This window comes from Frondihabitans sp. PhB161, assembly GCF_003814635.1.
Taxonomy (GTDB): Bacteria; Actinomycetota; Actinomycetes; order Actinomycetales; family Microbacteriaceae; genus Frondihabitans.
The window spans coordinates 458,849-516,519 of record NZ_RKQW01000003.1; the positions used below are offsets into that span (position 1 = coordinate 458,849).

Here is a 57,671-nt window from a genome sequence, read left to right on the forward strand (position 1 = left end):
GTCGACCACGGCTTGCGCGGTCTTCATGTAGCGCTCGGCGGGGGTCATGCTTCGGGTTCCGTTCGATCAAGTGAGGCTCGGACAATGCCGTAGTCCACGGAGTGGACGCCGTGTCGCTTCTGAGCGATGTGGTAGATCAGGACGCCGGAATCGAAGGTGGCTCGTATGGCCTGATCGCGCACCCTGGCGCTTTCTGCGCAACGGGCCTTGAGGTCAAGGTCGAGTCGGACGCGGCCCTCTTCGGCGAGTCGCGCGGTCTCGATGCGTTTGCGGGAGACTTCGGCGTCATAGGCGGTGCGGGCCAGCTTGGCGTCGGCAAGCAGGGCTCTGTGGTCGGCATCTGCTTCCGTGAGGTGGTCGAGGTGGGCTTGCTGTGCAGCGTCGAGGATCTGCGTGGCCTTCATCGGTCGACCTTCGTCCAGGCGTCGATGGCTTCCCAGTCGGTGAACGTGAGCGCTCTCCGCTCGTCATCGTTGCGGGCCGTGAAGTAGGCGCGCGCTGCGGCGGTGCGCTCGGGAGTCGCGACGCCGAGCTCGGGCATGTCTGAGGTCTCGCAGTTGTGGCAGGTGGAGGGGGCATAGCCGACGTGCCACCCGTCGCGGTGCTCTTCGAAGAGCGCGGCGTGGTCGACGGGCGCCGGGGTGAGCTCGACGGCGCTCATGCCGCGACCTCGGCGATCGCCTTCGCGAAGAAAGCGTCGATGCTCTCTTGCGTCACGAACCGCCGGCCGCCGATCTTCAGTGTCTTGAGGGGGCAGTCCTTGGTCTGAAGCCAGAACCTCATGGCGGGCTCGGTCTTGCGGAACTGAGGCGCGGCCTCGGGGATGGTGAGCAGGTGGACTGTCATGGCGACTCCTTGTCAATGCGAACACGTTGTGTTCATCTGAACATGAACTTACTACTACCGTCATGTGTCCGCAACCGCATAGGATGTTCCCCATGCAACGAGAAGAAGATGTTTCCAAGAAGGTCGGCTCCCTCATCGCGGCCCGCCGATCCGCCCTGGGCCTTAGCCAGCGGGCATTCGCCGAGTCCCTTGCGGGGCAGGGCATGACCGTTGACGCGTCGGCCGTGTCGCGCATCGAGAGCGGTGCCCGCGTGCTGAGGGTTACCGAGCTGCTCGCCATCGCGACTCTTCTAGACGTTCGACTGGGTGACTTGGTTCCCCAGTCGCCTTCCGAAGATCCGCTGCGGCACCAGAAGATTGGCCTCCTTAGCGCGAGAGCGAATCTTCTCGAGGGCCTTAGGTCATTCCTCGATGCCCGAGTCGAGCTCGCCATATCAGCCTCCATGCTGGGGCTGACTGACGATGCTGACGTGGCACCGCTCCTCGCTGATGACCTCGAGGCCATGGTCGAGCACGCGCGCGCAGAGCAAACGAACCTGGGTGACTCCGATGGCGAGTCTTAAACAGCGGCCAGACGGCCGCTGGCGGGCACGGTATGTCGGTGAGGACGGCAAGGAGCATGCCGCGCACCGTCCGACCAAGAAGGCCGCACAGGAGTGGCTAGACGAGCAGACCGTCGCGCTGCGGAGTGGCGCCTGGGTTGACCCCAAGACGGCCAAGGTCACGCTGGCCTCGTTCTACTCGGACTGGGCCACGCGCCAGGTCTGGGCGAACGGGACGATGCGGGCGATGGACACGGCCATGAAGGGCTGCACCTTCCGAGACAAGCCCCTCCGCGACCTTCGCCGCTCGCATGTCGAGTCATGGGTCAAAACGCTGACGACCACGCTCGCACCTGGCACCGTGCGCACGCGCTTCAACAACGTCCGATCGGTGCTCCGTGCTGCCGTGAAGGATCGACTGCTCGGTGCCGATCCGTCTGAGGGTGTCGCGCTCCCTCGCCTGCGACGCGCCGCGCACGCAATGTCGATCCCGACGCCGGAGCAGGTTGGCCGAATGCTTGAGGCGTGCGACCTCCGGCTTCGGCCGCTCGTGCTCCTAGGCGCGTTCGCCGGCCTGCGCATCGGAGAGGTTGCCGCCGTGCGTCTCAGTGACGTGGACTTCCTGCGGAGGCATCTGCATGTGCAGAGGCAGGTCCAATGGCACGAGGGCGCGATAGAGCTGGTGCCTCCGAAGTACGGATCCGAGCGGCACGTCGCCCTCTCGGACGGCCTGCTCATAATGCTCAGCGAGCACAAGAACAACGTCGGCGTCTACGGCGCGGACGAGTACCTCTTCGCAGGTAAAGACGGCCTACCGCCGTCGGGCGACCAACTCCGCCACAACTGGCGGGCGGCGGTCAAGTCGGTGGGCCTCGGCGAGTTCACCCCGCACGACCTCCGACACTTCTACGCATCGGGCCTGATTGCGGCCGGCGCGGACGTGGTGACCGTTCAGCGCGCACTCGGTCATGCGAAGGCGACGACCACGCTCGACACCTACAGCCACCTCTGGCCGACCGCAGAGGACCGGACGCGCGTGGCTTCCGGGGCGATGCTCGCCGAGGCGCTCCAGAATTCCGCGGACTTTTCACGGACTAGGGACACCCAGAAGGCCTAACTCCCCAGTGTTTATGCGGGTAGTGGCTCAAGTCTTCGTGTTGAACCAGAATTCGTGATCGCTGTCAGCCATGGATTGACCCTACCCCTGGCCGCCGACCCGTTTCGGTTGGCGGCCAGGGCGCTACTGCAGGCGCGCCCACGCCAGCTCGCTCAACCGAGCCCCCTCACGGCAGCACGGTCACGAGCGACGCCGATGGCGAGACGCGCCGACCAGGCCCACGCCCGCGGCCGCTAGAGCGAGGGCGAGTGCGACGACTCGGGCGATCCCCTGCGATCCGGTGAAGGCGAGCTGCAGCGGGGCGCGCGGCCCGGATGCCGGCCCGGAACCCGCGGCCGCCACAGGGCTCGGCGATGATGGGGGCCCGGACGGCTTCTCGCCCTGAGAGACGGGGATAAACACCTGAGGAGAAGGATCCGCCCCATCGGCATCGCTCGGAGAGGTTGCGATCGCGATGTTGGCGAGGTCGGCTCCGTCTCCGGCGTAGGCCGGGTCGAGCGTGGCCGTGATGCGGAAGCTCGTCGACTCCCCCGGGCGGAGTGTGCGGTCGGACGCGCAGGTGACCCGCTGCCCCGTAGCGGCGCAGTCGTCGCCCGCGGCGAAGGTGAGGCCGCGCGGAAGGTCGTCGACCATGCCGACGTCGGTCGCCGGGGCCGTGCCGTGGTTCGTGGCCGTCAGCACATAGTCGAGCGAATCGCCCGGCGCGACGGTGTCTTTTCCCCCACCGATTTCGGCGCGCTTGTCGGTCGTGAGTTCGGCCTTTGGCGGATCTGTCACCGGGATGGTGACCGGCTCGGAGGGGGTGCCTCCGTCGGCATCATCGGGTGAGGTGCCCACTCCGATGTTCGCGAGGTCGGAGCCGTCGCCGACGTAGTCGGCGTCGAGCCGGGCGGTGAAGGTGAATGCCTTCGAGCCCGAGACGGCAAGGGTCTCGGTCGACGAGCAGGTCACGTTCTGGCCCGTGGCCGTGCAGCCATCGTCGGATGCCACGAAGTGGATACCGGCGGGAAGTGCGTCGGTGGCACCGATCGCGCGAGCGGTGGAGGGCCCCGCGTTCTGAGCGGTGATCGTGTAGGTGAAGTCTTCGCCGGGCGCGACGAGCTCGTCGGTCTGGTCGAGGAGTGCGTACGTCTTCGTCGTGCTGATCTCGGCCTGCGGTGTGAGGGCTGTGGACGCGGTGGCGGTGTTGTTCGACAGATCGCCGTCGTTCCGGTCGGCAGGCACCTCGACGGTGGCGGTGTTGTCGAGGACGCCCGTGGCTGCGGGATCGACCGTGCCGGTCAGGCGGTAGGTGGCGCTGCCTCCGGGATTGAGATCGGTGTGGGTGGCAAGCGTGTTGCCGGATCCTGACGCCTCATGACAGGCGGAGCCAGCCGAGGCGGCGCACGACCAGGTCACCCCCGACACGGACGACGGGACGGAATCGCGTACGAGGGCATTCGCCACGGGATTCTCGCCCGGGTTTGTCGCCGTGACCTCCCAGGAGATCGCCCGGCCGGGAACCACCTCGGCGGGCCCGGTCTTGGAGATGGCCAGGTCGGCGGGGACGGTCACCCGCAGGTTGTCGATCTCGTGAAGGTTTTTCGCCGTGCCGGTGGAGGCCGCGAAACCGAGACGGAGCGTGGGCGGCAGGCTCGCCTGGCCCGACCAGGTGTTGACGTCGACGTCGTCGAAGACGGTTTCGAGGGGAGTGTCGCCGCCACGGTTGGTCTGGACGGTGAACCTGACCGCCTTGCCCGCGGGCTGGATGCGGATGCGTGCCGAGCGTGCGCCGGCCCGGTCTCCCGTCATCAGCGAACCGCCGGGTGCCGGGGCGCCGAGTTGAAAGGGGTAGCCGACGAGACCGTCGCCCGATCCGCGGACTGCGATCGAGCTCGGTGCCCTGCCCGGGCCCGAGTTGTTGAGGGGCAGACTGAAGTTGCCGAACTCGTCGAAGCCGATGCCGAGATAGCCGCCCGGCACGCCGGGGATGGTGCAGTCGCCGACGCTCGCGGTCGTCGACATGCAGGAATAGCCGAGCCCTGCGCCGTGAGCACCGGTGGCGGGCTGGGCGTCACCGTCGGCGAGAAAGAACGAAATACCGTCGCCGCCCAGTGCGTCGGCGTACATGCCGTAGTCGAAGGTGATGTCGAGGCCGAGGGTGGTGTCGAACGGCTCGTCGGTGATCCATGACCCCTTGTGATGCGCAGTGTCGGTCGTGAGCCGGAGCCAGCCGGTGTCGACGGCCGCGTCGTCGAGCAGCGTGCCGCCCGCGGCACCGGCGGTGAAGTTCTGCTCAAAGGGCAGGGGGAAGTCTCGGGGCGCTGCGCTCGCCTCTGCCGTCGCGGCGGGGAGAGCGAGCGCTGTGACAACGGCGGCGACGGCAACGGCCGCGACGGTGCGACGGGGTCTTGTGGGGTGCATGGGGGCCTTTCACGCGGGGATAATTCGGCCATATTGGCATCTGATATTGGTATGCGCAACCAGACCGGTCTGCCCCTGGGGATAACTACCGGGGCCGCTTCCAGCCGCTCGGGTACCGCGGTCGCCCGTACGCCGGCAAGGCCGGCTGACCCCTAAGCTGGAACGCATGCCCCGGGACTCACACGGTCATCTGACCCCCGGCCGGATCTCGCCGCTGCGACCGGTCCCCTCGTCGATCGTTCGTCCCGAGTACGTCGGCAAGGCGGCTCCCGCGGATTACACGGGCGGTGACGTCTACGACGCGGCCACCATCGAGTTGATCCGCGAGTCGAGCCGGATCGCCGCCGATGCCATCACCGCCGTAGGCGAGGCGATACGACCGGGCGTGACGACCGAGCAGCTCGACGTGATCGCGCACGACTACGTCACCAGCCACGGCGCCTACCCGTCCACCCTCGGCTACCGGGGGTTTCCGAAATCGGTGTGCACGTCGGTGAACGAGGTCATTTGCCACGGAATCCCCGACGACACCGTGCTGCTCGACGGCGACATCGTCAACATCGACATCACCGCGTACAAGAACGACGTTCACGGCGATACCAACCGCACGTTCGTCGTCGGCGACGCGCCCCAGACGACCGTCGACCTCGTCGAGCGCACCCGCGAAGCTCTGAACCGCGGCATCAAAGCCGTCGCCCCGGGGCGCCAGGTCAACGTGATCGGCCGAGCGATCGAGATGTACGCCAAGCGTTTCGGCTACGGGGTCGTCCGCGACTACACCGGCCACGGCGTCGGCCGCGCGTTCCACTCCGGCCTCATCATTCCCCACTACGACGCGCCGCAGTTCGACGACGTCATGGAGGTCGGGATGGTGTTCACGATCGAACCCATGCTCACGCTCGGCGGTGTCGACGCCGATATCTGGGCCGACGACTGGACGGTCACCACCCGCGACTTCTCTCTCACCGCCCAGTTCGAGCACACCATGGTCGTCACCGAGCGCGGCGCCGAAGTCCTCACCACCTACTAGACACTCCACCCCTCCCCTTTAGAAAGGCAGTTCCCCATGACCACCAAGGCAGTGGGCATCGACATCGGCGGTACCGGCATCAAAGGCGCCATCGTCGACGTCGAGTCGGGCGAGCTCGTCACCGATCGCATCAAGAAGCCGACCCCGGCGGGCGGCGAACCGGATGCCATCGTCGCCGTCGTCAAAGAGATCATCGAAGAGCTCGGCGACGACGCAACTGAACTGCACGTCGGCGTGTGCTTTCCCGCCGCCATCATGGATGGCAAGACCCTCTCGGCCGCCAACGTCTCGAAGAAGTGGATCGACTTCGAGGCCGAGAAGCTCTTCGAGTCGACCCTCGGAAAGCCGATCCACTTCGTCAACGACGCCGACGCCGCCGGGTACGCCGAGTCGCAGTTCGGTGCCGCGAAGGGTGTCGCAGGTCTCGTCATCATGACCACCCTCGGCACCGGTATCGGCACCGCACTCATCCACGACGGTGTCCTCATCGTCAACGCCGAGCTTGGCCACCTCGAGATCGAGGGCAAAGACTACGAGACGAAGGCCTCGTTCGCCGCCAAGGAGCGCGATGACCTCAGCTGGAAGCACTGGGCCAAGCGCCTGCAGAAGTACTACTCCCGCCTCGAGGCGCTGCTCTACCCTCGGTTGATCATCGTCGGCGGCGGCGTGTCGAAGCACTACGACGAATTCTTGCCGCTCCTCGACCTGCGCGCCGAGATCGTGCCGGCGAAGCTGCGCAACAACGCGGGCATCCTCGGGGCCGCGGCCCTGGCAGCCGAGTCGAAGCCGTCCTTCTAGGGCAGTCGTTTCGGGCCGTCGCTCGCAGGAGCGGCAGAGCGATAACAGGCGAAGGATCCGGCACCCCGGCAACGGGCTGCTGGATCCTTCGCCTGTTTCGGTCGTGGGCGAATGGGCCGGCTAGTACGCCGGGTTCTGTCTTGCCTCGCGGCCGCTTGCGCAACCGGTGAGGCATGGACGGCCATCTATCTTGGCTCTACGTTGCCGCAGCGCTCTAGCGGTCTACCCGAGGGCTGGACGAGCAGTCTCATGCGCCCTCTGTCTGACCTTGCTCCGGGCGAGGTTTACCTAGCCGGTCGGTCACCCGAACCGCTGGTGGTCTCTTACACCACCGTTTCACCCTTACCCCGTCGCGCCTCCGAAGAGGGCGCCGTGGCGGTCTACTTTCTGTTGCACTGTCTCGCGGGTTGCCCCGGGTGGGTGTTACCCACCGCCCTGCTCTGTGGAGCCCGGACGTTCCTCGGCGCGATGCCCTTGCGAGCTCCGCGACGCGACCGTCTTGCCGACCCATTCGCGAGACAAGCCTAGCGGGGTGGGCTCGGGTCAGATGCCCGACTCGTACGTCCGCACCAGGACGGCCTGGCTGTCGGGGCAGAGCAGCACGTCGTCGGGGGCGGCGGAACGGACCGCCGCCAGGTCGCTGCCGGTGAGTTCGACGCCGCTGGCGCTCGAGACCCGAGCACGCAGGTGAGAGGCTCCGACTCCGTAGCGCTCGCGCTGGCGCTCGTACAGGGCGAGGAGGTCGGCGGGGATGCGGCCGGCGATCGTCTCACGGTCGGCGATGGCGTGGCCTCGCTCGGATTCGATCTGGGCGAGCGACGCTTCGCGCGAGGTGGCGAGCTCGGTCTTCGAAGCGGCGATCGCGTCGAGTTCGGACTGCGTGCCGGCGACGACGGCGCTGGTCTGTTCGACCCGATCCATCACCTCCAGCTCGATGTCTTCGAGGTTGCTCTGCCGTGAGGCGAGTGCCGTGAGCTCCTGTTCGAGAGCCTGGATGTCTTTGGGCGATGACGACGACTGGAGTCGTTCCCGATCTCTCGCGATTCGCGCCTCGACGACGGTCACGTCGGATTCGACGCGCGTCAGTTCGCGGCGAGCCGCCTCGAAGACAGCTTCTTCTGAAGTCAGGCGCACGCGGAGGGCGGCCGTCTGCTTCTCGTATTCGGCGAGCTGGGCGTTCTCGGGCAGCTGGCGAGCGCGGTGGGCAAGCTGCTGCGCTGTCGTGTCGAGGCGCTGCAGGTCGAGCAGGAGCGCCTGGTCGGCGGGGCTGGCTTTCTGGGGCATTGAGTCTCACTTGCGTTCGGTGCGGAAAGCGGAAGGAGCCGGTCTCACTGGAGGACGGCGAAATCCCAGGGGTCGGTGCGGAGCTCCGACACGGAGACCTCGACACCCGGAAGGGCGGCGCGCAGCTCTGCGGCCGCCGTGTCGAGCCAGAGCCATTCGCTGGCCCAGTGCGACACGTCGACGAGCGCCGGGCCCTGCCCGAGAAGCATGCGGTCGCGCGCGTCGGAGGCCGGGTGGTGGCGGAGGTCGCTGGTGATGTAGACGTCGGCGCCCACGACGGACGGGTTGTCGAGCAGCGAGTCGCCCGCACCGCCGCACAGGGCGACGGTCTGGATGACCCGGTCGGATGCCCCGGCCACGCGGACTCCCCCGGCGACCGACGGCAGGATGTCGGCGAGGGCTCGGGCGAGGGCGACGAGTGTGACGGGCTGCGGCAGGCGCCCGACGATGCCGAGCCCGGTCGTGCCGGTGGACTCGCCAGACGACGTCTCAAGCGGAGCTTGATCGACGAGGCCCAATCGGGCTGCGATCGCTCGCGATGTGCCGGTCTCGACGACGTCGGCATTGGTGTGGGCAGAGAGCAGGGCGCAGGATCCGCGAATGAGTCGAGCGAGCACAGCGCCCTTGGTCGTGGACTCGGCGACGCTCGTCACACCGTGGAACAGCAGCGGGTGGTGGACGAGCAGCAGATCGGCGCCGACCTCGAGTGCCTCGTCGGCGGTATCGAGCACCGCGTCGACTGCAAGGTGAATGCGGCCCACAGTCGCGGTCGGATCACCAGAGACGAGCCCCGGGGAATCCCAGCCAGAGGCTCCCGAGAGGGGCCAGAGTGCTTCGACGGCTGCGCCGACGGCTTCGAGTGTGACCACTGGTCAAGCTTAGTCGACCGGCGATTCAGGCTCGGGCGGCGGACGAGCCTTGGGAATCGCCGGCCGAGCCGTCATGGGTGCTGGCCGAGCGGTCGCTGGCCTGGCCCTTGCGACCGTCGACAGCAACGACGATCACGAATGCCAGCACAAGCGCCGCTGCGAGACCCCCGACGACGGAGAGGTCGCGGGGCACGCCGTGCACCTGCACCAGCGACAGGAGGTACCCCTGCCAGGCGAAGGCGGACGACGTGGTTCGAATAAGTCCTTCGCCGATGACGACGCCGACGATGACCGCGAGAGCGAGGGCCAGACCGGACGAGCGGTTCGACACGCTGCCCGCGGCCGCCCGGGAGCGGAGCGCGATGCGCCCCAGGACGATGCCGATCCAGGCCGCGGCCGGAACGGCGATCGCTCCGAGCGCGGCGGAGGGGGTGACCGGTGCACCGATGGCGTTGGCGAGGACGGCTGCGATCACGACGACGACCGCGAGGGCGGAAAGCGAGGCGACCAGGATCCTGGTGCTCGCCCGGGCGGGAACGCCCGCCTCGGCACTGGGCTGGCCGGGTGATGTGGGGGTTCCGTGCTCGAGCAGTTCTTCGTCGGCGAGGCGGGCACGCTCGGCGTGGACATTCCTCGACGCGTCGTCAACCGCGGGGATGTCACCGGCGGTCACGACGGGGAGCTCTGCGGCCGTCTTGCGGAGTCGGAGCGGAACGAGTCCTTCGCCCGTGGGGGTCTGGTCGACCGTGACGAGCTCAGCGGCGGCGGCGTCTTTGTCAGCGCGCGGGTCTGCGTTCTTGCTTGAGCTCGCGTGTGCATCGAGCTCGGCCGACGTCGGTTCTGTGGCGGGCGGCGGCGTGCGGTCGACGGAGATGAGGGGCGGGCCGCTCTGAATCGGAATCACGCCGGTGAAGTGCAGGCGGGTCTTCTCGAGCTCTTCGAGAGCCTCGTCGGTGCCGATCCGGCGGATCTCGGCCTCCCAGGCGGCGAAGCGCGCGGCTTCTGTGGCGCGGAGCTGCATCTGCGCCTGCAGGATGCCGATCAGGTCGATCGTCGCGGTGTCGTCGGTGTGGCGTCCGACGAGAGGGACGAGGTGTTCGTCTTCCAGCGAGCCGCGCTCGGGAGGCTGGGGAAAGCTGCGCTCGACCGGCTCGGGAACGAGGGTGTCTTCGGGAAAGTCGTCGAGGTCGTTCGGAGCTGCGAGCGAGTCGTCGGTAGCTGGGCTCTCGGCGACCGGGCTGGTGATGACTGAGCCCCCGACGACTGCGGTCTCGGAGGTTGCGCTCACGGTGGGGATATCGTCGGTCTGAGGAGTCTCGGCGGGGCGTTCGTCGGCCTCCATGATGGCTGTCACCGCCCCTAAACTGCTCGACTCGCGCTGGTGTTCCATGGCGGAATGATATGCGCTCACATGTCGGTATTTGTCATGACGCGCCGCGCACTCTCGTCTCACTCCCCCGTGAGTGTTCGTCACTGTCCCCGACCGCTGGTGTCCAGTCCAATTCATCAGCAGATAGCGGACACTCACCGGGCGACCGACGGGCTGAGAGGCTGTAAGTGACTAGTGCGGGTGACGGGGGTGAGCGCTTAGGGTGAGAGCGCCGATTGCACGTGCGCCTGTCAGCGTGCGTCGGCAAAGGCTTGTTCAGATCGTCTTCCGAGGGGGAAGCGCATGCACCGTTCCATCCGCCGCCGGGTCGCCGTCGGCCTCGCCACCGTGACCGTGTCGGCTCTCGTGGCCGTCGCCGGGGCCTCGGCGGCGGTGGCTGCGCCGTCGTCCAGCTTTCCGAAGGGCATCGATGTCTCGGAGTGGCAGAGCCACTTCCAGGGCAACCCCGACGTCGACTGGGCCGCACAGAAGGCCGCCGGTGTGCAATTCGCGCTCATTAAGGCGAGCGGCGGCTACAAGGTAACGAACGAGGCTTTCGCCGATCAGTGGAACGGCGCGTACAACGCGGGCCTTATTCGAGGTGCGTACCACCTCGCCGCTCCCAACCTGCCCTCGACGAACCTGACGAAGAACGCGATCACGCAGGCCGACTATTTCGCATCAAAGGCGTCTGACACCGCCCAGGGCAAGCTCTGGTCCGCTGGGGGCCAGACGTTGCCTCCGGTCCTCGACATCGAGAAGAACAATCAGCAGACGAGTATCAATGCCTGCTTCGGTATGACGCCTACGCAGCTCCAATCGTGGATCAAGTCGTATTTGGCCGAGGTCACGGCGAAGGTCGGTCGCACCCCGATCATCTACACCTCGCGCGATTTCTGGACAGAGTGCGTCGGCAACTCGACGAAAACGTTCGCCGGAACCGCCCTCTGGCAGGCCAGCTACGACTCCACGGTCGGGGCCATCCCATCGAGCTGGGCGACCTGGACCATGTGGCAGTGGCGCGAGGGGAAGAACACCGCGGGCAACGGCGGCACCGACTACGACCAGGACGTCTACAACGGCACCCTCACGTCGCTCCACCTCCTCGCCGACCCCACCTACGGCCATGGCACGAGCACCGCGCCGCGTTTGCACGACTTCAACGGCGATAAGAAGAACGACCTGCTCGTGGTGTCGTCGGCCGGCGGGGCCTACTTCTACAAGGGCAACGCGAAGGGATACCTCCTCTCGTCGTCGAGTGTCGCGATGGGCTCCGGCCTGAAGTCGTACAACGCCTTCGCTGCGGTAGGAAAGATCAAGTCGTCGGGGTATGCCGGCCTCTACGCGCGGTCGTCGTCGGGCACGCTGTACTACTTCCCGATCGGCGCCACGGGCAAACTGGGCACTCGCGTGACCGCCGCCAAAGGCTGGAGCGCCCTGTCGAACATCACCTCCGCCGGTGACTTCAACGGCGACGGTATCGCCGATCTCGTCGCGGTCGACAAGGTCGGAGTGCTCTGGGCCTACCTCGGCGCGGGCAACGGCACCTTCAAGGGCCGCGTGCAGTTCGGCTCGGGCTGGAACTCCAAGACCGCACTCGTAGGCGCCGGCGACTTCACCGGAGACGGAAACGCCGATCTGCTCGCGCGCGACTCCGCCGGCCGACTCGCTCTGTACACGCACTCCCCCTCGAGCAGCAGCCTTCGTGGCTCGACCCTGGCGAGCTCCGGCTGGAACAGCTACAAGCGTCTCTTCACCCCGGGTGACATCACCGGAGACGGCAAAGCCGATCTGATCGGTGTCGGCACCTCGGGCAAGACCTACCTGTTCCCCGGAACCGGGAAGGCCGCCACCCCGTTCGCCGCCCGTAAGGCCTTCGGAAGCTCGACGAGCTGGGGCACCAGGCTGTTCGTCGGCTGACCTGCCCATTACGGCCCAATAAACGACAGAGAGCAGGATCCGAGACCTCGTGTGGTCTCGGATCCTGCTCTTTCGAGTGGAGCCTGATCCTCGCTCCATTCGATCCGCCGAATCGGATCGAAGCATTGCGACAGCTCGAGCCCTCAGCTCAACTGCTGCCACGCCGCGTGGCGACGCCTTCTTTCCGCTCAGAGAAAGAGGGGCGTCGTCCCCAAACCCGAACTTAGAGGTTCGGGCGCCCGGAATCCATAGGTTTGCAACGAGTTCATCGAACTGTTACAAACCGGGCCGGTCGGATTGTTTTGGCCACCCGCACCCTGAATATCAGCGAGAGGAGACGATCGATAACAGGTGTCGCGCAGATTCCATCCGCTCCGGCCGGACGAGGGCGGGGAAAAGCAACTCCCACATATCGCGAATACGGTCGAGCAGATCGCGTCGCTGGCGCAGAGTGTCGGAGACGAGCTGCACTCCGGTGTAGCTCGGGATGATGTACTCGGCCACTCGACGCGGGTCGAGATGCTCGAAGAGGTCGCCCTGCTCCTGGCCGAGGGTGACGAGGGTCTCGAACGAGTCGATCCACTCGAGGTAGGGGTTCTCTGCGGAGAGCTCCGACGCCGTGCCATCGGTGGTCAGGCGGATGCCGGCGCTCACGATGGTCTCGCTGGTCAGCTGGTGAGCGAGGCTCGCGCACATGCGCAGCATCCCCTCCACAGCGCTCTCGGCCTCGGCTAGCGCTTTGCCGGCCGCCACGCGAGCGACCCTGTGCTGCTCGTCGATGACGGCGTTCGCGATCTCGTCTTTGGAGTGGAAGTGGAAGTACATCGCTCCCCGTGTGACACCGGCCTCGTCGGCGATGAGGTCGAGCGACGCGTTTGCGTAACCGCGGGCGTTGAAGACGGTGGCGGCGCCCTGGATCACTGCTGCCCGTGTCGCGAGGGCTCTCTCCTGGGTCGGCACGAGTAGAGCGTACCGGGGTGGCAGAGGGAAACAGGTTGATCGGACTGTTTCGGTGAGGCGCCGAGGGAACGCCGGTGTCGCTCACCGTTTTACGCATTGCTGACCGATTATTCGGTGAGCGATGCCTAAAACGATTAGCGACGCGGCGCGAGACTGCCCGTGACCTGCTCGACGAGTGTGCGGCGTGCAGCTCGACCCTCTGGGGTCGGGAGGAGCGGATACACGTGCACCTGCTGGGGAGCTTCGAAGTAGGTGAGATCGGCGCCGAGAGCCTCGGCTCGCTCGGCGAGCAGGCGAGCATCGGGATTGAGGATGTCGTGGGTACCGCTGAACACCGTGATCGGGCCGACCGTGGCCAGGTCGCCCGAGAGCGGGCTCACCCGGAGGTCGTCGACCGGGAGCTCGCCGCGCCAGAGGTCGGCATAGACGATACCGCCCGGTCGAGCGAGCCACGGGTCGTGCGGCTGCACGACGGGGATGCCGGGGTTCGTGAAGGAGAGGTCGAGGGCCGGCGAGATGAGGATCGTCCGCGCCGGGGCGACACCGTGTTCGGCCTGCAGGAGGAGCGCGGCAGAGAGAGCGATCTGCCCTCCGGCCGAGTCTCCGGCGAGAACCACTCCCCCAAGGCGTCCGTGGACATCGAGGGCGATGCGAGTGACCTGCTCGACGACCTCGCCGGCGGTGCCGAACGGTGCCAACGGGTAGATCGGCACGGTGACCTCGACGTCGGCCTCGCGGGCGATCTGCGCGATCAGACTCCAATGCTGGGTGACGATCTCGTTGACCCAGGCCCCACCGTGCAGGTAGACGACGCCGACGCGAGGGGCTGCGCCGGGCGTGGAGCCGGGCGAACTCGACCCGCTCGGCGTGACCGTGTAGATCGGCCACCCGCTGCTGCGGTCGAGAGCGACGTGCACTCCCCGAAGCCGCGCCGGTGGGGCAAAAGGTTGCGGGCGGATCCTTCGGTCTTCGATGTGGGCGCGTGCCTTGCCGGCGTCGACGAACGTGGCATTGGCCCGGACGACGCGAAGGAGGACGGCGACCCCTCGGGCTGCGATGCTCGGCATGGGGTCGAGCCTAGGCCGCGAGTCTCATGACAGGAGCTCTTCCGGGGCGCGCTGCGCTCACGGGCCCCACGGTGCGTTGTCGATGCGCGGCTCGCCGGCGTTCCAGGGCCACGTGAAGGGGGCGCTGGCCGGTTGGTGGTCGTAGATCGGATCTCCGTACGACGACAGGCCCCAGAAAATGGTCTCGTCAGAGGCCGTGCAGCGGAGGAAGGCCACGGAGGTGTAGACGCCCCGCTCGATCACTGCCGCGACGATGTCGTCGATGGCGTAGGCGGCGCGGATGACTTCGAACCGGCCATCGGCGACGCGTGCGCGGATGGCCTGGTCTGCGGTTTCCATGTCGAGATAGGACGTACCGGGTCGAAGGTCGTTTGGCCGCCGTGGTGCGACTACTTCGGTATCGCAGACCGGGCAGGAGTCGCGAGTCGCCTCCGTCGAGTTGACGTCACGTCGCTCCGGAATCGGGTAGGCGCGGTCGGGACCGTACCTGACCTCGTGACCGGAATGCTCGCGGAGGCGCTGGATTACTTCAGCAGCGCGTCCCCGCAGGGCGACGGGGACGACGCCGTCCCACAGCTCAGGACGAGGAACCAGGACTTCCGGTTTTCGACCCGTGTCTTGGGTGATGAATCTCATCCGTCCACGCCATTCGGAATACACGATGGCGCGCGTGTCGTCGGGAGTCTCGCGCTCTGCCGCCCACGACAGCGCGTACCTGCCGCCCCGGTAAAAGACTTTGTCAGCCTTGGAGGGCGACGCCTGCCGACCCGGCTCCAAAGGGACTCCAGGAACGACGAGACCGTCAGCTGCTCGCTTCCACCACATGACTTGACTATGCCAGGTGTGGGAGCGGTGCTGTGCGGCCCGCTTGACTGTGTTGAGGTGGGCCCTACCGGGCTCGAACCGATGACATCCACGGTGTAAACGTGGCGCTCTACCAACTGAGCTAAAGGCCCGCTGCGTCGTGACGACGAGCGTGCGTCAATGCTAGCGGAATGAATTCGACGAACTCGCGCGGATCGGACGATGTCGCGCGCCGCGGCGATGTGACGGTGGCCGATTTACGCGAGGTCGCGATCTTAGGAGACAGGCCCCTCTGGGAGAGGACAGGCTCAGACGACGACGGGCACCAAGGCGTCGAGCGAGGCGCGGTAGTCGGCCATGTCGCGCGCCTGCCCGGGAGCGGTCACGAACTGCTCCTGGATCACGCCGTCGATGTCGATCAAGAAGGTCGCACGGTTGGCAAAGCCCTTGTGCTCCAAGAAGACGCCGTATTCCTTAGCGACTTCGCCGTGGGGCCAGAAGTCGGCAAGGAGGTTGAATTCGTAGCCCTCGGCCTCGGCGAACGAGCGCAGGGTTGCCTTGGAGTCGACGGAGATGCCGATCAGCTCGACGCGGTGGTCTTGGAAGAGACCGATGTTGTCGCGGAGTTGGCACAGCTCGGTGGTGCAGGTGCTCGAGAAGGCGAGGGGAAAGAACACGAGGGCAACGGGCTTGACCCCGCGGAACTCCGACAGCCGGATGTGCTCGCCGAACTGGTTCGGCAGATCGAAGTCCGGTGCCTGGATGTCGTTCTCCAGAGCCATGTCGCGCTTCCTTTCGCGCCGCGGGTTTCGCGGTGTGTTCACGAGGCCGGACCCGGTGGGGCCGCGGCACGAGCGACAACACTACGCCCGGAGCCCCGCAAAGCAAGTGGCCGAGGATCCGACGTGGCTGAGAAGCACTGACGGCGCGGGTCACTAGAGTGGTCGGGTCGGGATCCTCCCGTCCTCACCCCTGGACGACGAAGTACCGGCAGCTCTGTGGCTTTTCATGTGGCCCGGGGTAAAAAAGCATCATGTTCCCCACAAAAGAACGAGGTCAAGGGTGTCGGTAAACGGTCAGGATCCCTATTCGGTCGACGATTTCGATCGGGATCCCGAAGAGACCGCGGAGTGGAAGGAGTCGCTCGACGGTCTCGTCGCGACTCACGGCCACGAGCGGGCTCGCGAGATCATGCTCAGTCTCCTGTCGAGGTCGCGCGACCTGCACGTCAACGTGCCGATGGTGCCCACCACCGACTACATCAACACGATCGCCGTCGAGAACGAGCCCGCGTTCCCCGGTGACGAAGACCTCGAGCGTCGCTACCGCAAGTGGATCCGCTGGAACGCGGCCATCACCGTGCACCGCGCGCAGCGGCCCGGTATCTCCGTCGGCGGCCACATCTCGACCTACGCCTCTTCGGCCGCGCTGTACGAGGTCGGCTACAACCACTTCTTCCGTGCCCAGGGTGCTCCGGGTGGTGGCGACCAGATCTTCTTCCAGGGCCACGCCTCCCCCGGCATGTACGCCCGCTCATTCCTCGAGGGTCGCCTCGACGAGCACGCTCTCGACGGCTTCCGCCAAGAGAAGTCGCACGGCGACGGCGGCTTGTCGTCGTACCCGCACCCGCGCCTCATGCCCGACTACTGGCAGTTCCCGACCGTGTCTATGGGTCTCGGCCCGATCAACGCGATCTACCAGGCGCAGCAGGCGAAATACCTCACCAACCGCGGCATCAAAGACGCCTCCGACCAGCAGGTCTGGGCGTTCCTCGGCGACGGCGAGCTCGACGAGGTCGAGAGCCGCGGGCAGCTGCAGGTCGCTGCCAACGACGGGCTCGACAACCTCAACTTCGTGATCAACTGCAACCTGCAGCGTCTCGACGGCCCCGTGCGCGGTAACGGCAAGATCATCCAGGAGCTCGAGAGCTTCTTCCGCGGGGCCGGATGGAACGTCATCAAGGTCGTCTGGGGTCGCGAATGGGACGAGCTGCTGTCGCGCGACGACGACGGCGCGTTGCTCAACCTCATGAACCGCACGCCCGACGGCGACTACCAGACCTACAAGGCCGAGTCGGGTGCCTACGTCCGCGAGAACTTCTTCGGACGCGACCCGAAGGCCCTCGAGCTGGTCAAGAACTACTCCGACGACGACGTCTGGCACCTCAAGCGCGGTGGCCACGACTACCGCAAGGTCTACGCGGCCTACAAGGCAGCGGTCGAGCACAAGGGCCAGCCGACGGTCATCCTCGCCAAGACGGTCAAGGGCTACGGCCTCGGCCCGTCGTTCGAGGGCCGCAACGCGACCCACCAGATGAAGAAGCTGACCCTCGACGGGCTGAAGGCGTTCCGCGACGAGATGAGCATCCCCATCTCCGACGCGACGCTCGAAGAGAACCCCTACCTCCCGCCGTACTACCACCCCGGTCAGAACGACGAGGCGATCGAATACCTGCAGGCGCGTCGCCGCGAACTCGGCGGGTACATCCCCGAGCGTCGCAGCAAATACACGCAGATCCCGGTGCCCGAAGAGAAGTCGTACGCGATCGTCAAGAAGGGCTCGGGCAAGCAAGAGATCGCCACGACGATGGCCTTCGCCCGCCTGCTGAAAGACCTGCTCCGTGCGCCCGACTTCGGTCACCGCATCGTGCCGATCATTCCCGACGAGGCGCGCACGTTCGGCATGGATGCCTACTTCCCGACGTCCAAGATCTACAACCCCAACGGGCAGACCTACACGTCGGTCGACCGTGAGCAGCTCCTCGCTTACAAAGAGAGCCCGCAGGGGCAGATCATCCACGTCGGCATCAACGAGGCGGGCGCGTTCGCAGCGTTCACCGCGGCCGGCACGAGCTACTCGACTCAGGGCGAGCCGCTCATCCCGGTCTACGTCTTCTACTCGATGTTCGGCTTCCAGCGCACGGGTGACGCCATGTGGGCGGCCGGCGACCAGATGGCGCGCGGCTTCATCATCGGCGCGACGGCGGGTCGCACGACCCTGACCGGTGAAGGCCTCCAGCACGCCGACGGCCACTCGCAGCTACTCGCTTCGACCAACCCCGCGGTGGTCAGCTACGACCCGGCCTACGGTTACGAGATCGGCCACATCGTCAAGGCCGGCATCGAGCGCATGTATGGCACCGACGACGAGGGAAACGCGACGCACAGCGACCCCAACGTCATGTACTACATCACCGTCTACAACGAGCCGATGCAGCAGCCGGCCGAGCCCGAGGGCGTTGACGTCGAGGGGATCACCCGCGGAATCCACCGGATCAAGTCGGCCGAGAACCTCGGCCCCCGTGCCCAGCTTCTCGCGTCGGGTGTCGGTGTGCCGTGGGCTCTCGAGGCGCAGCAGCTCCTCGCCGAAGACTGGAACGTCGCGGCCGACGTCTGGAGCGTCACGAGCTGGACCGAGCTGCGCCGCGACGGCCTCGCCGCCGACGAGCACAACTTCCTCTACCCGAACGACGAGCCGAAGAAGGCCTACGTCACCGAGAAGCTCGAGGGCACCGAGGGCCCGGTCATCGCGGTCTCCGACTTCATGCACGCGGTGCAAGACCAGATCCGTCAGTTCGTTCCGAGCGACTACTACACGCTCGGTGCCGACGGCTTCGGTTTCTCCGACACTCGCCCTGCCGCCCGTCGCTTCTTCAAGATCGACGGCCCGTCAATGGTGGTCCGCACCCTGCAGGCTCTCGCCAAGCGCGGCGAAGTCGACCCGAGCGTCGTGCAGCAGGCGATCGACCGCTACCAGCTCCACGAGGTGACGGCCGGAACCTCCGGCTCCGCCGGCGGGGAGAGCTGATCCGGTCGTGAGCGCCTCGCGCACTCAAGACCCAGCGGCGAAGCAGAAGACGCTGGCGTGGTTGCGCACCGTGTCGGGTGAGTTCGCCACGGCGACCATCAAGAAGCTCGACGAGACGCTGCCCTGGTACGGCTCCATGCCACCGGGGCGGCGTTCCGCCGTCGGCCTCGTGGCACAGGCGGGCATCACGTCGTTCATCAGCTGGTTCGACGACCCCAAGGCGACGCCCTGGATCGCCGCCGATGTCTTCGGCGCGGCACCGCGCGAGCTGCTCCGAAGCGTCAGCCTGCAGCAGACGCTCCAGCTGATCCGTGTGACCTGCGAAGTGGTCGAAGACCGCGTGCAAGATCGCGACAGCTTCCTGCGCGAGGCGATCCTGCTCTACTCGCGAGAGATCGCCTTCGCCGCGGCCGACGTGTACGCCCGAGCCGCCGAGGCTCGTGGCCTGTGGGACGCCCGTCTCGAAGCTCTCGTCGTCGACTCGATCCTGTCGGGCGAATACGACGACGAGCTTCCGTCTCGCATCGCGGCCCTCGGCTGGCACGGCCATGGAGCCGTCTCCGTGCTCGTCGGCACGGCGCCCCGCATGCTCGACGTCGATGTGCTGCGCCGGACGGCGCGCCACCTCGACGCCGACGTGCTCATCGGGGTGCAGGGCTCGCGGCTCGTTCTCGTGATCGGGCGCGCCGACTCCGACGACGCAACCGAAGGATCCGCCGGCTCGGCCTCCCCCGCCACGACTCCCCCGGCAGTGGCGTCGGGTTCTGCGGGCTCGACGAAGCACCACCCCACCTTCACCGAGATCGCATTAGCGCTTGAGCCGGGGTTCGGCGACGGGCCCCTGGTGCTCGGGCACGAAGTCCCCGGCCTCGTCGACGCCTCCGGCAGTGCCAAGGCCGCTCTCGCCGGCTTCGCGGTCGCGCGCTCGTGGCGCAACGCACCCCGGCCGGCGCAGGCCGACGACCTCCTTCCCGAGCGCGCCCTCGCCGGAGACCCCGTGGCGCGGTCGACACTCGTCAACCGCATCTATCGGCCTCTCAAGGCGCACTCCTCCGAACTGCTGGCGACCCTCTGGTGCTATCTCGACAACGGTCGATCGCTCGAGGCGACCGCCCGAGAGCTCTTCGTGCACCCGAACACCGTGCGCTATCGACTCAAGCGCGTCACCGACGTGATCGGCTGGGACGCCACCGGCGCGCGAGAAGCCCTCATTCTGCAGTCGGCTCTCATCCTCGGCTCGATCGCCGACCCGGATGCACCGACGAAGTCGACTCGCAAGGCACCGGGCGCCAAGTGATTCGACTCTCCCGTGTGACGACTTCGCACAACGGTTCCGCCGATTCTTGGTCGAGTCGCCACACCGCCCCGGTGCGAATGATTGGCAGGATAGACCGGTGATCGTTCTCGTAGCCCCCGGGCAAGGTTCGCAGACCCCCGGCTTTCTCTCCTCTTGGATTACCGACCCGACGCTCAAGGAGCAGCTCGAGCGGCTCTCTGAGGCCTCAGGCGTCGATCTCGTCGCCCACGGCACCACTTCCGACGCCGACACCATTCGCGACACCGCGGTGGCTCAGCCCCTCATCGTCGCTGCGGGGCTGCTCACGGCTCGTGCTCTCTTCGAGCGCGTCTCCCCCGGCGCCATCGCTGGCGTGGCCGGGCACTCCGTCGGCGAGCTGACCGCCGCCGCCCTGGCCGGTGTCGTCGCCGAGGCCGACGCCGTGTCTCTCGTCACCGTTCGGGCTCGGGCGATGGCCGAAGCGGCGGCCGCGGCCCCCACCGGCATGAGCGCCGTGCTGGGAGGCGACGAGGCGGAACTCCTCGCCCTGCTCGACGACCTGGGCCTCCAGCCCGCCAACTTCAACGGTGGCGGCCAGATCGTCGTCGCCGGCGACCTCGACGCCCTCGCCGCCCTGGCCGACGCGCCGCCGGCCAAGGCGCGGGTCATCCCGCTCAAGGTCGCCGGCGCCTTCCACACGCGCTTCATGTCGACGGCTGTCGAGCCGCTCCGCGTGGCGGCTGCGGGCGTCTCGGTGAGCGACCCCACTACCCGGCTCTGGTCGAACGCCTCCGGCGACGAGATCAGCGGGGGCCGTGAATTCCTCGACCTCCTCGTGGGCCAGGTAGCAAGCCCGGTTCGCTGGGACAAGACCATGGAGTCGTTCCAGGCGGCCGGTATCACCGGCCTCATCGAACTCGCTCCGGCCGGAGCCCTGACGGGCCTGGCAAAGCGCGGACTGCGCGCCCCCGACGGCGGCAAGCTTCCGACCGTCGCCATTACTTCACCCGACGACCTCCAGGCCGCCGTCGATCTGCTCGAGGGAGCTTCTGCATGACCAACCCGACACCCGCTCTGCTGCAGAATCCTCAGAGGCAGTTCACCCGGATCCTGAGCTTCGGCGCAGCCCGCGGCGACGTCGTCGTGCCCAACGCCGACATCATCGAGCCGATCAACTCGTCTGACGAGTGGATCCGGCAGCGCACCGGCGTGATCACGCGCATGCGAGCGAGCCGAGAGATCGACGCGATCGATCTCGCCGAGACCGCCTCCCGGGAGGCCATCGAGAAGGCGGGCATCGACCCCGCGAAGATCGGCGCCGTGCTCGTCGCGACGATCAGCAACACGGTGCCGACGCCGTCGATGGCGGCTTTGCTCGCCGAGCGAGTCGGTGCCAACCCGGCCGCCGCGTACGACATCAGCGCCGCCTGCGCCGGCTACACCTACGGAATCGCCCAGGCCGACGCGCTCATCAAGTCCGGAATCGCCGAGTATGTGCTCGTCGTGGGGGCCGAGAAGCTCTCCGACGTCATCGATCCGACCGACCGTTCGATCTCGTTCCTGCTCGCCGACGGCGCCGGTGCGGCGATCGTGGGGCCGAGCGAGACCCCCGGAATTTCGCCCACCGTCTGGGGCTCCGACGGGTCGAAATGGGAGACCATCGGCATGACCGCAACGACGCGCGAATACCGCGAGGGCGCGGGAGAGGTCGCCTGGCCGACTATTCGCCAGGAGGGCCAGACCGTGTTCCGCTGGGCCGTCTGGGAGATGGCCAAGGTCGCCAAACAGGCTCTCGAGAAGGCCGGAATCGAGGCGTCCGACCTCGCCGCCTTCGTGCCGCACCAGGCCAACATGCGCATCATCGACGAGTTCGCCAAGCAGCTCAAGCTGCCCGAGACCGTCGCGATCGGTCGTGACATCGAGACGACCGGCAACACGTCGGCGGCGAGCATTCCCCTGGCCACGCACCGCCTTCTCGCCGAACACCCCGAGCTGTCGGGCGGTCTGGCACTCCAGATCGGCTTCGGCGCGGGTCTTGTTTTCGGCGCCCAGGTGGTCGTTCTGCCCTGACCCCCGAGCACCTCGCACCCGCGGGGCACTCGAACCGGTTCCGCGCGCCGTGCACCCGCGTGGTAACCGTGCAATAAGATCTACCCGGTCACACCGTCACCCCCAAGGAGAGAAACAATGGCACAGTCCACCGAAGAAGTCCTGGCCGGCCTGGCCGAGCTCGTCAACGACGAGACGGGTATCGCCACCGACACCGTCGAGATGGACAAGTCGTTCACCGACGACCTCGACATCGACTCCATCTCGATGATGACCATCGTCGTCAACGCTGAAGAGAAGTTCGACGTCAAGATCCCCGACGACGAGGTCAAGAACCTCAAGACCGTCGGCGATGCAGTCAACTTCATCACCAAGGCGCAGGGCTAAGAGTCCTTCTGCTCGGCCCGCGTCCTCTCGACGCGGGCCGAGCGCTGTTTCCGGGGTGCTCCGCATCCCGACCACTTAGGAGACCACTGTGACCACAAGCACCCCCAAAAAGATCGTCGTCACCGGCATCGGCGCGACGACGCCCCTCGGCGGCACTTTCACTGCCAGCTGGGAAGCCCTGCTCGCCAAAGAGAGTGGCATCTCGACCATCGAGGCCGACTGGGTCGAGGCGTACGACCTCCCCGTTCGCTTCGCAGGTCAGATCAAAGTCAACCCGTCCGAGGTGCTCACCCGTCAAGAGACGAAGCGACTCGACCCGTCGAGCCAGTACGCACTCATCGCCGCCCGTGAGGCATGGGCTGACGCCGGCTCCCCCGATGTCGTGCCCGAGCGTCTGCTCGTCGACTGGGCGACCGGCATCGGCGGCATCTGGACTCTGACCGACGGCATGGACACCCTGCGCGAAAAGGGCCCCCGCCGCGTGCTGCCCATGACCGTTCCGATGCTGATGGCCAATGGCCCGGCAGCGGCCGTGTCGATGGACCTCGGTGCCCGCGCCGGAGCCCGCACGGTGCTCTCCGCGTGCGCGTCGAGCACCGAGTCGCTCGTGAACGCCTACGAGCACCTGCAGCTCGGCCACGCCGACATCGTCGTCACGGGCGGGTCGGAAGCAGCGATCCACCCGCTTCCCCTGGCCGCGTTCGCCTCCATGCACGCTCTGTCGACGCGTGCCGACGACCCGGCGACCGCCTCGCGTCCCTACGACGTCACGCGCGACGGCTTCGTGCTCGGCGAAGGAGCGGGAGCGCTCGTCCTCGAAACCGAAGAGCACGCCCTCGCCCGCGGCGCCCGCATCTACGCTGAGGTGTTGGGTGGCGGAGTCACGAGCGACGCCTTCCACATCACCGCGCCCGACCCCGAGGGCACCGGGGCCGCGCGCGCCGTCATCGAAGCGCTGAGCTCGTCCGACGTCGAGCGTGAGCAGGTCGTGCACATCAACGCGCACGCGACCTCGACCCCCGTGGGCGACGTCGCCGAATACCACGCTCTCCTCCGCGTCTTCGGCGACCACCTGCCCAACATCGCGATCTCGGCCACCAAGGCGTCGACCGGTCACCTCCTCGGTGGCGCGGGTGCTATCGAGGCGGCCTTCACCGTGAAGGCGCTGAGCAGCCGCACCGCTCCCCCGACGATCAACACGACGCAGACCGACGACGAGATCGACATCGACCTCGTCACGGAGCCTCGGGCTCTCCCCGCCGAGGGCGAGATCGTGGCAATCTCGACGTCGTTCGGGTTCGGCGGCCACAACGCCGTCATCGCGCTACGGAGCTGGCCTCAGGCGTAGCCGCACGCGCACGAAGGCCCGACCACCTCGCGGGGTGGCCGGGCCTTCGTCTTGCGTCCTCCCCGATGTCGAACGGGAGGGCACGTGAAGCAGCTTGCGGAGGGTCGACGCCTGTGTGCGCTAGCCGACCTTGTGCAACCACACGACGGGGTTGCCCTCGCTCGCGTGACGGAACGGCTCGAGCTCGTCATCCCACGCCTGGCCGAGAGCGAGACGCAACTCGCGGTGCAACTCGAGCGTGTTGGATCCTGCGATCTCCATCGCGTAGCGAATGCGATCTTCGGGGATGACCGTGTTGCCGGCCGAGTCGGTCTGCGCGAAGAAGACGCCGAGGTCGGGCGTGTGCATCCAGCGACCGCCGTCGGCATGGCTCGAGGGGTCTTCGGTCACCTCGTAGCGGAGGTGCTCCCAGCCGCGCAGGGCAGAGGCGATCTGGGCTCCGGTGCCTACCGGACCCTCCCAGAAGAACTCGGCGCGCAGGGCGCCCTTGAGCACGGGCTGCTCGCCCCACGAGAAGTTGACAGCCGTGCCGAGGGCGCGACCAGCAGCCCACTCGACATGCGGGCTCAAAGCTCTGGGCGACGAGTGGACGAAGAGCACGCCACGCGTCACCGCGGTGTTGGTTATTTCAGCCACAGTTTTCTCCACTCGATTAGGTGCGACTTCCCCATCGACCTGTGAGTGGAACAAACGTGGTACTTCGTGAAGTATGGCTGATGCGGCTGGGTAATGACAAGTGTGTGATTCCTGTGTGCCCGATCGGGGGTCAGATGCCTGCTCTCGAGGGCCGCGCGTGTATTGAGGAGCCCCGGCCGGCAGGAATTCAGGATCCGGCGCCGGCCCCGCTCACTACAGGAGCATCGCGCGCGGACTCAGGTGCATCCTCGCGTCTGCGTCCCGCGTTCAGGAGGAGCGGCTCTTCGCGCGCCTGAACTCAGGAGCACGGCGTCGGCGCACCTGAAGTCAGGAGCAGTCGAACGAGCAGACGACAACTCCGCGCGGCGGCACCCGAACCGGGGAGCCGCGAGTGGCTATTTCGCGTCGGCGTACGACTCGACGGTCGCCACCGTCACCGGAAAGCGCACGGGAGCCTGCCCGAAGAGCAGCCGCCCCGCCTCGGCGGCAGCGCCCTCGACCAGGGCGACCACCTCAGCGGCGACATCGGCGGGCGTGTGGACGACGACCTCGTCGTGCAGGAAGAACACGAGGTGCGGTGCGTCCGGGCCATGCCCGAACCGCGTGTCGAGCGAACGGCGGAGAGCACCCATCCAGCAGAGCGCCCATTCGGCTGCGGTGCCCTGCACGACGAAGTTGCGGGTGAAACGACCCCAGGCGCGGCGCCCCGCCCCGACGTCGCCGACGCCCACCTCGGGGGGCGGTGGCGCGAGGTCGTCGCCCGCTGCAGACGAGGGATCGGGCGAGGTTCGCCCCAGGAGTGTGTGCACCACGCCGCCGCCCTCACCGACCCGGGCCGCGTCTTCGACGAGCTTGATCGCCTTCGGAAAGGCGCGGGTGAGACGCGGCATGAGCCGCCCACCATCGCCCGAGGTGGCACCGTACATGGCGCCGAGCATCGCGACTTTCGCCTCGGCGCGGGTCGCCACGGCGCCGGACGCGACGATCCCCTCGTAGAGGTCTCCGGCGCCGGCACGCGCCATGGCGTCGTCGTGGGAGAGGGCGGTCAGGATCCTGGGCTCCAACTGCGAGGCGTCGGCGACCACGAGGGCCCACCCCGGGTCGGCCACCACGGCGCCGCGCACCGCCTTCGGCAGTTGCAGGGCTCCCCCGCCCGAGGTACCCCAGCGGCCGGTCGCTGCGGCGGCCGGGACGTAGTCGGGCCGGAAACGCCCACCCGCGACCCAGGCGTCGAGCCAGGCCCAGCCATTGGCGACGAGGAGGCGCTGCTTCTTCTTGTAGGCGAGCAGGGGCGGGATTGCCGGGTGATCGAGCTGCTGGAGCTCCCACTGCCGGGTCGTGCGTACCGCGAGCCCGGCGCCTCGCAGCGCCTTGATCAACTCGGCCGGCGAATCGGGGTTGAGGTCGGGCGTTCCGAGCTCGCGCCGGAGAGCCGCCAGATCAGTGAGCATCAGGGCAGGGCGCTGGCCAGGGTGCGGCTTGGGGCCGAGGGCGACCGTGAGGAGGGCGTCGTGCGTCGACGCCGACCACGGAATGCCGCGCGCTCGCATCTCGGCTGCGATCAGGGCACCCGTCGACTCGGCGGCGACGAGCAGTTCGAGCTGACCGCGCTGGGAAGAGGCTTCGATGGCCGCACGCTGCAGCAGGAACTCGCCGACCGGATCGGGCAGCGACTCGCGCTCGACGACGAACAGCGCGTCGGCGGCCACCGGCGGAGCCTGGCCGGCATCCCACGGGCCCGCACCGCCCCGATGAATCTCGGAGCCGATCGTGAACTCGGAGGCCCGCAGAATCGCGTGCGCGAGGCGCAGGTCAACGCATCGATCGACGTGGAGGCCGTCTGCGAGCAACTGGGGATACCACCGCGCGGTGTCGTCCCAGACCCACCGCGTGGCGACCGCTTCACCGCGCTCGATTTCGCCGGCGAGATCGGAGCCCAGGATCCGGCGCACCGACCCCGACCGAAGTGCCCCGGCCTCGTCACGCCCGATCACCGTCACCTCGATCGACTCGTCGGGCAGACGAACGAGACACGTGAACATTTGTTCGATTCTAGGTGGCGGGCGCGTCTGGACTGCTATTCGTGCAGGAGCGAGCCGTCTTTGGCGAGGACGTTCTTCTCCCCCGCTTCGATGGCCACGGCGAAGCGGTTCTGCTTCGGCGGGATGGGGCAGTTGAAGTTGTACGAGAAGGCGCACGGCGGCAGCACGGCGCGGTTGAAGTCGAGGGTGATGGTGCCATCGTCGTTCGGGGTCGGGAACAGGAAGCGCCCGACAGAGTAGGTCGAGTCGCCGTTGGTGGCGTCGCCGAACACCAGCTGCAGCAGGTCTCCGTCGCCCGCGGGAAAAGCGGCCAACTCGTAGTCGACCCCGCCACGGCTGAAGCGGATGAGGCCGGGCAGGGGCTTCGGACGGCTGAGGTCGAGGTCTTTCTGGTGTCGGATGTCGACCTCGGTTCCCTCCGCCGTCGGTACCCACGCGGCCGTCACGACCCACGACGGATCGAACGGGAATGCGTCGATGTCGCCGAACGCCTCGACGGCCTCGGCGGCGGGGTTCCAGACCCGAAGAGCGTAGGTGCTGCGGTCGTCGTTAGCGATCACAGTGCCGGTGGAGCCGTCGGCGAAAGCGATCGTCGAGGGGGTAATTGCATCGTCGCCCGAGACGTAGACCGTGCCGTCGACGGGATCGCCGTCGACGATGATGCCGTCGGCGGCCGCTGCGGTGACGGCGAGGCCGCCGAGACCCTTCGGTGCAGGAGCCCACCGCCCAGGCACCCCGTAGATCGGCTGCTCGGACTCGACCCACTGGGTGTTCGTCAGCGCGAGCGGGCCCTGGGGGCTCTGCGCTCGTCGAAGGCGTCGCTGGTGGAACTCGGCGAGGTCGGCCTCGGGGTCGGCTGCGTTGGTTTCGGCGGGGCTGCTGTCGGCGCTGCTCGTCTCAGTCATGATGGATCCAACGTAGAAGGTGCCCCCGACATTTCCGCCAGGACCGGCGCGTCACCACGCGGTGCCTGACAACAGGCAGTGCTTGACACCACCGATCGGCCGCGACACCGCCCATAGGCGGGCGTGCGGCCGACAGGTGGTGTCGGCGGTGCCTAGCTGTCGGCAGAGAGGCGCCGCAGCTGCTCCTCGAACGGCACGACGCCGTTGAACGCGTCGTCGCGAGCCGTCGAGTGACCCGAGACGAGATCGGCGAACTGGGCGCCCGCCCGAGCTACCCGGTCGGGCAGGGTGGTCGTGGTCTCATCGCCCGAGCCCCAATCCTCCGAGGCCGCGAACACGCCGAGCGGAGCGACGACCGCGCGGAGGTACGAGAACAGGGGGCGCAACGCGAAGTCGAGCACCATCGAGTGGCGGGCCGTTCCGGCGGTCGCCCCGATGAGAACGGGCGTGCCCGCCAACGAGTCCTTGTCGATCACGTCGAAGAACGACTTGAACAGGCCGCTGTACGACGCGGTGAAGACGGGAGTGACGGCGATGACGCCGTCAGCCGACGTCACGGCGGTGATGGCGGCGTTGAGCGCCGGCGACGGGAACCCGGTCAGCAGGTTGTCGGTGATGTCGTGCGCGAGGTCGCGCAGCTCGACGACGGTGACCTCGACCCGATCGCCGTGCTCCGCGAGGGAGCGGACGGTGGCCTCGGCCAGACGGTCGGCGAGCAGGCGTGTCGAGGAGGGCTGGCTTAGGCCGGCAGCCACGACGGCGATGTGCTTGAGAGGCATGGTGGCGGATCCTTGGTATCTAGAGCGCGGAAACAGCGAGGGCAGCGTCGCGCTTGGCGACCTGCGACGCGTGGGTGGGCGCATCCGGAACGTCGGAGGGGCGTCCGACGGCGAACTCGCGACGCAGCACCGGCACGACCTCGGAGCCGAGCAGGTCGAGCTGCTCGAGGACGGCCTTGAGCGGCAGTCCGGCGTGGTCGATGAGGAAGAGCTGGCGCTGGTAGTCGCCCACGTAGTCGCGGAATCCGAGCGTGCGGTCGATGACCTCCTGCGGGCTGCCGACGGTGAGGGGGGTCTGCGCGGTGAAGTCTTCCATCGAGGGGCCGTGACCGTAGACGGGCGCGTTGTCGAAGTAGGGGCGGAACTGCTTCACGGCGTCCTGCGAGTTCTTCGCCATGAACACCTGGCCGCCGAGGCCGACAATCGCCTGCGCGGCGGTGCCGTGGCCGTAGTGCTCGAACCGCTCCCGGTACAGCTTGACCATCTGGGCGGTGTGCGAGGCGGGCCAGAAGATGTGGTTCGCGAAGAATCCATCGCCGTAGTAGGCGGCCTGCTCGGCGATCTCGGTCGAACGGATCGAACCGTGCCAGACGAACGGCGCGACGTCGTCGAGAGGGCGCGGGGTCGCGGTGAAGCCCTGGAGGGGTGTACGGAAGTGACCCTTCCAGTCGACGACCTCCTCCGTCCAGAGGCGGTGCAGCAGGGCGTAGTTCTCGATGGCGAGGTTGATGCCCTGGCGGATGTCTTTGCCGAACCAAGGGTAGACCGGGCCGGTGTTTCCGCGGCCGAGCGTCAGGTCGATACGGCCGTCAGTGATGTGCTGGAGCAGTGCGTAGTCTTCGGCGATCTTCACCGGATCGTTGGTGGTGATGAGGGCGGTCGCCGTACTGAGCAGGAGCTTTTCGGTCTGAGCCGCGATCATGGCGAGAAGAGTGGTCGTCGAGGAGTTTACGAACGGCGGGTTGTGGTGCTCACCTGCGGCGAAGACGTCGAGGCCGACCTCTTCGGCATGCTTCGCGATCGTGATCATCGCTTTGAGGCGCTCGTGCTCGGTCGGCGTGATACCGGTGGTCGGGTCGGTGGTGATGTCGCCGACGGAGAAGACGCCGAACTGCATGCCGCTCTTGTTTTCCATGTTCTCACCCTACGTCATTTGTATGCGTCTGCATACAGTTGGGTTCAACGCGGTGGGGTCGGGTCTATTCCCGAGAGGCGGCAAACGTCGGTTTGGGCGGTGGCCGGTGTGCATTTGGCGGCACTCGCGGGCGCGGTTGGGGCCAGGCGCGGCGCGGGGCTAAGCAGCAGGGGGCAGAGCGAAGCCCTCCGCATCGAGAGGATGGGAGGGCGACGAGGATCCGGCGAAACGCCGCTCAGCTCTTCTCGCAGGCGATTCCGTCTTTGTCGGCATCGGACTTCTTGTTGGCGTTGTAGAGGGCAGTGTCGAACTTGACCTTGCCCTTGAGAGCCTTGTTGGTCTTGGTGCCGTCTTTGTGCTTGACGACGTTGTACTTCACGCCCTTCTTGGCGATGCCGCCCGAGTACACCTTCTTGATGGCGGTGCAGTTCTTGTATTCCTTGGCGGCGGGCTTGGCGAGGCGCGACGAGGTCGTGTGTGCCGCGGTCGTGCGCGTGCTCGTGGACGCTGTGCTCGCAGAAGTGCTTGCAGACGAGGTGCTCGCGGACGACGCCTCAGCAGCGACGACGACGGACGGCACGGCGATAGCCACGGTCAAGAAAGTGGCGGCGAGAGCCAGCCGGGGTGAGATCATGCCATGACGCTATCGACGCCGGGGTTCGCCCCCTAGTCCCAGAACGAGTAGCCCCCGTTCGGGGGCGTCCGCGAAGCCCGCTATTCGACGGGCGGGGCCAGCCGGAGGTAGCGCTCGGGCAACTGCACCATCGCGATGGGCCCGTGCAGCTCGGCCGTGTATTGCGGGGTGTCGAACTGGATGGTCCACACGCGGGACGATCCGCCGATCACCGAGACCGGCTGCCACGCGGATCCCCCGGGGCGCACGACCACCCCGGTCGGCCCTTCTGGAAAGGGTGAGGTCGGATCCTCGTCGGAGTCGACCACGTAGACCTGCGCCCCGATGCCGAAGCCGGTGTCGCGGGTGATGGGCGAGTCAGTCCCGCGGAGGCGTTTGCCGAACATGCGGCCATTCTCGCACCTGCTGTTGCTCGTGCACCCGTGCGGCGGGTATCGAGACTCCACGATGTGCCTATGAAGTGCCGTGCGCACGGGCAACTTCTGGAGTCTCGCGGCCGACGGGCTGGCTGAAGACGAGGATCCGACGGGGGCGGGTAACGGGGCGAGCGCCAGCTTGGGCGGCGGCGGACCTTCGGCATACGAGATGGCGTTGGGGGTGGGGTTAGGGGCTGCAATCGGCCGGAATCGCAGGCGGAGGGTAAGGCGGTCAGCTCGGCCCGCCGGGCGCTACGTGGTAGTCGGGTCAGGCGGAACGTCCTGCACCATTCGGCGGAGGGTCTCTTCGTCTTCGCGTTGCATGATCGCTCGCTCGACGTCGGTGAGAAGGGCGGGGTCGCGACTCCACCGGATCTGCCGCCAGAGGTAGGCGATCGCGTCACCCTCGGTCGCAAAGCGGTGGCCGGCAAAGGGCTTCTCGTAGACGTCGTCTCGACCGCCGTCGGCCATGACCGTGAATCCGTCACGGCAGTGCACGAGTGAGTACGAGGGACCGGCCGTGGCAGTCTGCCCGGCGACTGCGTTGACGGTGGTCACGACGGAGTGCGGGTAGAACCCGAGGCTTGCGATGCTCGTGCGGAGGGATTCGTAGTTCATCGCGGTGCCTCTCGTCCTGCTCGGATCGGCGCCCAAGTGTCGAGCGGGCTTAGTCGTGCCACTCGGTCCACGCGAGGTACCCCAGGAACGCCATGCAGGCGTCCTCTTCACTGTTCCAAACCTTCAGTTCGGATTTCTCCGAGCGTTCACCGGTGAAGTTCTCCCACACTCCGTCTTCATTCTGCGCAATGCAGTAGCAGCCCTCGGCATACGACCCCACCGAGACGAGACGGAGGTCGACGTGGGCCCTGGCCAATCGCGTCTTGAGCTTGTCGATGTTTATGAAGTGACTCATTGCAAGAGTGCGGAAGTGATGAATCGGTCTGATGTTGGCTTAATAACGACTACCTACCCCACTCCATCCAGGCGATACGCCCGAGATAAGCGAGGCAGGCGTCTTCTTCACTCGCCCAGACCTTTAGATCGTACTTTTGAGACCGCTCAAGAGTGAATGTTTCCCAGTCGCCCTCCGAGTTTGCCGCTATGCAATACATGCCATCGGCGGCTTCACCAAGTGAATACGAGTCGGGCTCTACTCCAACGCGCACTAACTGCGTTTTTAGTGAATCTAAGTTGTACAAATGGCTCACAGAACCAACCTCTCTGACGAACCATTGCTTGGAGAAACTATTCTCCAAGGAGTCCTCTGGTGTGCCCTACGGGAGAGATCAAACAGGTAACCGGGCCAGCTAGCGCCAGTCATTCCAAGCGATTCGACCGAAGTAAGCGAGGCAAGCGTCTTCTTCGTTGGGCCACACCTTGAGATCAAACTTCTGAGACCGTTCACCGGTGAACGTTTCCCATTCGCCGTCTGAGTTAGTCGAGATGCAGAACATACCCTCGCCATAAGAACCAATTGAATAGAGGCCCCTGTCGACGTCCGCCCGGGCCATTCGCGTCTTGAGCTTCTCGATGTTGAACAAGTTACTCATGTCTCATCTTTCGGAAAGGTGACGCACCCCGGGATGGGGTGCGAGGCCCTCCCCGCCTTTTCGGACCTGAGTCGGAGCCTCTGAATGTCTATGGCAGCAGGCGGTGTCTCGCAGGCCTTGCTTCGTCACGGGGCTAGAACGCGCCGGTCGTATTCTTCAAGGAACTTGTCTGGGAGACGGAGGCGGCACCACCGCTCAACGAGTTCCAGACTCGCTCGGATTGAGTCAGGATCAGGGTTCAGTGACGCTTTTTGACCGAGGAATTTGATCGTCGATAGGTTCGCTCCGGCAAGGACGGCCGCACCGAATGTGCCATATTCGTTATCAAGAACACATTCAAACTCAAAGCTCTCATACAGTACGCAGCTAACCGTCTGCTTCACAGAGTCGACTACTCGAGTGCTTGCTTTGCGGCCAAAGTAGCCGTAGACGAGTGAAATCAGTTCCTGGTGGGAAACTCGTGAGTCATTCATAAGGTACTTCCTTTATTATCCGACTGGATAAGCCATTAGCGTTGCCTTATCGAAGACGTATCCATGACTCTCCAAATGTTGTAGTTCTTGAAACAACATAGTTCCTCGGTAATCCATGGGATTGTGGCTGAAGACTATGGGCTTCCTAGCGGCGATTTGCTCGTCTAGGAACCGCGTATTGTAGAGGTCGAACATGTCGTCATCGGTGATCTTTTTACTCTTGGTAATCTTGCCCCACTGCTCCCCCAGCGAGAAGTAGGTGTGATCCGTACCAGCACGCATGTGGTAGCTGGCGGGGTTTGTGAGTCCCTCGAATTTACCTAGAAGGGCCTTGTCCGCGTCGGGGTTGTGGACACTTTGGGGGTAGGTTTTTTCGAAGAAGTTCTTGCGGAGCGTGTGGCCGGAGCGGTTTGCCGTGACTACCGCAAAGCGTTCGCTTCCAGCGACAGCATCGACCCCGTACTTCACGCCCTGCCCGAGGGTGCCGAAGGCAGCCCCGCCGATGAAGCCGGAGAGGGCGGCCTCGTTCAGATCGGCGCCGGGCATCGTGATTGCCGTCGAGACTGTGTTGAGGGCCGAGTTGCCGACACCCGCGACCACCGACTTGCCGGCGAAGGCCACCACGCGAACGGTCACCTGCTCGGAGATACCGGCGATGCGAGCGATGGATCCGGCGGCGACCGCGACCTCATCGACCACGCGGGCGACCGTCGCGGCGGCTTCGCCGATGATCGTCAGGATCCGGCTGACCGTGAACGTCACCTCGCCGGCGACGACTCCGGCGCCGACCACATCGGACGCGCCCGCCGTTACCACAGTCAGCAGCAGGGAGGCGCCGACGGTGGCCTCGATCTGGAACAGGAGATTGTTGAGCTCCTGCCGAGTCTGGGTGTGGACGCTCTCGATCTGGGCGGCGAAGTCGGTGCAGCCGGTGGCGATCGAGCGCGCCTCGGTGGCGAGCTGGCCGACCGCGGTCTGCACTTGGCTGATGGTGTCCCGGATCGACGGCATCTCGGGGGTGTCGGTGCCGTCGAGACCGTCGACGACGCGGGTGAGATCGCTCGACTTGATGGTGTCGAGACTGTCGGCGAGGGCCGTCCAGGCACTGGCGGCTGCGGTGAGCTTGCCGGTGTCGCCATCGGGCCACATCGTGCCGATGAAGTCGGCGACGTACTCGAAACCGGGGATGTCGGAGGCGCGCGTTCCACCCGACGACGAGGGCGGAGGCGCGGAGCAGACCGCTGACGGCAGGGAAGGCACGGTGAACCCGGGAGGTGACCCCGCCTGACCGGCGCTCTGCCAGTCGGCCGACGCGTAGTTGTATCCCGTGACCGCGAGCCCCGCCGAGACGGAACCGAGCACGGTCACGATCGAATCGAGGCCCCGCACGGCGTCGGCGGCGGCCGAGTCGTACGACTCCGACCACTTCTGGCCCGTCGGGTCGGAACCGGCCATGGACGAGGATCCCGACAGCGCCGATTGAAGCGACCCGCGGGCGGCGACAGCCGACTCCGCCGCCGACGAAGACGTCGTGGACGCGGTGACGAAGTCGGTCGCGTCGACGTCGAAGAGAACCCCGGCCATCAGCCCCACACCCCGCGGGTCGCCTCGGACGCGGCCGTGTAGTTGGCGCTCGAGTCCACGGCAGCCTGATGCATGATGGCGATGCCGGCCGCCATCTCGGCGGCACCGGAAGCCCACTCGGCGTGAAGGGCCTGGAACGAGGCAAAGGCCTCGCCGTCCCACGAGGCGGAGACCGTCTGGCGGATCGTGTCGATCTCGGTGAGCAGCGAGGCGCAGAATTCTGCCAACTGCGACAGCGTCACGACGGTCTGGTCGATCTCGGCGACGTCGGCGTGGAAACGGGGCATCAGCGGAGCCCGGCCGGGTCGGAAGGCGGTGTCGCGGATCCTTCGGTGTGGGGGCTTGTCGATGCTTCGCCTGCTGCGCCGCCACTGGCTGGAGTGGAAGAGACGACCGTCGACGAGACGGAGACCCGGGTCACGCTTGCCTCCGTCTCGGCGTACTCGACGGCCGCCTCGGCGAGGAGGGTCGCGATGCCACCCAGGGCATCGGCGACCTTGGCGGCGCCAGTCGACCAGTCGGTCCAGCCGGTGTGGAACACGGTGGAAGCCTCGCCCGTCCAAGACGACGAGACGAGTGCCTGGACCGTCTGGTCGGCCTGGGCGTGCCGAGCCGAGAACTCCTCGACCATTGCACTCACCCGCGAAGAGGCCTCGTGGACCGCCTCCGATGACACTGTGACATTAGCCACGAGTTCCCCCTCTGTTTCACTCCGCCGGACACACCGACGCGCGCTCCCTCGAGAGCGCGCGCGGGTGGGTCGGCCCTGATGGTGCCGACCCGGTTGTCGCTAGCCGCGGAAAGCGTTGGCGACGTTGGCCTCAGACTCGGCGTAGTACGACGCGGCCTTGCTGAGGAGGTCGGCAATGCCCGAGAGCGACTCGTTCAGCTTGATGCCGGCGGTGTTGAACTCGGTGTAGAGCTCGTTGAACGCGCTCGAACCGGAGCCTTCCCACTCGCTACCGAGGCTCTCGACGAGACTGCGGAGGTGAGCGAGAGTCGACTGGACGTCGCTCGAGCCGTTCGAAAGCTGGCTCGATGCCGACGCGAGGCTCTCGCTGGAAACCTTGTACTGTGCCATGACTGCCCTGACCCTTCTTCGGACGTGCCGCGCGGAGGCGAATCCCCCTGGAGTGTGACGACCACGCGGTAACGACGCTACACGCGGGGCGTTGCGCGCCACAACTGATTCGTGTGGGTACATGTGCCCCCGGTTTGCAACGGCGACGGCTTGCAAATTCGAAGGAGATTCGGTCGGAGGGGGACGACTTCATGCCGATCGGCGGGGGTCGGCGCCCAGTTTCTCCTTCAAATTCGAAAGCAGGGCGGGCGGCGCGAGCGGGGCAGCGCCCTACGGCAGACGCGTCGACCCGGTCGCAGTGTCGGGAGTGCGGATCGTGCGGATGGACGATGTGTGCGTCTTGATCGTGCGGATCGACGACGTGACGAGGGTGGGAATCGACGTCGTGATTGTCTGGATCGACGTCGTGATCACCGGGATGCTCGTGGTCGACAGGGTCGCCTGCACGTGGCCATGCAGCGGGAAGCCCTTGCGCGCGACGACGACCACGCCGAAGCTCGCGGCGAGCACGACGGCGGCCGCCAGCGGCAGCGCACCGAGACCGGCCGACCCATACACGACACCACCCGCTGCGGCACCGGCGGCGATGCCGACGTTCGAGGCCCCGTTGATCAGCGCGCCCGCGATGTCGGGGCTCACTCCCCCGGTGCGGATCGCCGCGGCCATGAACAGCGTGCCGGTCGTGCCGTTGGCCGCCATCCAGATGCCGGCGACGACGAACGTGCCGACCAGCGACCCGTGCACGAACGGCAGTGCCGCGAGAGCGAGAGCCATGACGGCCACGGCGACGAGCAGGGTCTGGCGCGGGGCTCGGTCGACGAAGGATCCGGCCGCGAGGAGTCCGATGATTCCGGTGCCACCCAGAACGAGGAGCGCGCCACCGATGGCGTCGTGGCCGAGCCCAGCGCCCTCGAGGTACGGCCCGACGTAGGTGTACACGACGTAGTGGCCGGCGAAGAGCAACAGGTCGGCGACACCCACCGCGAGGAGGCCGGAGCGGGCCCACGATTTGGGGGATCCTAGGTGGGGTTGTGCTTCGCCCCGCACCGAGGGCAAGAAGGCGACCGCGACGAGAGCGAGCACGGCCGACGCGACGGCGACCCCGCCGACGGCAAGCCGCCAGCCGCTGTGCTCGCCGACCGTGGTCGCGAGCGGCACGCCCAGCACGAAGCCGAGCGAGCTGCCGGAATAGACGAACGCGATTGCGCGGCCGGCCAGGCGCGGCGGCACGATCCGGGTGGCGTACGCCGACGCGACCGAGAAGAACAGAGCGTGCGCGACACCGCCGATGACGCGGCCGGCGCAGACCACGGCGAACGTCGGGGCGAGGGCGATCAGGAGGTTCGAGACCGCATACCCGCCGAGCGTCGCGATGAGCACGGCTCGCCGGGGAAAGCGCGAGGTCGCCACGGTGAGCGGCAGTGCGAGCAGCGCGACGGCGAGCGCGTAGACGGTGACCACGAGGCCCATCTGCGAGACGCTGACGCCGAGGTCGGCACTCATCGGTCCGAGGAGGCCGACGGGCATGAGCTCGGTGGTGATGGCGAAGAAGGTCGCGAGGCCGAGGACGGCGATGCCGATGACGGCCTTCGGGGTCAGGGTGTGGGCCTGGTCGCTGACGGACCGGACGGCGCCGGTTCGGGTGGGCAGGGTTCGGACTGACCCGGTGCGCGCGGGTGCTGTGGTGTCGGACACGGGTCTCCTCGGGTGCACGACAAAACACGAGCGCTGCTGCACTCGATCGGACCCTGTCGGGGCCGGGCGTCTCGCCGTGGACTCTGTTTCTGCGATCGTGCCTCGGGGTTGGCCGCGAGGCTGAAGCGATCGACTTTCGGATTGGATGGACAGACCACTCCACGACGAGTGACGTGTATCCAGTCTGACACGCACCCCCTCCCCCGGCGCAAGGCACCCATCCTGGGCACTCCTGCACTTATTGGTATTTCACAGGTAGCTGCTCTGGGGTTGATCGCCCCACGGGTTGGTGAGTGTCCGCGATCTGCTGATGATCGCGACCGAGGACTAGCCGATCGTGGACACTCACGGGAGCCCGACGAGAGGCGGGGCTACTGGGAGGGGATGTCGGCGACGCAGAAGCGCTGGGCGCCAGCGGTCGAGAGATCAGCCCGCGACGTCGGCACGGTCGGGTGCTCGGTGGCCTCGGCGGTGCTGCGGACCACGAAGCAGGAGGCGTCGGTCAAGCCGAGGCCCGACTTCGGCACGAATGCCTGGCGTCCGCCCTTGACGAAGCGGGTGACGTCGATGGTCGTCGACGCCTTCGTCGTGACCGAGACCGAGTAGGGCACGTCGGGGCCGTTCCACTGCAGCACGTAGTTGTTGCCGCCGTCGAGCACGGTGAGACCCTCGACGGCATCCGGCCCGCGGAGTACGTGCTGCAGCACGAAGAAGGCGGCGACACCGAGAAGGATCACGCCGGCCGCGATCAACGAGACGATGAACGCGGGCTGCTTGCGGAGCGGTGGGGTGCTGTCGTCGACACCGGGCTCGGGCAGGAGATCCGGGAGCGTTTCAAGCGTGACCGCCGACGGGGAGCCGATGCCGGAGACAAGCCCGGCGGATGCGGCGGAACCGATGACGCGGTGGGTGAGAGCGGTGACCTCGCGTCGAGGAGCGACGGCGACCGCGGTCGGCGCCAGCGCGGCGGGTGCAGCGACCGGGGCAGGAGGGGCGGCAACAGGTGCAACCGGGGCAGGCACAGCCGGGGCGGGAGCAGCCGGGGCAGGCGCAACCGGCGCGGAAGCAACCGGCGCAGGCGCAACCGGAGCGGCAGCAGGCGGCGCCACCGGCAGCACGCGCCGCGGAACGGCTCGCACCTCGGGAGCGGCGTCGACAGGCGTCTCGACGCGAGCACGGCGACCGCGGGGTGGAGCACCGGCGGGACGCACCGGGGCGCCGGTCGGGCGGACGGGTCGGCGCGGATCCTGGGATTGGTCGTCTGTTGCCACGGAATCCCCCTTCACGCTGTCGTCGCTCGTCTCGAACGACCCCGATGCTAACCTACGGGTGTTCCCGCCCCGGGTCGACAGGATCCCGGCGAGACGCACGAAGCAGGGCGAGCACACAGATCGGCGGGGGTTCGATTGTCTTTTGGCCGTCGACGGCGCCGTTTCGGTCGTGGCCGTGTGCGGTTCGCGGCGATCGTGGTCGCAGCTCTCGCCCTCTCGTCCGGGCTCGTGCCCGCGCATGCCGCGGTCAGCGACGACGTGCTCAGCATCCCCTTTCGCGGCTCCCAGCAGAGCGCCCTGCCGAAGGGCTGGACGGTCACGGCGTGCCCGACCGGACGCACTCCCGATCTCGTCACGGTGCGCTGTGACGACCGGAACGTCACCTTCGCTGCCGCCGGTTACGACCGCGGTGTCGGCACGCAGAAGGTCGTGATCGCTCTGAGACGAGGATCCGAGACCCGCGCCGAGACCTACCGAGTCGCCCTCGCGCCCCCGACTCTCTCGGCACCCGCCCCCGCGTTCCACGACGTTCCGCTGGCGCAGGGGTCGCTCGCCACGATCCCCTACTCGGAGCTGCCGGCGACCTGCGCGAGCTGCACGACGACCGGGCCGACGTTCGCCGGAGCCACCGTCACTCCGGCTCGTGCCGGGGCCGCGAGTTTTGGCCCTCGCGGCATCGTGTTCCAGTCGGCACCCGACTTCAGCGGGCGGGCGACCATCCACTACCGGATCGATGACCCGGTCGGCCAGCGGTCGGCGCCCACGAGCGTCGAGGTCGCGGTCGTGCCGGGGATGACGCACGCGCCGACGATCGCCGGTGCCGCGGCGCGAACCGCCAAGAACGCGGCGGTCTCGGGGTCGGCCGTGGCCGACGACACGGTGGCGAGCGGCTACCCGATCACCCTGAGCCGCTGCGGACAGCCGCAGAACGGCAGCGTCGAGTGCAAGGCCGACGGCACGTTCGTCTACCACCCCGACACCGGCTTCACCGGCATCGACCAGTTCTCGTACTTCGTCTACGCCGACCGCAGCGGCGACCAGGCCGTCGGCTCGGTCGTCGTCGGCGTCGGCCGCTCCTCCACAGACAACCCGGCCCGCGCCCTCGCCGCCGAGCCCTCCCGCGAAGCGGTCTCGCCGCTGACGCCGCCCCGCGACACCGACCGGAACGGATGACCCCGTGCGCTTGACCTTCTCTTCACCGGGTGACCCCCTCGGATCCTCGGATCTCGTCGTCGACGCAGAGCCGACCGTGTCGGTGGGCGAGCTCGCCGAGGCGCTCGGGGTGCCGGTCGCGTCGGTGGCTCCGGGGCAGGATCCTGCCGTGCCGGCGACCGAGGTCGGCCTACTCGTCGGAGCGACCATCCCGAGCGCGGAGCCCGTGCTGCTGCCGGTCGGCGCGGTGCGGCTCGAGGTCGTCGGCGGGCCGTTCTCCGGTGAGGTCGTCGGGCTTCCGGCGGGATCGGTCGCGACGCTCGGCAGCGACGCCGGTCAGCTCGTGCAGATTCTCGACCCCGCTTTGCTGGCGCAGCACGCGACACTCACGGCGGCACGCGAGAATGCGACCCCGGCCGCACCCGGGTGGGGGCAGGCCGCTCCCGTGTCGATGATCGTGGAGCCCTCGAGCGACGACGCCGTGGTCACGGTCAACGGCCGGCACATCGACGCGCCGACGACAGTCACGGGCGACGACCTCGTGCAGCTCGGTTCGAGCGTGCTCCGGATCGGCCGGCAGCCCGCGCGGAACGCCGACGTCTCCCCCGACATTCTGGGGCGCCTCGCCTACAACAGGGCCTCGCGAATCCATCCCGCGCCGACGACGCCCGTCGTGACGCTGCCGGGCGACAAGCCCACGGCGGCCGAGAAGTCGCCGGTGCCGTGGCTCGCGGCGATGCTGCCGGTCGTGATCGGTGTCGTCATGGCGTTCGCTTTCCGCACCCCGGTGATGCTCGTGATGGCGGCGGCCTCGCCGATCATGGTGATCGGCAATAACGTGACGAGCCGGCGCACCGCGCGCCGCACGGGCAAGCGGACGATCGAGAAGTGGCGCTCCGAGGTGGTGGCGGCCCGCGCGGCGATCGAGGCGGCAGCGGAAGAACAGCGAGCTCGCGGCTGGGCCGACGCGCCCGATCCGGTGGCGGTGGACGACATCGCGACAACGCCGACCGACCGGCTCTGGGAACGCCGGCAGGGCGAGCCGGACGCGCTCACGGCGCGAATCGGGGTCGCCGAGCTGCCGCTGGAGGCCGACTATCAGGGCGCGGGCACTCGATCCTCGTCCGAGCCGTTCCGGGCCGGTGTCTCTCCCGTGCCCGTCTCGGTCGACCTCGCCCGAGGCGTCGTCGGTATCGCCGGCCCGCGGGCTGTCGCTCTGAGCATCGCCCGCACCCTCGTAGTGAACCTCGCGGTGACGCGGTCTCCCCGTGACCTCGGCGTGATCCTGCTGTGCGATCAGGCGTCGGAGGCCGACTGGGCCTTTACCCGGTGGCTCCCGCACGTCGAGGCGGCCGACGGGGCGCTCGCCCTGATCGGCAACACGTCCGACACGCGGCTGGCCCGACTCCGCGAGCTCGGCTCTCTGATCGAGGGGCGCCGTGCGGCCCGTGGTTCGCGCTCGGACGTGCGGTTCGACACCGACGTCGTCGTGGTGATCGATCAGGCGCGGACGCTCCGCACCCTGCCCGGCATGGTCACCCTGCTCGAGCAGGGGCCGGCCCTCGGCGTGCACGTCGTAGCGATCGAAGACGACCGGTCGCGGCTGCCGCAGGAGGCGGTAACCGAGATCCTCGTCGATCCGGCGGCCCCGACACTCGGTCGCGTCGAGTCGGCGACCGCACCTCACGCGCGCGTCCTGCTCGACAGCACGACAGCCCAGCGCGCCGACCGGATCGCTAGAGCCCTGGCGCCCATCGTCCACGTCGGCGGAGTCGGCGACGACAACCTGCTGCCCGCGTCCGTCCGCTTCGCCGAACTGCGCGGCATCGACCTCGACGACCCCCAGCCGATCGTCTCCCGCTGGTCGTACGCACCGCGCGAGACGCGGGCCGTCGTGGGCGCCTCGGCCGACGGTGAGTTCGCGATCGATCTCGCGAGCGACGGCCCCCACGGCCTCGTCGCCGGAACGACCGGCGCGGGCAAGTCGGAGTTCTTGCAGACCCTCGTCGTCTCGCTGGCTCTCGTCAATCGCCCCGACGCGCTGAACTTCGTGCTCGTCGACTACAAGGGCGGCTCGGCCTTCGCCGACTGCGAGCGACTGCCGCACACGGTCGGCCTGGTCACGAACCTCGACGGCCGTGAGACGGAGCGCGCGCTCGAGTCGCTCGACGCCGAACTCAAGCGCCGGGAGCGAGTGCTGAAAGACCTCGGCGCCAAAGATGCCGATGCAGCCTGGGACAAGGATCCGGCTGCCGCGGCAGCCCGTGGCCTCGCCCGTCTCGTCCTGGTCATCGACGAGTTCGCCGAGCTGAAGACCGAGCTGCCCGACTTCGTCAACGGTCTCGTCCGCATCGCCCGGGTCGGTCGGTCGCTCGGGGTGCACCTCATCCTCGCCACGCAGCGCCCGGCCGGGGCGATCACGCCCGAGATGCAGTCGAACACCAACCTCCGGGTGGCTCTGCGCGTCACCGACCGCGGCGACTCGACCGATGTGCTGGGATCGCCCGAGGCCGCGTCCATCTCGACGTCGACGCCCGGGCGCGGTTATGCCCGCCGCGGGGCGGGGGCCGCTCCGGCTGGATTCCAGACGGCGCGTGTCGCCGGACGCCGCCCGGGAGTGCAGGCCTCTTCGGCCGATGCGCCGCGGGTGGTTACCCGCTCGTGGCGCGACGTGGGCCTTCCCGTGGTGTTCCCGAAGCGGGCGTCTCACGCACGCCCGATCGATCACGACGACACCGATCTGCGCGCGCTCGTCGATGTGATCTCGTCAGCCACGGAGGCGCTCGGCGTGGCCAAGAACCCCTCCCCGTGGCTCGACCCTCTGCCGACGGCGCTCGATCTCGCGCATCCGGCGCTCGACCGTTCGCTGGTGGCCGCCGGATCCGTGATCCTCGGTCTCGAAGACGTCCCGTCGGAGCAGACGCAGCGTCCGCTGACCTGGAGCCCCGCCGACAACTCGCACCTCGAGTTCGTCGGTGGCGCCCGGTCGGGCCGCACCTCGGCGCTCCGGTCGCTCGTCGCGCAGCTCGCCGAGCACAACTCCCCCGACGACCTGCACCTCTACGCCATCGACTTCGGCAACGGCGGGCTCGGACCGATCCGTGACCTGCCGCACACCGGCGCCGTCGTCACGCCCCTCGAGTCGGGCCGACTGCCACGCTTCATCCGCCGTCTCGGCGACGAGATCGGACGCCGCCAGAACCTGCTCTCGCGCGGGTCGTTCGGCGACGTGCGCGAGCAGCGGGCGGCCGTGCTCCGCCAGGAGCGTCTGCCCTACGCCGTGGTCGTCATCGACGGGTGGGAGCGGCTGACGAGCGACCTGGGGGCCGACGCCATGGTCTCGTTCCGCGACGAGATCGTGCGGCTGCTTCGCGAAGGCCCCGCGGTCGGCGTGCGCCTCGTGATCGCCGGCGACAGAGCGCTCATCAACGACAAGGTCTCGGCATTCATCGACACGAAGTACCTCCTGCCGATGACCGACCGCGAGGACTACCGCACCGCCGGCATCCCGGTCCGCGGCCTGCCCGCCGAGATCCTGCCCGGGCGCACCTACTTCGGCACGCCGCTGCGAGAAGCCCAGTTCGCTCTGCTGCCCGGCGGGCCGTCGGGCGAGGCGCAGAGCGCTGCGTTGCGCGCGGTCGTCGCGGCGGTCGTAGCGTCGGTCGCGTCGGACGCGTCCGCGACAGGGGAAAGCGCAGGATCCGGCGACACCACCGCCGACATCGGCGCACAGATCCGCCCGTTCCGCGTCGACGTCCTCCCCGCCGAGATCGGCCTCGAGGCCGCGGGTGGGCTCCTTCTCAAGGCGGACGGCCCCGGCTCCGGCCTCGGATCCGGGAGCGTGCCCCGCTCGGCCGTCGTGCTCGGCGTCGGGGGCGACGAGCTGTCGCGCTACGCCGTCGACGTGCTCGAGAACCGCGGGCTGATCGTCGTCGGCGACCGCCGCACCGGGCGTTCGACGACTCTCGCGCTCGTCGCGACGCAACTCGCCGCGGCAGGACTCCCGGTCGTCGCGGTCGCTCTGCGCGAGTCACCCCTGCGCGATGCGGCCCGGTCGCTCGGCATCCCGCTGATCACCGACGCCGACCTCGCCGGGGCCGCCTTCGACGAGGTCGTCGCGCCCGCCACGTCGTTGCTCGAGAGCGTCGGTGCGGTCGTCGCCCTCCTCATCGACGACGTCGAGACGCTCAAAGACACCGCCCTTGAGCGCGAGGTGCTCGATGCCCGGGCCCGCTTCGCGTTCTTGGTGTCGGCGCACGTCGACGAGGCCGGCGGACTGTTTCGCGGACCGTTCCCCGAGGCTAAGAAAGCACGCCGCGGGATCCTGCTGTCCGCCTCGACGGCGATGCACGGCACCCAGACGTTCGGTGCTCCGCTGCCCCGGTCGTTGCAGGGGCAGGCGGCTCCCGGCCGCGGTGCGCTGTTCTGGGAGGGCGGGTACGTCGAGGTGCAGGTGCCGCTGCCGCTGCCGCTGCCTCTGCCGTAAGGGGGCGCTTTGTGCGGCGCGGCCTTCGGTCGAGGTGAGTGGGCCGGTTCGTGTGATCCGCTCGTGTCTCTCCGGGGTGGGCACCTTCGTAGAGGCGTTTTGCGCGCGATCACATTTGAGGCGGCGCAAAACGTCTCCGGGGAGGAGTCACGTCCCGGCAGTCTCGGCACAAACCCTCGCGAATGGCCGGAGAACTGTGCCTAGGACCACCTCGAACGCCGGTGGAGAGGGTTCCAGTGGGCAGCAGGGCAAACCGGCCCGACTTGAGCCCGCAGTGTTAGCCGACCAGCGCTAGCCGATCAGCGCGCTGAACGACCCGAACTCGACCCGCGACCCGGGATCAAGCTCGTAGCGCACACCGGAGTCGAGAGCGAAAGCGCTGCCATCGGGGTAGATCAGGCGCGTGCCGTTGCCCGAATCGGCGTCGAGCACCCAGGGCACGCCGTCGAAGGTGCCGAATGCGAGGTGCACTCGCGACACCGACTTGAGCGGGTCGACCAGGGTGACCAGGTCGACGGGGCCCTCGTCGAGCTCGGACGCCAGCTGGTGCAGATGCGGATTGCGACCGACCACGACCGAGCCGGAGGCCTCGAGAGTCTGACCGTCGCTGAAGGTGAGGAGCAGAGGAATCACCTTCCCATTCTGGTGCGAGAACGTCTCGAGCGGAGATCGTCCAAGAGACGTCGGGCCGAAGCCCACAGCGACCGCGCGGTGAGACGGAACCGGAGGCGCTGCCAGCGCGTCGGAGCCAGCGCGATGACACTGATCTTGGCGGCGTCCGCCTCGCGCCACAGGCGATCGACGTCGGCCGAATCGAGCACCTGCGTCGAGAACACGCTGCGCTCGGTCTCCGCTGCCAGCCGCTGCACCTCGGGCGTGCCGACGAGAGCGGCGATCTCGGTGCGCGTCGCCGACGCGTCGACGTCGAAGCCGGCGTCGTCGATGGTGTCGCGCACTTCATCCCAGGCGCCGGACGCCGCGACCTCTCGGGCATCCGACGCGCGGCGTCTACGTCGACGCAGGAGTCGGGCGAGGGCGATCACCCAGAGCGGCGAGGTGACAATTCCGAGCACCAGCACGATCGGCAGGCCGACGCGCGCCACCGCCGCGAGCACCTCGAGCCAGCCCGGCGCCGCCGGCTCGCGGCTGGCCTTCTGACCATCGCGGTTCTGCGAGACCGCGGCGTCGTTCTTCTCGGGCGGTGGCGGCGGCAGAACCGTCTGCGGCCGGGCGACCGACTCCGACGGAGTCGTCTCGGTGGGCGGAACCGGGCCCTTCTCGGGGTTCGGATCGATCGACACCCAGGATCCGCCCGACGTCTCGACCTCCACCCGTGCTGTGAGATCGGCCCCCGTGAACGTCGTGCTGCCGGTGGCACCCGCCGTGCTCGTGTCGTCGTCAGAGCCGGACTTCGCGTAGCCGACGACCACGCGGGACGGGAATCCGACCTGGCGTGCGAGGAGGGCAAGCGCGGGCGCGTACTGCTCGGCGTCGCCGAGGACGGGCGACGAGGTGAGGAGCTTCTGGATCCTGCCCGCGGAATGCCCGGCGGCGCTGAAGGGCTCGCCGTCGCCCGAGTCGCTCACGTACCCGGAGCGGAGCCAGCGCGTCAGGGCGGCGAGACGACCGCCGGGGGTCGTCGCACCGTCGGAGTGGGCCTTGACGGTCGCGGCCAGCGCAGCGGGAAGCGCCGACGACACGGGTTGTGTCGCACTGCCGGGTCGCAGCTCGGCGAGCCGGTCGAGCGATGTCGCGCCGGCGATCGCCGTGTCGACCGTGTACCGCTCCTCCGAGACGACTCCCCCGGGCAGAGCCGCTGTGCTCGTGGTGGCGTTGAGGTAGTAGTCGGTGTCGGGGGCGTTCGCGTCGAATCGAACCCGCGAGACGTCGCCGGCGGTCGGCAGCCAGACCCCGCGGTAGCCTTCGACGCTCACGCCCAGGGAGACCCGCTCGCCGTCGACCGTGCCGCGGTCGACGGCCGACGGAACCCGGGCGAAGGTGCCCGACGACGCCGTGTCGCGACCGTCTCCGACGGTGAAGGCCAATCCGTCGTACGAGTCGAGCGTGGCGACGCGCAGGAGGGCGCCGTCCGGCAGGCCGGTGACCCGGAGCATCGGTTCGACGGCGTTCGGCGGCAGAACGCTCGTCCGATAGCTGACGAGGGGGCTGACGTAGTGATCGGGGTCGAACGGCGGGGCCACCGCGTCGCGGAGGACGGCCCGGTCGGACGACGGCGGCCTGGTCATCGCAATGGCCGTTCCTCCCCCGACGGCGACGGCGACGAGGAGGGCGGCAGCGATCACCCGTGTCATCGACAGGGCACCGGCTCCGAGGCCCGACCACACACCCCAGGCGAGCGCGACGACCACGAACGCCCCGCCGACGGCGAGCGGCAGGGTCGTCGTGGTGCCACCGAGGGCGATCCCGGCCGCCAGAACGGCGACGGCGGGCACGACGGCGAGGCCCGGCCGTCGCGAGCGAAGCGTGAGCGACACCGCCACCACGACCGCGGCGAGCAGCACGACCAACGCGGGCACCAGCAGGGCCTCGTAGCGGCCGAGAGGCAGGTCGACCGAGAGCATGCGCTTCCAGGAGGTGACGGTGCCGATCACGAGCGCGCGGAGACCGCCGCCGGTCGGCAGCACGCCGAAGGCTGCCTGAGACGGCACGGCGAGCGGGACCCCGACGAGGAGGTAGGCGACGAGGGTCGCGACCACGACGGGGAGCGCGGGCCAGGCGCGCACGGCGGCGATCCCGGCGAGGAGCGATCCGACGACGCCGGCGGTGATGGCGAGGGTGACGAGTGCCGGATCCTGGTAGACCGTCGCGAGGGGCACTGTCGCGACCGTGAGGAGCAGAAGGGCGAACCCCGAGTGGACTAGGCGGCGCGCGGTCAGAACAGCGTGCCCGGCCCCGACACGGCGCCCGCTCACCACACGACGCCCGCTCACGAGACGCCCCCGGCGAAGGATCCGCGGAGATCGTCGAGATACCCGAGCGTCACGACGCCGAGCTCGCCGAACCGCTGCAACCCGGGCTTCTGCTCGGGCGAGCACACCAGCGCGACCACCTCGACGCCGAGCGGGAACCGCAGCGACCACGACTGGAGGTCGCGCAGGGTCGGCGTCGATCCGCAGACCAGGAAGACGAGGGAGGCACCCGAGACGCGATCGGCGGCGAGGCGGGAGACGAGGCCGAGGCCGACGCCCGACGACCCCTTGTCGAGAGTGCTCAGCTCGTCGAGGAGCCGCTGCCGGCCGCGCGTGCTCACGAGTCTCGGCTCGCGAACGCCGTCGACGTCGTCGCCCGAGGCCGGGGGGCTCGTCGCCACGGTCACGTCGCGCCCGTCGCGCAGGGCACGAACGGCGATCGAGGCCGCGGCGCCGATGCCGAGCTCGAACTCGTCCGGGCCGCGGAAGTCGGTCTCGGCCAGGCCGAAGGCGATGACGACGTGGCTTCGGCGCGTCTCTTCGAACTGGCGGACCGTCAGCTGGCCCGTGCGCGCCGTGCTCTTCCAGTGGATGTGCCGGCGGTCGTCCCCCGGTCGGTACTCGCGCAGGGCATGGAACGAGATGTCGTCGGTGGTGAGATCGCGCGTCGACGCGCCCTCGAGGTCGCGGATGAAGCCGTTGCTCGTCGGCGGCACCGCCACGGTCGCCGGGTGGATGAAGACGTCGACCGTGTCGGTCGAGAGGGCGTCGCGACGGAAGAGGCCGAGTGGATCACCGCGAACGGTGCGGACCGGCCCCACGCGGACGACCCCGCGGGCGTCGGCCGGGATCCTGAACTCCGTTGTCGACGAGGCCCCGGCGCCGAACTGGACCGGCACCGCCGACTCGCCTATCTGCACCTCGAGGCGAGCACCCCAGAGCGGACGCCGCCCTTCGGAGCCCAGCACGACGCGCCCCGTCACGGGCGACCCGACCACGGTGCGCACGACGGGCACCTCGAGCTCGACGGTGAAGCGGGTGCGCCCGATCAGGAACAGCGCCGACAGCACGAGCAGGAACACGAGTGCCAGCCCCGCGGCGGCGAATTCCAACCAGCAGAGGCCGTATCCGACGGCCAGGGCTACGACGGTCGCCGCGAGCGCGGCCCAGCCGAAAGGCGTGATGACGCTGCCAACGAGTCGCGCGAGAGAGAAGACGCGCACGGCCGTTCGACGGCGAAACCGGCGGAGTCGACGCAGCCGGCGCGCGAGGCGACGCGCGGGCCGACGATCCGAACCCCGCGACGTCGCCGCAGTGCCCGTCGCACTCGTCGCCGCGGTGTGCCCCGTGCGAGTCGTGTGGCCGGTGCGAGTGTTCGTGTCGGAGGTCGGGGTCACACGGGCAGCCGTCTCGTCGGCGGCGCGACATCGAGCAGGATCCGGCCGACGATGCTCGTGCCGGTCACCCCGTCGAATTCGGCCTCGGGGTCGAGCACCAGCCGGTGGGCGAGCACGGGTTCCGCGAGTGCTTTGACGTCGTCGGGTAAGACGTAGGTGCGCCCCTGGCTCGCGGCCCAGGTCATCGACGCCCGGACGAGCGCGAGGGCTCCCCGCACGCTCGAGCCGAGCCGAACCTCGTCGGCGAGCCGGGTGGCGTCGACCAGTCGCGACACGTAGTCGAGGATCGCGGCGTCGGTGACCACGAGCTTCGCCGCGTCGATCAGCCCCAGCATGTCGGCCACGCCGATCACCGGCTCGATCACCCGGTGATGCGACTTGACCCGCGCTCCCTCGAGGATCCGCCGGGTCGAGATCGCATCCGGGTAGCCGAGGCTCGTCTTCAGCAGAAAACGGTCCAGCTGCGCTTCGGGCAGGCGGTAGGTGCCGGCCTGCTCGATCGGATTCTGCGTGGCGATCACCATGAACGGGTTCGGCACCGAGTGCGTCACGCCGTCGACCGTCACCCGCGACTCCTCCATCACTTCGAGGAGGGCCGACTGCGTCTTGGGCGAGGCGCGGTTGATCTCGTCGGCGAGCAGGATGTTGGCGAACACCGGCCCGGTGTGGAACTCGAACACGCCGTTCTTCTGGTCGTACATGCTCATGCCGGTCACATCGCCCGGCAGCAGGTCGGGGGTGAACTGGATTCGCGAGCTGGAGCCGCCCACCGTCTGGGCGATGGCCCGAGCGAGCGACGTCTTGCCGGTGCCCGGGAAGTCTTCGAGCAGCAGATGCCCCTCGCTGACCAGGGTCGTGAACGCCAGGCGCACGACGTGCGGTTTGCCGAGCACGACCTGCTCGACGTTCTCGACGAGGCGGTCGAAGACCTCCTTGAACCAGGCGGCCTGTTCGAGAGTCATCGTCTCGTTGGGCTGTTCGGGAGTCATCGGTTCTCGTTTCTGGTGGTGGTCATCGGCGTTCGGCGGTCGTCGGAGTGCGTCACGGCTCAGGGCGCCGGAGCGGTGGGCGGTGGGGTCGCGGGCGGAGTCGTGGGCGGCGGGGTGACGGCTGCAACCGGCGTGAGATTCTGGCCGATCTTCGTCTCAGGGCCACAGGTGTCGGAGCCCTGGAACCGGCAGGCCCTCGCGAACACGTCGAAGGTCTGCCCGTACGGGTTGCCGTTGGGTGTGCCGACGCCGGTGATGAAGCCGCCGTCCTGATCGATGCGCTGCCAGTTGCCCGAGGGCTGACCGGCCGTGACCAGGCTGTATTCGTAGTGGTCGACCCGGCTGCTCGAGTCTCTCAGCCGTCCCACGCGGATGTCGGTGGCGACCTCGGTGCCGCCCGGCGTCTGCTTCTCGAGCGTCGCCTCGCCGGAGGGCGCGGCGGGCAGGTTCGTGTCGGCGACCCCGGAGGTGAACCGCGCGCAGAACAGGCCGTTCGAAGCGTAGACGGCGTAGCGAGAGCGGCCGAAGCCCGGATCCTGATCCGTCCACGAGGTGGCCGAGCCGACGTTCGTGCCCGGCATCGACTCGGGGCGGCAGGAGTCGGGAGTGTCGCCGCTGACCGGGGTCACCGAGTAGACGAGCGCCTGGCCGCCGTTCGCGCTGCCGGGCGTCCAGTCGACACGCACGCGGATCCCGCCGTCGTACAGGGTGGCGCTGCTGACCGTGACGTCGGTGGGCGGCCCGACCGAGTTCGAGCGCGCCGAGGCGGGCTGAGACGTGTTCGTCTTGTTCGACGCGGTGATCGAGATGGCGTATTCGCTGCCGGGCTGGATACGAGGATCCGAGACGGCCAGGCTCGTGGCGATCGCCGGCAGCTTCTTCGACAGCGAGACACCCGGCCCCGAGAAGACCAGCGAGTACGACTGCACCGGCGTGCCCTTCGTCGCCTGCGGGGCGCTCCAGCGGGCCAGCATCGAGTGGCCGCCGGCGTCGGCCGCGGTCGCGGTCAAAGAGACGTCGCGGGGTGCCCCGGGCGTGCCGTCGATGACGACGGTGTCGCTCGCCGGGCTCGGCTTGCTCGTGCCGAGAGCGTTGTCGGCAGTGGCCGTGAACGCGAACGGTGTGCCGTAGGCGAGACCACGGACGACGCACGCATCCGGGTTGGCGCAACGGGCCGTGACGGACTTGTCGGTGGAGGTCACGGTGTACGCGCGCACCGGCGAGTAGTTGGGGAACGCGTGCGGGATCCTCAGGGTCACCTGCGCTTTGTCGGTGTCTTTCGCCGCGATCGCGGGAGCCTGTGCGGGGGCATCGGGAACATCCTGGATGGTCAGCGAGATGGTGCTGGAGGCGTAGCGGGACGGATCGTTGGTCACGTCGGCGACCTCGTACGGCACCGTGACCGTTCCGGTCTTGGCCGTCTTGGCGACGCGGAGGGCGACGACGCTGCGGTCGGCGCTCGGGCTGATGGTGACTCCCGCGGGCAGGCGGGCACCCCGGCCGACCGACACGACGCGGAGGGGGTGCCCCGGGAACGGGTTGGTGGCCTGGTCGTTGGCGAGGACGGAGACGCTGGTCGAGGATCCGCGGCGGAGCGTGACGCTGTCGGGGATCGGTTCGACGATCGGCCTGGTGGAGCGGACGATCGAGACCGTGACGACGCCCGACTTGCCCGCCCCCTTCGAGTCGCGCACCGACACGACGACGCGGGCAGTGGTGCCGACGGTGCCGCCGTCGACGGCCCGGAGCGACAGCTTCGCCCCCGACACGCTGGCCGTGACCGCGCCGGGAGTCCCCGAGACGGCCGAGTAGCGGAGCTCGCCATAGCGGTCGGGATACGGGTAGTCGGTGAGGGCCTGGAGGTCGACGGTCGTCGAGGCGCCGGCCTCGAGCGGCAGGTCGGCTCCGTTGACCACGGGCGGTTCGTCGGTCTTCGGGGTCACCGTGATCGGGATCGTGAGCGTGGCCTGGTCGAAGAACGACGCCGCCCGCCCGGCCGGGGCGTCGGTCGCCGTCAGGGTGATGGAGGCGGGCCCGAAGTAGCCGGTCCGCGAGGTGAAGCGGAGGGTCCGGTCGTCGACGACGAGGCTGGAACCGTTCGAGTAGGTCGCCGATACGCTCGACGACCCGGCGATCCGGACGGCACGGCCGGAGACCCCCTGCAGTTGGTCGGCGAGTCGGATCGTCAGAGTCGACCCGCTGACGACGGTGAGTGCGGGCGCATCGGGCCGGAGCTCGGGCCGACCGTCGTCGGTGCCGGGCACCCAGACGAAGGCGATCGACGACGTCGCCGCCGAGTCTTTGCGCGAGACCCGGAACGGCACGATTCGGCTCGACTTCGCCACGGCGATCGTGACCACGCCGCCCGTGACCGAGGCCCCCGACGAGTACCCGGGCAGGAGCGACAGGTCGAGATCGGCCGACGAACCCTCCGAGAACGTCACGGAGCGAAAGGGACGGACCTCGACGCTCGATCGGCCGGCGATGTCGCTCGACTTCAGCACGATGTCTCGTGCCACCGGGCCGGCAAGCGGCGCCGACTTCGACACGTCGAGGTAGAGCCACGCCGAGGCCGAGCCACCGCGCGAATCGCGGGTCGAGTAGAGGACGCCGTAGCTGCCCGCCTTCTCGGGTGCGGTCAGTGCCACCGAGTTCGCGGTGAAGCTCGGCCGCACGGCGGAGCTCGTCGCCTCCACGCCCGTCACCTCGACGTCGCCACCCGACGGAGCGCTGTCGTTGTCGAGCACGTGCACTGAGAGCTTGGTTCCGGGCCGAGTGCGCACGAGGTCGTCCTGGGCGATCGGCGGCGCGACGACCCCCGACGACGGCGTGACCCCCACGCGAATCGTCCCGGTGCCCACGGCGCCGACCGCGTCGACGACCGAGTACTCGAAGGTGTCGGTTCCCGAGGCATAGGAGGAGGCCCGATAGGTGATGGAGTCGGTGCCGACCGAGGCCACGGCGCCGAGCTTCGGTGCGGAGGCCTGCCCGACGAGGCTGACGGCGTCGCCCTCCGGGTCGATGCCGGAGAGCGGGATCGGAATCGTGACCGCTCCCCCGGCGGTGACCCGAGCGGTGACCGTCTGCGGGGCGGGAGCCCGGTTGTCGGCGTCGTCTCGCGCTTTCACGGTGAGCGACACCGAGGCGGTCGCGTACTGGCCGTCGGACTGCGTGATGCGGTACTTCGCGGTGAATCGGCCGGGCTTCGCCGGAGCCAGGTAGCGCAGGCGATCCTGCGCCGCGAACAGCAGGCCGCCGTTCGAGGCGACAGGCTGCTCGAGAGTCGGCGCGAGCTGGAGCGGCTTGTCGTTCGGCTGCCGGTCGTTCGCGAGCACGGGGATGTCGACGACCTGTCCGACCCGCACGACGCTCGCGTCGCCGACGGCCTGCGGGGGTTGCAGGCGATCGGGCTCCGGCGTCTCGACGACGGTGACCGTTCCGGTCGCCTCGGCTTTGCCGTTGGTGACCGTGTAGTCGAAGGTGACCGGCCCGTCGAGAGAGCGGGTAAGGGTCACGCGCAACGTGCCCTTCTGCACGATGCCGACCGTCACGCCCGATCGGGCAGGAATGCCCGAGACCGACACGAGCGACAGCACACCGCCGGCCGGATCGCTGTCGGTCGCCAGCGGATCGACCGTCTTCGTGTCTTGCAGATAGAGGAATGCCGTGGTCGGCACGGTGATCGGAGGCAGGTTCGCACTCGGCGGATCGATCACGTCGATGCGGATCGAGCCACTGGCCGTTTTCGTTCCGTCGGTCACTGAGTAGCGGAGATGATGGGTTCCTGCTCGAGAGGCCGAGACGGTGAAGGTACCGTCGGCGAAGTCCGGCTCGAGCGTCACCGATTCGTCGCCCTTGGCCGCGGTGACGCCGTCGAGCCGCAGCGTCCCCGTGCCGCCGCGCGCGTTTCCGAGCGGGGCCACCGACTGCTGCTCGCCGGTGTACCCGGTCAGCGAGAACGACTCGGCGATGATCGGAACGCTGCCTCGCGCGCCCACGGTGACCGTCTCGGATCCTGCGCCCTGGTCTGTCCCGTCGGAGACCGAGAGGGCGACCGACTTCAGAGACCCCTTGGCCTTGGCTGCCGAGCCGGAGTCGGTGAACGTGACCAGGCCGTCCTGCGAGAAGTTGACCGAGTCGGGGCTGGCCGTGCTCGCCGACCGCAAGAAGATGGGGTCGGAATCGGGATCGACCCAGTCGGCTAGCACGCTCGTGCGGGTGGTACCACCGGCGGCGACCGAGGTGCGAGTGGCGCGGACCTGCTTCGGGGCGCCGTTGACCGAGTCGCCGTGAACCTCCACGGTGACCCGTGCCGATGCCTCGTGCCCGTAGCCGTCGCTGATCGTGTAACGGAAGCTCTGGCTGCCCCGTGCGTCGTCGCGTGTCGTGACGAGGATCTTCTGCGCGTCCTCGACGATGTCGACCCGGCCGAAGTCGGTCGGCAGGGCAGTCGCGCGGGTGACGACCAGGGCATCGCCGTTCGCATCGCTGTCGTTGAGGAGCACCGGGAGCGTGTTGGCGCGCCCCGCTCGCACGCCGAACGAGTCCGCCCGGGCGACGGGGGCCTTCTGGGCGGGGTCGAGCTTCGGTGGCACGTCTTCGCGGGACTCGGTCGTCGTCTTCCGTTTCGTCTCGTCGACGAAGTCGCTCCAGTTGTCGATCAGCTGACCGCCGTGCTGGAGCGCCCAGCTGCGCCCCGACAGGGCATCGTTGGCGACGAGGTGGTGGCCGCGCACCAGCAGCGCCAGCGGGGCCGCGCTCGTTGCCCGGTCGAGCGTCTCGGTGGTCGGCGTTGATCCGTCGCCACACTGGCGCAGGGCGATGCCGCCCGACCATGCCCCGTAGTCGCAGCCGTCGAGCCGGACCGGCGCGGCGGGAGTGCCCCGACCACCCGTGCCGACCACCGAGACGCGGCGGTCGCCCGGGTCGACGGCGAGCAGGCGCGTCGAATCGGAGAGAAGGATCCGGCTGCCCGTCGTCGAGGGCTGCTGCAGTCGGGCCGACCCCGGGTCGCTGATCCCCGTGGCACCTCCCGCACCGGTCGTGCCCGTCGCCTGGCCGCTCGTCAGATCGACGAACCCACCGTCGACCCACAGCCGCCCCGATACGGCGTCGAAGAGCACCGGGCGGCCCAAGACCAGGGTCACCTGCACGCTCGGCGCCGCCCCCGGAAAGCGCACGGCCCGTGACGACGCGGCGCGGCCGCTCGTCGGGTCGAGCGATCCGGTGACGAGGGTGCCGGTCTTGGCGCTGTAGCCGGCGTAGCCGCCGTCGGCGTCGACCGCGAGGGTCGCCGAGGATCCGAGACTGAACGTGGGCGCACTCGTCGCCTCGAATTTCGACAGGTCGCCGAGCGTCGAGGCCCAGGCGTCGCCCGTCGAGGCCCGGTAGATCGCCGCCCACCCGCCGGACCCGACGACGCGCGGAGTGCCCTCGGGCAACGGCACGGTGTCGGTCACCGTGCCCTGGGAGGGATCCACGAGCTGGAGCGTGTTGGCACCGGTGTCGTGGACGACGACGTGAGTGTCGTCTTGGAGGAGCTCCATGTCGGAGCCGTCGGTCGCGACGGTCGCCGTGAGGGCGCCGATCTCGGTGTTGGCCGTGCCAAGGAGGCGGTCGCTGCCGTTGGCCACCCACACCGAACCGTCGTCGAGGTGGTGGTCTTGGCGCTCGTAGCCCGGAGAGACGATCGCGGCCGCCACGACCGTCGCGACCACGACGACGCCGGCGACCGTGCCGATGGCGGTGCGGCGGCGAGGGCTGGGGCGGGTGAACCGCGACGTGACGCGACTCGCGGCTCGGGTGAAGGCGTTGGGCACTCTCAGCCGCCCACACAGGTCGGGTCACTCGCCGGGCCGATTCGGCCGTCGCGCACCACCGTCACCGTGACGCAGGTGCGAGCACCGGTCGTCGCGGAGCGCTCCAGCTCGAACGACGTCCCGGTCTGCGTCGCCGAACGCGAGCCCGCGCCTCCGTCGAGGCGGACGCGATAGGCGTCGCCAGTCGAGAGGCCGGGGTCGTCCCAGGAGAAGCGGAAACCGGTGGTCGTGGTGTCGGCAGCGACCGTGCCGACGCGGGGCACATCGGCCCCTCCCCTCGCGTGAAGCTCGAGCGGAATTCCGATACCGGCCAGTACGACCAGGGCCGCCACCGAGATCGCCACGACCCGAACGGGCAGAGAGACCCGAGACCGGCCCGTCAAAGCGGAGTCGTCGTCGGCGGAACGCACCACCGTCCGGTCAGGTACTGACACCGGTGCCGCGGTCACGGGAGCGACTGCCGCGGGTGGCCGACTCGCGAGGGCGCGACCCACTCGCGAGCGCGTGCGGGAGCCGGTGTCGGCCGGGTCGGATCCTTGGTCCGTCCGCCTCGACGCCGACCGCGGACGGCGCGGGGTGCCGGACGCCGTTGCGCGAGCCGACAGGGCCGGAATGTCGGCCTGGAGATCGAGCGACGACGAGTCGAGCACACTCTCGGTGGGCAGCAGGAGCGGCGAGGGCCTCGCACCGAGCTCCGCCTCGACCAACTGGAACTCGCGCAGTAGGTCGACGATGCGTGCGGGGCGTCGTGCGGGGTCTTTCGACAGGGCGCCGGCGAGCGCCTGTTCGAGCCGCGCCGGAACGTCGGCACGGCCGGTCGTGGGGGCTGCGTTTCTCCCGACGATCCGCCGCTGGATCGCCTCCATCGAGTTGTCGCCGCCGACCGCCTCGAACGGCGACCGACCGGCCAGGAGCCCGTGGATCGTCGCCGCGAACGCGTAGACCTCGCTCAGAACGGTGCCGCCGGTCGTGCCCCGAAGCACCTCGGGGGCCGACCACGGCACCGAGAGTCCGCGGGTCTGGTCGTCGTCGGTGGCGAGGGCCGCCGCGATACCGAAGTCGGAGAGCACCGGCCGGCCGTAGCTCGTGCGCAGGATGTTCGAGGGCTTGACGTCGCGGTGCAGGAAACCGTCGCGGTGAGCGGTCTCTAAGACGCTGCCGACGGCCAGGGCGACCTGGAGGACCTCGGTGACTCCGAGACGCTCGTTGCGGAACCTCGTGCCGTACGACTCGGGGCAGTACTCCATCACGAGATATGGGCGACCGTCGGCGGCGATGTTCGCCTCATAGACGGTGAGCACGTCGGGGTGGGCGGCGAGCTGCGCCATCAGGGTCGCCTCGGCCAGGAACATCCGCCGCCGGTCGGTGTCGGCCACTCCGGCCAGCAACACCTTTACGGCGACGCTTCGGCGGGGCAGGCTCTGCTCGTAAAGAAAAACGTCGGCGAACCCGCCCGTGCCGATCGGCCGGACGACGGTGTAGCCGGGGAGCACGGGTGCGGTCTCGGGGAGCCTAGAGGGCACCGACGGCTCCCGGGTCGGAGCCGGCGGGGTTTGGGCTGGCGAGATCGAGGCCCGTGGGGTCCGAGCCGGCAGGGTCGGAGCCGGCGGGGTCGGCGACAACCGTGATCGTGACGTCGGCGGTCAGCACCAGACGGGTGCCGGGGACGATGGGCACGGCCTCGTGCGGAGTGAGTCGGTAGGGCTCGCCGACGACGGGAATCAGCGTCGTGCCGTTCGTCGAGGCGAGGTCGCGCACGACGAGATGCGCTCCCGAGCTCGTCAGCGAGAGGTGCGTCGCCGAGACGTGGTCGGTCACGCTCGACACGGCCAGCAGGGCTGCCCCGGCGTCGTCGCGGTCGCGCGGGGCGCGCCCCACCAGGGTGGTCCCGTCGACTCGGTGGAGCACGCGGCCGTTGCGGTCGGCGAGGTCGATGAAGAAGAACGCAGGATCCGAGGGGGCTGCGCTCGCACTCCGGCCACCGTCGGCGGTCTGCCCGGCGTCACCGGCCCTCGGCGTCAGGATCGTCGCGTCGAAGTCGGGCTCGAGAGTCGGCTTCGCCGTCTCGTGAGGGGTGTTCGGCTGCTCCTCGCCGAGAGTCAGGATCGTCTCGTCGAAATCGAAGTCGAGATCGGACTCGTCGGGGGCGATCTCGACATCGTCGCGGTGGACTGCCAGAACACCGTGGATCTGCTCGACAGGCGGGTGTCGCCCGTCGACCTCTAGCGTTTCGGTTCCCGTGGTGATGCTGAGACGAACCCGCGAGCCCAGTGTGATCTGCACGATGCGTGTGGAGCCCTGGCGAATCGAGAGGGCGGCTTCGTCGGTGTGGTCGGGCACCAGAGCCAGCGTCACCGGGCGAGCCCACGTGAGATCCCAGCCTGCCTCGTGCACCACTCCCCCGATTCCCCGTTTCTTGCTCGACCAGACTACCCACTCCGGTCGTACTTCTCGCGGGGCACAAATGCCCGTTGCCGCTCCGTGCCTGCCCTGCCCTGCCCCGGCCCCGCCCCGAATTTGAAGGAGATCCTGGTACCCGACCCCGTCGGATCCTTGATTCTTCGTCGCCGCGCGAGCGTTTTTCCTTCGAATTTGCACGGGCCGACGGAGAGCAGCACTCGCGAGTAGGGCGGACGGGACTTGAACCCGTGACCGAGCGATTATGAGTCGCCTGCTCTGACCAGCTGAGCTACCGCCCCGAACCGCCGGATTCGATCTCGTCTCCGGCCCGAGCACCTGGCGCGGACGCGGACTCGATCGAAGGAGCGGCGGTGTCGGCGACCGGGGTGGTCGCCGATTGCCCACGATACAGCTTCTCGAA

At 68.4% G+C, this 57,671-nt stretch carries 49 protein-coding genes, 2 tRNA genes and 1 other RNA gene (2 of these 52 running past the window's edge); 13 read left to right on the plus strand and 39 right to left on the minus strand.

Going from position 1 to position 57,671, the window contains the following annotated elements; all coding sequences use genetic code 11:
* The 4 genes in view from EDF39_RS14100 to EDF39_RS14115 are tightly spaced (each overlapping or abutting the next) and all read right to left on the minus strand, a layout consistent with a single transcriptional unit that may run on beyond the window.
* On the minus strand, positions 1–48 hold the beginning of the coding sequence (locus tag EDF39_RS14100; RefSeq protein ID WP_123944026.1) for a hypothetical protein. The gene continues 267 nt to the left of window position 1, outside the view; 48 of the gene's 315 nt are visible here — the first part of the coding sequence; its start codon is at positions 46–48; its stop codon lies off the left edge, out of view.
* Positions 45–404, minus strand: coding sequence for a hypothetical protein (locus tag EDF39_RS14105; protein ID WP_123944028.1), 360 nt, complete (start codon positions 402–404; stop codon positions 45–47). The genes EDF39_RS14100 and EDF39_RS14105 overlap by 4 nt, the downstream gene beginning before the upstream one ends.
* Positions 401–661, minus strand: a complete 261-nt coding sequence (locus tag EDF39_RS14110; RefSeq protein ID WP_123944030.1) for a hypothetical protein — start codon at positions 659–661, stop codon at positions 401–403. The genes EDF39_RS14105 and EDF39_RS14110 overlap by 4 nt, the downstream gene beginning before the upstream one ends.
* Positions 658–846, minus strand: coding sequence for a hypothetical protein (locus EDF39_RS14115; RefSeq protein ID WP_123944032.1), 189 nt, complete (start codon positions 844–846; stop codon positions 658–660). Before EDF39_RS14115 ends, EDF39_RS14110 begins: the two co-directional genes overlap by 4 nt.
* Before the next feature lie 92 nt (positions 847–938).
* Here EDF39_RS14115 and EDF39_RS14120 point away from each other — a divergent pair, with 92 nt between their 5' ends.
* On the plus strand, positions 939–1,409 hold the full coding sequence (locus EDF39_RS14120) for a helix-turn-helix domain-containing protein (protein ID WP_158613233.1): 471 nt from the start codon (positions 939–941) through the stop codon (positions 1,407–1,409).
* A complete protein-coding gene (locus EDF39_RS14125; protein WP_123944036.1) occupies positions 1,396–2,505 on the plus strand; it encodes a site-specific integrase in 1,110 nt (369 codons plus the stop codon). Before EDF39_RS14120 ends, EDF39_RS14125 begins: the two co-directional genes overlap by 14 nt.
* A gap of 180 nt (positions 2,506–2,685) precedes the next feature.
* Here EDF39_RS14125 and EDF39_RS14130 read toward each other — a convergent pair whose 3' ends face one another.
* Entirely contained in the window at positions 2,686–4,908 is a 2,223-nt protein-coding gene (locus EDF39_RS14130; RefSeq protein ID WP_123944038.1) for a DUF11 domain-containing protein, read from the minus strand.
* A gap of 166 nt (positions 4,909–5,074) precedes the next feature.
* Between EDF39_RS14130 and map the strand changes: the two genes are divergently transcribed.
* Together map and ppgK are read left to right on the plus strand one after the other, a co-directional pair.
* A complete protein-coding gene (gene map, locus EDF39_RS14135; RefSeq protein ID WP_123944040.1) occupies positions 5,075–5,938 on the plus strand; it encodes a type I methionyl aminopeptidase in 864 nt (287 codons plus the stop codon).
* Positions 5,939–5,974: 36 nt separating this feature from the next.
* Positions 5,975–6,736, plus strand: a complete 762-nt coding sequence (gene ppgK / locus EDF39_RS14140; RefSeq protein WP_055958172.1) for a polyphosphate--glucose phosphotransferase — start codon at positions 5,975–5,977, stop codon at positions 6,734–6,736.
* A gap of 108 nt (positions 6,737–6,844) precedes the next feature.
* Here ppgK and rnpB read toward each other — a convergent pair.
* From rnpB to EDF39_RS14160, 4 genes are all read right to left on the minus strand, one after another.
* An RNA gene (gene rnpB / locus EDF39_RS14145) (RNase P RNA component class A) lies at positions 6,845–7,246 on the minus strand.
* Positions 7,247–7,279: 33 nt separating this feature from the next.
* Entirely contained in the window at positions 7,280–8,020 is a 741-nt protein-coding gene (locus tag EDF39_RS14150; protein WP_123944042.1) for a zinc ribbon domain-containing protein, read from the minus strand.
* Between the two features lie 44 nt (positions 8,021–8,064).
* Positions 8,065–8,889 (minus strand): Nif3-like dinuclear metal center hexameric protein, encoded by an 825-nt coding sequence (locus tag EDF39_RS14155; RefSeq protein WP_123944044.1) that lies wholly within the window; start codon positions 8,887–8,889, stop codon positions 8,065–8,067.
* Between the two features lie 25 nt (positions 8,890–8,914).
* Entirely contained in the window at positions 8,915–10,279 is a 1,365-nt protein-coding gene (locus EDF39_RS14160) for a hypothetical protein (RefSeq protein WP_123944046.1), read from the minus strand.
* Positions 10,280–10,561: 282 nt separating this feature from the next.
* On the opposite strand from EDF39_RS14160, the gene EDF39_RS14165 reads away from it, so the two are divergent.
* Positions 10,562–12,178, plus strand: coding sequence for a GH25 family lysozyme (locus EDF39_RS14165; protein WP_123944048.1), 1,617 nt, complete (start codon positions 10,562–10,564; stop codon positions 12,176–12,178).
* Positions 12,179–12,502: 324 nt separating this feature from the next.
* Here EDF39_RS14165 and EDF39_RS14170 read toward each other — a convergent pair whose 3' ends face one another.
* The 5 genes from EDF39_RS14170 to EDF39_RS14190 form a co-directional block, all read right to left on the minus strand.
* Positions 12,503–13,138: a ScbR family autoregulator-binding transcription factor gene (locus EDF39_RS14170; RefSeq protein ID WP_158613234.1), complete on the minus strand. Its 636-nt coding sequence runs from the start codon at positions 13,136–13,138 to the stop codon at positions 12,503–12,505.
* 134 nt (positions 13,139–13,272) lie between these two features.
* Positions 13,273–14,205 (minus strand): alpha/beta hydrolase fold domain-containing protein, encoded by a 933-nt coding sequence (locus EDF39_RS14175; RefSeq protein ID WP_123944052.1) that lies wholly within the window; start codon positions 14,203–14,205, stop codon positions 13,273–13,275.
* Between the two features lie 57 nt (positions 14,206–14,262).
* Entirely contained in the window at positions 14,263–14,841 is a 579-nt protein-coding gene (locus EDF39_RS14180; protein WP_123944054.1) for a hypothetical protein, read from the minus strand.
* A 247-nt stretch (positions 14,842–15,088) separates the two neighbouring features.
* Positions 15,089–15,161, minus strand: a tRNA-Val gene (locus EDF39_RS14185).
* Positions 15,162–15,317: 156 nt separating this feature from the next.
* Positions 15,318–15,791: a peroxiredoxin gene (locus EDF39_RS14190; protein ID WP_055958195.1), complete on the minus strand. Its 474-nt coding sequence runs from the start codon at positions 15,789–15,791 to the stop codon at positions 15,318–15,320.
* A 280-nt stretch (positions 15,792–16,071) separates the two neighbouring features.
* Here EDF39_RS14190 and aceE point away from each other — a divergent pair, with 280 nt between their 5' ends.
* From aceE to EDF39_RS14220, 6 genes are all read left to right on the plus strand, one after another.
* Entirely contained in the window at positions 16,072–18,816 is a 2,745-nt protein-coding gene (gene aceE, locus EDF39_RS14195) for a pyruvate dehydrogenase (acetyl-transferring), homodimeric type (RefSeq protein ID WP_123944056.1), read from the plus strand.
* Between the two features lie 7 nt (positions 18,817–18,823).
* Positions 18,824–20,113 carry a CdaR family transcriptional regulator gene (locus EDF39_RS14200; RefSeq protein ID WP_123944058.1) on the plus strand — a complete coding sequence of 430 codons (1,290 nt, stop codon included), beginning with the start codon at positions 18,824–18,826 and terminating at the stop codon, positions 20,111–20,113.
* A gap of 97 nt (positions 20,114–20,210) precedes the next feature.
* Entirely contained in the window at positions 20,211–21,149 is a 939-nt protein-coding gene (locus EDF39_RS14205) for an ACP S-malonyltransferase (protein WP_123944060.1), read from the plus strand.
* A complete protein-coding gene (locus EDF39_RS14210; RefSeq protein WP_055958208.1) occupies positions 21,146–22,162 on the plus strand; it encodes a beta-ketoacyl-ACP synthase III in 1,017 nt (338 codons plus the stop codon). Before EDF39_RS14205 ends, EDF39_RS14210 begins: the two co-directional genes overlap by 4 nt.
* A 117-nt stretch (positions 22,163–22,279) precedes the next feature.
* The gene (locus tag EDF39_RS14215; RefSeq protein ID WP_055958210.1) at positions 22,280–22,528 is read left to right on the plus strand and encodes an acyl carrier protein; all 249 of its coding nucleotides are present in this window, start codon (positions 22,280–22,282) and stop codon (positions 22,526–22,528) included.
* Between the two features lie 88 nt (positions 22,529–22,616).
* Positions 22,617–23,876: a beta-ketoacyl synthase gene (locus EDF39_RS14220; RefSeq protein WP_055958213.1), complete on the plus strand. Its 1,260-nt coding sequence runs from the start codon at positions 22,617–22,619 to the stop codon at positions 23,874–23,876.
* A gap of 120 nt (positions 23,877–23,996) precedes the next feature.
* On the opposite strand, the gene EDF39_RS14225 is transcribed toward EDF39_RS14220, so the two are convergent.
* From EDF39_RS14225 to EDF39_RS17530, 16 genes are all read right to left on the minus strand, one after another.
* Entirely contained in the window at positions 23,997–24,512 is a 516-nt protein-coding gene (locus EDF39_RS14225) for a DUF3145 domain-containing protein (RefSeq protein WP_233573134.1), read from the minus strand.
* A gap of 395 nt (positions 24,513–24,907) precedes the next feature.
* Entirely contained in the window at positions 24,908–26,554 is a 1,647-nt protein-coding gene (locus EDF39_RS14230) for a bifunctional 3'-5' exonuclease/DNA polymerase (RefSeq protein ID WP_123944062.1), read from the minus strand.
* Between the two features lie 35 nt (positions 26,555–26,589).
* Positions 26,590–27,459, minus strand: a complete 870-nt coding sequence (locus EDF39_RS14235; protein ID WP_123944064.1) for a DUF1684 domain-containing protein — start codon at positions 27,457–27,459, stop codon at positions 26,590–26,592.
* A gap of 152 nt (positions 27,460–27,611) precedes the next feature.
* Positions 27,612–28,238, minus strand: coding sequence for an FMN reductase (locus EDF39_RS14240; RefSeq protein WP_123944066.1), 627 nt, complete (start codon positions 28,236–28,238; stop codon positions 27,612–27,614).
* Between the two features lie 19 nt (positions 28,239–28,257).
* On the minus strand, positions 28,258–29,355 hold the full coding sequence (locus tag EDF39_RS14245; protein ID WP_123944259.1) for an LLM class flavin-dependent oxidoreductase: 1,098 nt from the start codon (positions 29,353–29,355) through the stop codon (positions 28,258–28,260).
* A 253-nt stretch (positions 29,356–29,608) separates the two neighbouring features.
* Positions 29,609–30,007: an excalibur calcium-binding domain-containing protein gene (locus EDF39_RS14250; protein WP_123944068.1), complete on the minus strand. Its 399-nt coding sequence runs from the start codon at positions 30,005–30,007 to the stop codon at positions 29,609–29,611.
* Between the two features lie 80 nt (positions 30,008–30,087).
* Positions 30,088–30,393: a hypothetical protein gene (locus tag EDF39_RS14255; protein ID WP_123944070.1), complete on the minus strand. Its 306-nt coding sequence runs from the start codon at positions 30,391–30,393 to the stop codon at positions 30,088–30,090.
* A gap of 282 nt (positions 30,394–30,675) precedes the next feature.
* Positions 30,676–31,041, minus strand: coding sequence for a hypothetical protein (locus EDF39_RS14260; protein WP_123944071.1), 366 nt, complete (start codon positions 31,039–31,041; stop codon positions 30,676–30,678).
* A 49-nt stretch (positions 31,042–31,090) separates the two neighbouring features.
* Complete coding sequence (locus EDF39_RS14265; RefSeq protein WP_123944073.1) at positions 31,091–31,336, minus strand: hypothetical protein; 246 nt, start codon at positions 31,334–31,336, stop codon at positions 31,091–31,093.
* A gap of 394 nt (positions 31,337–31,730) precedes the next feature.
* Complete coding sequence (locus EDF39_RS14270; protein ID WP_123944075.1) at positions 31,731–31,973, minus strand: hypothetical protein; 243 nt, start codon at positions 31,971–31,973, stop codon at positions 31,731–31,733.
* A gap of 488 nt (positions 31,974–32,461) precedes the next feature.
* Positions 32,462–34,030 (minus strand): methyl-accepting chemotaxis protein, encoded by a 1,569-nt coding sequence (locus EDF39_RS14275; protein ID WP_123944077.1) that lies wholly within the window; start codon positions 34,028–34,030, stop codon positions 32,462–32,464.
* Positions 34,030–34,317: a WXG100 family type VII secretion target gene (locus EDF39_RS14280; RefSeq protein ID WP_055958235.1), complete on the minus strand. Its 288-nt coding sequence runs from the start codon at positions 34,315–34,317 to the stop codon at positions 34,030–34,032. Before EDF39_RS14280 ends, EDF39_RS14275 begins: the two co-directional genes overlap by 1 nt.
* Positions 34,317–34,721: a WXG100 family type VII secretion target gene (locus EDF39_RS14285; RefSeq protein ID WP_084815876.1), complete on the minus strand. Its 405-nt coding sequence runs from the start codon at positions 34,719–34,721 to the stop codon at positions 34,317–34,319. The genes EDF39_RS14280 and EDF39_RS14285 overlap by 1 nt, the downstream gene beginning before the upstream one ends.
* Before the next feature lie 99 nt (positions 34,722–34,820).
* Positions 34,821–35,111, minus strand: coding sequence for a WXG100 family type VII secretion target (locus EDF39_RS14290; protein ID WP_055958241.1), 291 nt, complete (start codon positions 35,109–35,111; stop codon positions 34,821–34,823).
* 270 nt (positions 35,112–35,381) lie between these two features.
* A complete protein-coding gene (locus EDF39_RS14295; protein WP_123944079.1) occupies positions 35,382–36,806 on the minus strand; it encodes an MFS transporter in 1,425 nt (474 codons plus the stop codon).
* Positions 36,807–37,177: 371 nt separating this feature from the next.
* Entirely contained in the window at positions 37,178–38,077 is a 900-nt protein-coding gene (locus EDF39_RS17530; RefSeq protein ID WP_158613235.1) for a hypothetical protein, read from the minus strand.
* 135 nt (positions 38,078–38,212) lie between these two features.
* Here EDF39_RS17530 and EDF39_RS14310 point away from each other — a divergent pair, with 135 nt between their 5' ends.
* Both EDF39_RS14310 and EDF39_RS14315 read left to right on the plus strand, forming a co-directional pair.
* A complete protein-coding gene (locus EDF39_RS14310; RefSeq protein ID WP_158613236.1) occupies positions 38,213–39,250 on the plus strand; it encodes an Ig-like domain-containing protein in 1,038 nt (345 codons plus the stop codon).
* Between the two features lie 4 nt (positions 39,251–39,254).
* A complete protein-coding gene (locus EDF39_RS14315; RefSeq protein WP_123944085.1) occupies positions 39,255–43,715 on the plus strand; it encodes an FtsK/SpoIIIE domain-containing protein in 4,461 nt (1,486 codons plus the stop codon).
* A 291-nt stretch (positions 43,716–44,006) separates the two neighbouring features.
* On the opposite strand, the gene EDF39_RS14320 is transcribed toward EDF39_RS14315, so the two are convergent.
* The 9 genes from EDF39_RS14320 to EDF39_RS14360 form a co-directional block, all read right to left on the minus strand.
* Entirely contained in the window at positions 44,007–44,348 is a 342-nt protein-coding gene (locus tag EDF39_RS14320) for an FHA domain-containing protein (RefSeq protein ID WP_123944087.1), read from the minus strand.
* The gene (locus tag EDF39_RS14325; protein WP_123944089.1) at positions 44,345–46,666 is read right to left on the minus strand and encodes a transglutaminase-like domain-containing protein; all 2,322 of its coding nucleotides are present in this window, start codon (positions 46,664–46,666) and stop codon (positions 44,345–44,347) included. The genes EDF39_RS14320 and EDF39_RS14325 overlap by 4 nt, the downstream gene beginning before the upstream one ends.
* Entirely contained in the window at positions 46,663–48,042 is a 1,380-nt protein-coding gene (locus EDF39_RS14330) for a DUF58 domain-containing protein (RefSeq protein ID WP_123944091.1), read from the minus strand. Before EDF39_RS14330 ends, EDF39_RS14325 begins: the two co-directional genes overlap by 4 nt.
* Positions 48,039–49,031: a MoxR family ATPase gene (locus tag EDF39_RS14335; protein WP_233573136.1), complete on the minus strand. Its 993-nt coding sequence runs from the start codon at positions 49,029–49,031 to the stop codon at positions 48,039–48,041. The genes EDF39_RS14330 and EDF39_RS14335 overlap by 4 nt, the downstream gene beginning before the upstream one ends.
* 59 nt (positions 49,032–49,090) lie before the next feature.
* Positions 49,091–54,850 (minus strand): Ig-like domain-containing protein, encoded by a 5,760-nt coding sequence (locus EDF39_RS14340; RefSeq protein WP_123944093.1) that lies wholly within the window; start codon positions 54,848–54,850, stop codon positions 49,091–49,093.
* A 2-nt stretch (positions 54,851–54,852) separates the two neighbouring features.
* Positions 54,853–56,373, minus strand: a complete 1,521-nt coding sequence (locus EDF39_RS14345; protein ID WP_233573137.1) for a serine/threonine-protein kinase — start codon at positions 56,371–56,373, stop codon at positions 54,853–54,855.
* Positions 56,363–57,190, minus strand: coding sequence for a hypothetical protein (locus EDF39_RS14350; protein WP_123944095.1), 828 nt, complete (start codon positions 57,188–57,190; stop codon positions 56,363–56,365). Before EDF39_RS14350 ends, EDF39_RS14345 begins: the two co-directional genes overlap by 11 nt.
* A 285-nt stretch (positions 57,191–57,475) precedes the next feature.
* A tRNA-Ile gene (locus EDF39_RS14355) sits at positions 57,476–57,549 on the minus strand.
* On the minus strand, positions 57,540–57,671 hold the final stretch of the coding sequence (locus EDF39_RS14360; protein ID WP_233573148.1) for a glycosyltransferase. It continues 1,170 nt past the right edge of the window; 132 of the gene's 1,302 nt are visible here — the last part of the coding sequence; the start codon falls outside the window, past its right edge; the stop codon is at positions 57,540–57,542. The genes EDF39_RS14355 and EDF39_RS14360 overlap by 10 nt, the downstream gene beginning before the upstream one ends.

Excerpts from the sequence above, each read along its gene's own strand:
- EDF39_RS14280 (WP_055958235.1), bottom strand. The coding sequence starts at position 34,317 with ATGCCCCGTTTCCACGCCGACGTCGCCGAGATCGACCAGACCGTCGTG.
- EDF39_RS14165 (WP_123944048.1), top strand. The coding sequence starts at position 10,562 with ATGCACCGTTCCATCCGCCGCCGGGTCGCCGTCGGCCTCGCCACCGTG.
- EDF39_RS14110 (WP_123944030.1), bottom strand. The coding sequence starts at position 661 with ATGAGCGCCGTCGAGCTCACCCCGGCGCCCGTCGACCACGCCGCGCTC.
- EDF39_RS14105 (WP_123944028.1), bottom strand. The coding sequence starts at position 404 with ATGAAGGCCACGCAGATCCTCGACGCTGCACAGCAAGCCCACCTCGAC.
- EDF39_RS14180 (WP_123944054.1), bottom strand. The coding sequence starts at position 14,841 with ATGAGATTCATCACCCAAGACACGGGTCGAAAACCGGAAGTCCTGGTT.
- EDF39_RS14150 (WP_123944042.1), bottom strand. The coding sequence starts at position 8,020 with ATGCCCCAGAAAGCCAGCCCCGCCGACCAGGCGCTCCTGCTCGACCTG.
- EDF39_RS14250 (WP_123944068.1), bottom strand. The coding sequence starts at position 30,007 with ATGATCTCACCCCGGCTGGCTCTCGCCGCCACTTTCTTGACCGTGGCT.
- EDF39_RS14230 (WP_123944062.1), bottom strand. The coding sequence starts at position 26,554 with ATGTTCACGTGTCTCGTTCGTCTGCCCGACGAGTCGATCGAGGTGACG.
- EDF39_RS14130 (WP_123944038.1), bottom strand. The coding sequence starts at position 4,908 with ATGCACCCCACAAGACCCCGTCGCACCGTCGCGGCCGTTGCCGTCGCC.
- EDF39_RS14270 (WP_123944075.1), bottom strand. The coding sequence starts at position 31,973 with ATGAGTAACTTGTTCAACATCGAGAAGCTCAAGACGCGAATGGCCCGG.
- EDF39_RS14215 (WP_055958210.1), top strand. The coding sequence starts at position 22,280 with ATGGCACAGTCCACCGAAGAAGTCCTGGCCGGCCTGGCCGAGCTCGTC.
- map (WP_123944040.1), top strand. The coding sequence starts at position 5,075 with ATGCCCCGGGACTCACACGGTCATCTGACCCCCGGCCGGATCTCGCCG.
- EDF39_RS14160 (WP_123944046.1), bottom strand. The coding sequence starts at position 10,279 with ATGGAACACCAGCGCGAGTCGAGCAGTTTAGGGGCGGTGACAGCCATC.
- ppgK (WP_055958172.1), top strand. The coding sequence starts at position 5,975 with ATGACCACCAAGGCAGTGGGCATCGACATCGGCGGTACCGGCATCAAA.
- EDF39_RS14255 (WP_123944070.1), bottom strand. The coding sequence starts at position 30,393 with ATGTTCGGCAAACGCCTCCGCGGGACTGACTCGCCCATCACCCGCGAC.
- EDF39_RS14235 (WP_123944064.1), bottom strand. The coding sequence starts at position 27,459 with ATGACTGAGACGAGCAGCGCCGACAGCAGCCCCGCCGAAACCAACGCA.
- EDF39_RS14210 (WP_055958208.1), top strand. The coding sequence starts at position 21,146 with ATGACCAACCCGACACCCGCTCTGCTGCAGAATCCTCAGAGGCAGTTC.
- EDF39_RS14175 (WP_123944052.1), bottom strand. The coding sequence starts at position 14,205 with ATGCCGAGCATCGCAGCCCGAGGGGTCGCCGTCCTCCTTCGCGTCGTC.
- EDF39_RS14190 (WP_055958195.1), bottom strand. The coding sequence starts at position 15,791 with ATGGCTCTGGAGAACGACATCCAGGCACCGGACTTCGATCTGCCGAAC.
- EDF39_RS14120 (WP_158613233.1), top strand. The coding sequence starts at position 939 with ATGCAACGAGAAGAAGATGTTTCCAAGAAGGTCGGCTCCCTCATCGCG.
- EDF39_RS14115 (WP_123944032.1), bottom strand. The coding sequence starts at position 846 with ATGACAGTCCACCTGCTCACCATCCCCGAGGCCGCGCCTCAGTTCCGC.
- EDF39_RS14290 (WP_055958241.1), bottom strand. The coding sequence starts at position 35,111 with ATGGCACAGTACAAGGTTTCCAGCGAGAGCCTCGCGTCGGCATCGAGC.
- EDF39_RS14245 (WP_123944259.1), bottom strand. The coding sequence starts at position 29,355 with ATGCAGTTCGGCGTCTTCTCCGTCGGCGACATCACCACCGACCCGACC.
- EDF39_RS14265 (WP_123944073.1), bottom strand. The coding sequence starts at position 31,336 with ATGAGTCACTTCATAAACATCGACAAGCTCAAGACGCGATTGGCCAGG.
- EDF39_RS14125 (WP_123944036.1), top strand. The coding sequence starts at position 1,396 with ATGGCGAGTCTTAAACAGCGGCCAGACGGCCGCTGGCGGGCACGGTAT.
- EDF39_RS14275 (WP_123944077.1), bottom strand. The coding sequence starts at position 34,030 with ATGGCCGGGGTTCTCTTCGACGTCGACGCGACCGACTTCGTCACCGCG.
- EDF39_RS14240 (WP_123944066.1), bottom strand. The coding sequence starts at position 28,238 with ATGCCTCTCAAGCACATCGCCGTCGTGGCTGCCGGCCTAAGCCAGCCC.
- EDF39_RS14260 (WP_123944071.1), bottom strand. The coding sequence starts at position 31,041 with ATGAACTACGAATCCCTCCGCACGAGCATCGCAAGCCTCGGGTTCTAC.
- EDF39_RS14335 (WP_233573136.1), bottom strand. The coding sequence starts at position 49,031 with ATGACTCCCGAACAGCCCAACGAGACGATGACTCTCGAACAGGCCGCC.